The organism is Nonomuraea longispora, from assembly GCF_004348345.1.
Lineage (GTDB): Bacteria > Actinomycetota > Actinomycetes > Streptosporangiales > Streptosporangiaceae > Nonomuraea > Nonomuraea longispora.
This window is the reverse complement of sequence record NZ_SMJZ01000037.1, coordinates 1-50,979: the sequence shown is the minus strand read 5'-3', so window position 1 is coordinate 50,979 and position 50,979 is coordinate 1. Positions and strand designations below refer to the sequence as shown.

At 66.2% G+C, this 50,979-nt stretch carries 39 protein-coding genes, 1 tRNA gene, 1 pseudogene and 4 CRISPR repeat arrays; of the genes and pseudogenes, 12 read left to right on the top strand and 29 right to left on the bottom strand.

The features are described 5' to 3' along the window. From E1267_RS12740 to mscL, 3 genes are all read left to right on the top strand, one after another. The coding region (locus E1267_RS12740) for an S-methyl-5'-thioadenosine phosphorylase (protein WP_425465075.1) at window positions 1-837 on the top strand (837 nt) is incomplete at its 5' end. Continuing rightward, window positions 834-1,424, top strand: a complete 591-nt coding sequence (locus E1267_RS12735; protein ID WP_246063810.1) for an SAF domain-containing protein — start codon at window positions 834-836, stop codon at window positions 1,422-1,424. The genes E1267_RS12740 and E1267_RS12735, both read left to right, overlap by 4 nt. Window positions 1,425-1,447: 23 nt before the next feature. Beyond that, window positions 1,448-1,846, top strand: a complete 399-nt coding sequence (gene mscL / locus E1267_RS12730) for a large conductance mechanosensitive channel protein MscL (protein WP_132332640.1) — start codon at window positions 1,448-1,450, stop codon at window positions 1,844-1,846. Here mscL and E1267_RS12725 read toward each other — a convergent pair. Continuing rightward, window positions 1,843-2,871, bottom strand: a complete 1,029-nt coding sequence (locus E1267_RS12725) for a M15 family metallopeptidase (RefSeq protein ID WP_132332639.1) — start codon at window positions 2,869-2,871, stop codon at window positions 1,843-1,845. The genes mscL and E1267_RS12725 overlap by 4 nt on opposite strands. Before the next feature lie 211 nt (window positions 2,872-3,082). Further along, window positions 3,083-3,523, bottom strand: coding sequence for a hypothetical protein (locus E1267_RS12720; protein WP_132332638.1), 441 nt, complete (start codon window positions 3,521-3,523; stop codon window positions 3,083-3,085). A gap of 207 nt (window positions 3,524-3,730) precedes the next feature. On the opposite strand from E1267_RS12720, the gene E1267_RS12715 reads away from it, so the two are divergent. The 4 genes from E1267_RS12715 to E1267_RS12700 all read left to right on the top strand — a co-directional run bounded on the left by E1267_RS12715 (window position 3,731) and on the right by E1267_RS12700 (window position 7,883). Next, window positions 3,731-3,806: transfer RNA gene (locus E1267_RS12715), tRNA-Arg, on the top strand. Between the two features lie 322 nt (window positions 3,807-4,128). Further along, window positions 4,129-4,705: a CRISPR direct-repeat array (repeat unit 29 nt; unit sequence GTGCTCCCCGCGCACGCGGGGATGGTCCC). A 364-nt stretch (window positions 4,706-5,069) separates the two neighbouring features. After that, the gene (locus E1267_RS12710) at window positions 5,070-6,983 is read left to right on the top strand and encodes a DUF6571 family protein (RefSeq protein WP_132332637.1); all 1,914 of its coding nucleotides are present in this window, start codon (window positions 5,070-5,072) and stop codon (window positions 6,981-6,983) included. A 26-nt stretch (window positions 6,984-7,009) separates the two neighbouring features. Further along, the gene (locus E1267_RS12705) at window positions 7,010-7,576 is read left to right on the top strand and encodes a hypothetical protein (RefSeq protein ID WP_132332636.1); all 567 of its coding nucleotides are present in this window, start codon (window positions 7,010-7,012) and stop codon (window positions 7,574-7,576) included. A gap of 70 nt (window positions 7,577-7,646) precedes the next feature. Continuing rightward, window positions 7,647-7,883, top strand: a complete 237-nt coding sequence (locus tag E1267_RS12700) for a hypothetical protein (RefSeq protein ID WP_132332635.1) — start codon at window positions 7,647-7,649, stop codon at window positions 7,881-7,883. Between the two features lie 266 nt (window positions 7,884-8,149). Continuing rightward, window positions 8,150-8,544: direct repeats of the CRISPR family, unit length 29 nt; unit sequence GTGCTCCCCGCGCACGCGGGGATGGTCCC. A 136-nt stretch (window positions 8,545-8,680) separates the two neighbouring features. On the opposite strand, the gene E1267_RS46315 is transcribed toward E1267_RS12700, so the two are convergent. From E1267_RS46315 to E1267_RS44265, 12 genes are all read right to left on the bottom strand, one after another. Next, a complete protein-coding gene (locus E1267_RS46315) occupies window positions 8,681-10,075 on the bottom strand; it encodes a tyrosine-type recombinase/integrase (protein ID WP_132332634.1) in 1,395 nt (464 codons plus the stop codon). Further along, window positions 10,072-10,269: a helix-turn-helix transcriptional regulator gene (locus tag E1267_RS12690; RefSeq protein WP_342774809.1), complete on the bottom strand. Its 198-nt coding sequence runs from the start codon at window positions 10,267-10,269 to the stop codon at window positions 10,072-10,074. Before E1267_RS12690 ends, E1267_RS46315 begins: the two co-directional genes overlap by 4 nt. A gap of 201 nt (window positions 10,270-10,470) precedes the next feature. Further along, window positions 10,471-11,808: a YfjI family protein gene (locus tag E1267_RS12685; protein ID WP_132332633.1), complete on the bottom strand. Its 1,338-nt coding sequence runs from the start codon at window positions 11,806-11,808 to the stop codon at window positions 10,471-10,473. Continuing rightward, complete coding sequence (locus E1267_RS12680) at window positions 11,805-12,716, bottom strand: bifunctional DNA primase/polymerase (protein ID WP_132332632.1); 912 nt, start codon at window positions 12,714-12,716, stop codon at window positions 11,805-11,807. Before E1267_RS12680 ends, E1267_RS12685 begins: the two co-directional genes overlap by 4 nt. A 103-nt stretch (window positions 12,717-12,819) precedes the next feature. Beyond that, window positions 12,820-13,047: a hypothetical protein gene (locus E1267_RS12675; protein WP_181957794.1), complete on the bottom strand. Its 228-nt coding sequence runs from the start codon at window positions 13,045-13,047 to the stop codon at window positions 12,820-12,822. A gap of 141 nt (window positions 13,048-13,188) precedes the next feature. Next, a complete protein-coding gene (locus E1267_RS12670) occupies window positions 13,189-15,381 on the bottom strand; it encodes a cell division protein FtsK (RefSeq protein ID WP_220449448.1) in 2,193 nt (730 codons plus the stop codon). Beyond that, the gene (locus E1267_RS12665) at window positions 15,378-16,439 is read right to left on the bottom strand and encodes a DUF2637 domain-containing protein (protein WP_165959589.1); all 1,062 of its coding nucleotides are present in this window, start codon (window positions 16,437-16,439) and stop codon (window positions 15,378-15,380) included. The genes E1267_RS12670 and E1267_RS12665 overlap by 4 nt, the downstream gene beginning before the upstream one ends. Beyond that, window positions 16,436-16,657: a hypothetical protein gene (locus E1267_RS44285; protein ID WP_165959588.1), complete on the bottom strand. Its 222-nt coding sequence runs from the start codon at window positions 16,655-16,657 to the stop codon at window positions 16,436-16,438. Before E1267_RS44285 ends, E1267_RS12665 begins: the two co-directional genes overlap by 4 nt. Continuing rightward, window positions 16,654-16,809 carry a hypothetical protein gene (locus E1267_RS44280; RefSeq protein ID WP_165959587.1) on the bottom strand — a complete coding sequence of 52 codons (156 nt, stop codon included), beginning with the start codon at window positions 16,807-16,809 and terminating at the stop codon, window positions 16,654-16,656. Before E1267_RS44280 ends, E1267_RS44285 begins: the two co-directional genes overlap by 4 nt. 178 nt (window positions 16,810-16,987) lie before the next feature. After that, entirely contained in the window at window positions 16,988-17,263 is a 276-nt protein-coding gene (locus tag E1267_RS44275) for a WhiB family transcriptional regulator (RefSeq protein WP_165959586.1), read from the bottom strand. Then, window positions 17,260-17,475 carry a hypothetical protein gene (locus E1267_RS44270; RefSeq protein WP_165959585.1) on the bottom strand — a complete coding sequence of 72 codons (216 nt, stop codon included), beginning with the start codon at window positions 17,473-17,475 and terminating at the stop codon, window positions 17,260-17,262. The genes E1267_RS44275 and E1267_RS44270 overlap by 4 nt, the downstream gene beginning before the upstream one ends. A gap of 90 nt (window positions 17,476-17,565) precedes the next feature. After that, entirely contained in the window at window positions 17,566-17,733 is a 168-nt protein-coding gene (locus tag E1267_RS44265) for a hypothetical protein (protein ID WP_165959584.1), read from the bottom strand. A 293-nt stretch (window positions 17,734-18,026) separates the two neighbouring features. On the opposite strand from E1267_RS44265, the gene E1267_RS12655 reads away from it, so the two are divergent. Beyond that, window positions 18,027-19,409 carry an NsdA family TPR-like regulatory protein gene (locus E1267_RS12655; RefSeq protein ID WP_484213938.1) on the top strand — a complete coding sequence of 461 codons (1,383 nt, stop codon included), beginning with the start codon at window positions 18,027-18,029 and terminating at the stop codon, window positions 19,407-19,409. A 4-nt stretch (window positions 19,410-19,413) separates the two neighbouring features. On the opposite strand, the gene E1267_RS12650 is transcribed toward E1267_RS12655, so the two are convergent. The 3 genes from E1267_RS12650 to E1267_RS12640 form a co-directional block, all read right to left on the bottom strand. Beyond that, window positions 19,414-20,328, bottom strand: a complete 915-nt coding sequence (locus tag E1267_RS12650) for a phosphotransferase enzyme family protein (RefSeq protein ID WP_132332628.1) — start codon at window positions 20,326-20,328, stop codon at window positions 19,414-19,416. A 3-nt stretch (window positions 20,329-20,331) separates the two neighbouring features. Then, window positions 20,332-20,817 (bottom strand): GntR family transcriptional regulator, encoded by a 486-nt coding sequence (locus E1267_RS12645; protein WP_165959583.1) that lies wholly within the window; start codon window positions 20,815-20,817, stop codon window positions 20,332-20,334. 188 nt (window positions 20,818-21,005) lie between these two features. Then, window positions 21,006-21,242, bottom strand: a complete 237-nt coding sequence (locus E1267_RS12640; RefSeq protein ID WP_132332626.1) for a hypothetical protein — start codon at window positions 21,240-21,242, stop codon at window positions 21,006-21,008. A 195-nt stretch (window positions 21,243-21,437) separates the two neighbouring features. On the opposite strand from E1267_RS12640, the gene E1267_RS12635 reads away from it, so the two are divergent. Next, on the top strand, window positions 21,438-21,851 hold the full coding sequence (locus E1267_RS12635; RefSeq protein WP_132332625.1) for a GntR family transcriptional regulator: 414 nt from the start codon (window positions 21,438-21,440) through the stop codon (window positions 21,849-21,851). 61 nt (window positions 21,852-21,912) lie between these two features. After that, window positions 21,913-22,917: direct repeats of the CRISPR family, unit length 29 nt; unit sequence GGGACCATCCCCGCGCGCGCGGGGAGCAC. Between the two features lie 129 nt (window positions 22,918-23,046). Here the strand turns inward: E1267_RS12635 and cas2e are convergent. The 8 genes from cas2e to cas3 are packed head-to-tail and all read right to left on the bottom strand — an operon-like array spanning window position 23,047 to window position 32,210. After that, a complete protein-coding gene (cas2e, locus tag E1267_RS12630) occupies window positions 23,047-23,397 on the bottom strand; it encodes a type I-E CRISPR-associated endoribonuclease Cas2e (RefSeq protein WP_132332624.1) in 351 nt (116 codons plus the stop codon). Beyond that, complete coding sequence (gene cas1e, locus E1267_RS12625; RefSeq protein WP_132332623.1) at window positions 23,394-24,350, bottom strand: type I-E CRISPR-associated endonuclease Cas1e; 957 nt, start codon at window positions 24,348-24,350, stop codon at window positions 23,394-23,396. Before cas1e ends, cas2e begins: the two co-directional genes overlap by 4 nt. Before the next feature lie 3 nt (window positions 24,351-24,353). Next, complete coding sequence (gene cas6e, locus E1267_RS12620; protein ID WP_132332622.1) at window positions 24,354-25,043, bottom strand: type I-E CRISPR-associated protein Cas6/Cse3/CasE; 690 nt, start codon at window positions 25,041-25,043, stop codon at window positions 24,354-24,356. Beyond that, window positions 25,043-25,747: a type I-E CRISPR-associated protein Cas5/CasD gene (gene cas5e / locus E1267_RS12615; RefSeq protein WP_132332621.1), complete on the bottom strand. Its 705-nt coding sequence runs from the start codon at window positions 25,745-25,747 to the stop codon at window positions 25,043-25,045. The genes cas6e and cas5e overlap by 1 nt, the downstream gene beginning before the upstream one ends. Then, window positions 25,744-26,943, bottom strand: coding sequence for a type I-E CRISPR-associated protein Cas7/Cse4/CasC (cas7e, locus tag E1267_RS12610; RefSeq protein ID WP_132332620.1), 1,200 nt, complete (start codon window positions 26,941-26,943; stop codon window positions 25,744-25,746). The genes cas5e and cas7e overlap by 4 nt, the downstream gene beginning before the upstream one ends. Further along, entirely contained in the window at window positions 26,940-27,593 is a 654-nt protein-coding gene (gene casB / locus E1267_RS12605) for a type I-E CRISPR-associated protein Cse2/CasB (protein WP_132332619.1), read from the bottom strand. The genes cas7e and casB overlap by 4 nt, the downstream gene beginning before the upstream one ends. Beyond that, window positions 27,590-29,293 carry a type I-E CRISPR-associated protein Cse1/CasA gene (casA, locus tag E1267_RS12600; RefSeq protein ID WP_181957793.1) on the bottom strand — a complete coding sequence of 568 codons (1,704 nt, stop codon included), beginning with the start codon at window positions 29,291-29,293 and terminating at the stop codon, window positions 27,590-27,592. Before casA ends, casB begins: the two co-directional genes overlap by 4 nt. Then, window positions 29,283-32,210, bottom strand: coding sequence for a CRISPR-associated helicase Cas3' (gene cas3 / locus E1267_RS12595; RefSeq protein WP_132332618.1), 2,928 nt, complete (start codon window positions 32,208-32,210; stop codon window positions 29,283-29,285). The genes casA and cas3 overlap by 11 nt, the downstream gene beginning before the upstream one ends. Before the next feature lie 205 nt (window positions 32,211-32,415). After that, a CRISPR array of direct repeats spans window positions 32,416-33,420; the repeat unit is 29 nt; unit sequence GTGCTCCCCGCGCACGCGGGGATGGTCCC. 983 nt (window positions 33,421-34,403) lie between these two features. Between cas3 and E1267_RS12590 the strand changes: the two genes are divergently transcribed. From E1267_RS12590 to E1267_RS12580, 3 genes are all read left to right on the top strand, one after another. Further along, window positions 34,404-35,075 carry a hypothetical protein gene (locus E1267_RS12590; protein WP_165959582.1) on the top strand — a complete coding sequence of 224 codons (672 nt, stop codon included), beginning with the start codon at window positions 34,404-34,406 and terminating at the stop codon, window positions 35,073-35,075. 521 nt (window positions 35,076-35,596) lie between these two features. Further along, the gene (locus E1267_RS12585; protein WP_132332616.1) at window positions 35,597-40,525 is read left to right on the top strand and encodes a LamG-like jellyroll fold domain-containing protein; all 4,929 of its coding nucleotides are present in this window, start codon (window positions 35,597-35,599) and stop codon (window positions 40,523-40,525) included. Between the two features lie 105 nt (window positions 40,526-40,630). After that, entirely contained in the window at window positions 40,631-41,236 is a 606-nt protein-coding gene (locus E1267_RS12580) for a hypothetical protein (RefSeq protein WP_132332615.1), read from the top strand. 448 nt (window positions 41,237-41,684) lie between these two features. Here the strand turns inward: E1267_RS12580 and E1267_RS12575 are convergent, their stop codons facing one another. The 4 genes and pseudogenes from E1267_RS12575 to E1267_RS45315 form a co-directional block, all read right to left on the bottom strand. Beyond that, window positions 41,685-42,914, bottom strand: a complete 1,230-nt coding sequence (locus E1267_RS12575; RefSeq protein WP_246063808.1) for an IS110 family RNA-guided transposase — start codon at window positions 42,912-42,914, stop codon at window positions 41,685-41,687. 715 nt (window positions 42,915-43,629) lie between these two features. Further along, complete coding sequence (locus tag E1267_RS12570; protein ID WP_220449447.1) at window positions 43,630-44,523, bottom strand: ERCC4 domain-containing protein; 894 nt, start codon at window positions 44,521-44,523, stop codon at window positions 43,630-43,632. A gap of 252 nt (window positions 44,524-44,775) precedes the next feature. Next, window positions 44,776-50,367, bottom strand: a complete 5,592-nt coding sequence (locus tag E1267_RS12565; protein ID WP_165959580.1) for a polymorphic toxin-type HINT domain-containing protein — start codon at window positions 50,365-50,367, stop codon at window positions 44,776-44,778. Between the two features lie 484 nt (window positions 50,368-50,851). Next, window positions 50,852-50,979, bottom strand: a pseudogene (locus E1267_RS45315) (IS5/IS1182 family transposase); the annotation flags it as partial.

Genomic DNA, 50,979 nt, shown 5'->3' with positions numbered 1-50,979 from the left:
CCCCTCGCCCGCCCCGGCTACTCTCTCGCCATGGTCACTCGCGCAGACATCGGCGTCATCGGCGGCTCAGGCTTCTACTCCCTGCTGGACGACGCGGAAGAGATCGAGCTCTCCACCCCCTACGGACCGCCGAGCGATGTCGTCACGGTCGGGCGCATCGGCGCACGTTCCGTGGCGTTCATCCCCCGGCATGGCCGCAACCACCGTTTCCCTCCCCACCGCATCCCCTACCGCGCCAACCTCTGGGCGCTGCGCTCACTCGGCGTGCGGCAGGTGCTCGCGCCCAGCGCCGTGGGCTCGCTGAAGGCCGAATACGGCCCTGGCACCCTGGTCGTCCCCGACCAGCTCATCGACCGCACCTCAGGCCGCGTCCAGACCTATTACGACGCCGACGGTGCCGTCCACGTCCCGTTCGCCGACCCCTACTGCCTGTCCGGCCGGGCCGTGGCCGTGCGAGCCGCCGAAGCCGGCGGCTGGGAGACCGTCGACGGCGGCACGCTGGTGGTGATCGAGGGCCCGCGCTTCTCCACGCGAGCGGAGTCGCAGTGGTTCGCGGGCAACGGCTGGTCGATCGTCGGCATGACCGGCCACCCCGAGGCGATCCTCGCCCGTGAGCTGGCCCTGTGCTACACCTCGCTGTGCCTGGTGACCGACCACGACGCCGGGGTGGAGACCGGCCAGGGCGTCACCCACGACGAGGTGCTCAAGTTCTTCGCGCAGAATGTCGCCCGCATGCGCACCCTCGTGGCCGAGACGGTGCAGGCGCTTCCCGAGGAGCGCGGCTGCCCCTGCCCCGCCGCCCTCGACGGCATCGACCACCCGTTCGAACTGCCGTGATCCAGACCTGGCTGCGCCGCTACGGCCGTCGCCGCCGTCTCGTCGCGGCGGCGACGGCCGCGGTCGCCGTCCTGTCCGCCTACCTCGCCACGCGTCCCGCCGACGGTCCCACGGTGCTGGTGGCGGCGCGCGACCTGTCTCCCGGCCCGCTCGACCCCGACGACTTCAGCCCCGTCCCGTTCGACCGCCCGCCGTCAGGAGCGGTGCGCACCACGCGGGCCGGCCAGGTCCTCGCCACCCCGATGCGCAAGGGCGAGCCGCTGACCGACGTCCGCCTCCTCCACTCCTTCCGCCTGCCGCCCGGCATGGTGGCCGCCCCGGTGCGCATAGCCGACGCCGCGGCGGTCGAGCTCATCACGCCCGGCTCCACGATCGGCGTGCTGGCGTCCTGGCAGGAAGGCCTGCCAGCCCGCCAGATCGCGTCGGAGCTGACGGTCCTGTCCATCCCGGAGTCCACGAGGGAGTCCGGCGACGACCACGGCGCCTTGATCGTGCTCGCGACCACCCTGACCCAGGCGGCCGAGCTGGCCGCCGCGCAGTCCGGCGGCCGCCTTTCGATCACCATCAATCCGGGTGGCGGCACGTGAGCGCGCCGCTACCATCCATCTGCATGAGTGGATTCAGGAAGTTCCTCATGCAGGGGAACGTCATCGACCTGGCTGTGGCCGTCGTCATCGGGGCCGCCTTCAACTCGATCGTGCAATCGTTCGTGAAAGACCTGCTCACGCCGCTGATCTCGGCCTTCGGCGGGCTGCCCGACTTCGCCTCGCTCAAGATCACGGTCGGCCGGTCCGACTTCATGTACGGCAACTTCATCAACGCGGTGGTGTCGTTCCTGATCGTCGCCGGCGTCGTCTACTTCTTCGTCGTCAAGCCCTACGCCCACGTCAAAGATCGTCTGACCGCCAAGGTCGAGGCGACGACCCGCGACTGTCCCGAATGCCTGTCGGAGATCCCCAAGGCCGCCTCCCGTTGCGCGTTCTGCAGCGCGGAAGTCGCCACCGTCTAGAGCACCGAGTCGATGTCGGGGTCATATTCCCAGTGCCACGGCTCGATTGGACCGGTGTAGGCCCAGGGAGGATGGAACCACCCATACCGCTTGGAGTTCTTCTCCATCCAGACGAACTCCGCCGTCCCCGCCCTCTCCACCCCGCCACACAGGTCGACGGCCAGCCCGAGCCCGTGGTTGCTCCGCCCCGGCACCGCGGCGAACCCCGGCCGCCGGTAATAGACCGATTGCTGCTCGGCGAGGCTGCGGTAGGCGTCGGTCACGCACATCGACTTGCCGAACCGCTTGCGATACGCCTCGTTCAGACTCACGAACGCGATGGTGGCGTCGGCTCTGAGGCTGTGCCCCTTCTGCTGCAGGGGGCACAGCATGCCCTTGGGGATCAGCCCGTTGGGATAGTTGTCGGCCGTCGCCGCCCGCAGCGGGTTGCACCCCAGCGCGTCCCGCCCGACTTTGTCGACCTTGATGCCCAGCTTGACCAGCGCCGCCGTCACCGACTTCACGATCTTGTCCGACCGCTTGCGCAACGTGTCCACCTCGGCCGCAATCTGCGCTTCGGCCAGCAGGTTGCCGGCCCGCAGCTCCTGCGCCTCAGCGGCCAGCCGCTCGGCCTCCTTGTAGAGCGTGCTGGTCTGCTCGACCGCCTGTTGCCGCGTGTTCACCATGTGGGTCGCGTCCGTCAACGCCCGCAGCGTCTTCTGATCCGACGTACCGGACAGAAACGGAAGCACCCCGTCCGCCGCCACCGGTTGCTCGTACATCAACTCGACCATCTCGGCCACGGGCCGCCGCATCACCGCGAGCCGGCCCTCCAGCTTCTGCAGGGCGGTGAGCTTGGATGCGAGCTGCTTCTCCGAGGCGGCGATCTCCGCCCGCCGCTTCTCGAGGGCCTTGGTGGCGTCCTCGAGCTCCTTGGCCGACTTCTCGGCCTCCTGCCGCAACGCGGTCAGGCCGGAGGGATCACGCGGCTTGTGCGCCTCAGCCCGAGCCTGCGCGGGCGGCGTAAGGAGGGAAGCCATCGCCATGACGACCACGATCAGACCCGCTGACCGAGGGGCTGGCACGTTCGACTCCTCCGTTTGCAAACTCGTTACCGGGGTCAGGCACGCACGTTACTACAGCCCTCAGAGTGTCCGGAGCGAACTCCGAAGAGCTGTTATGAGACAAAAAACCCACTTTGTACGGTCAACCCACAACGCGCCCTACCAATCAGTACGCCGCCCACCGGCCCACGGTTCAGATCCCCGGCAGCAGCCCCCTGTCAGCGCCCGTCCCCGGATCCACGGCCTGCTGCCGATCCCGGCACAACTCCCACAACCACGTGTCCGCCCACTCCCCCGGGCACGACGCCTCCGTTTGCGCAGGCACAGGCGTCACCCGCTCCTCGACCGCCACCCGCTCGGGCTCCGCCTTCTCCTCCGATTCCGGCGCGGGGACGACCGGAACCGGCCGAACCGGCTCAGCAGCCTCCCGGACAACAACCGGCACCACACCCTCGTACACCCGATCCGGATGCGCGGGGGCAGGCAACCGCACCGGTGCCAACACCACCATCCCGCCACCACGCCCAACGCCGTAGTCGACACCGTGCCCAGCACCGGTCACCCGTACGTCCCGCTCGAACCCCTTCATCTCCCCCGCCAACAACCCACCGGCAAGGATCGCCGGCGCCAGCAACGCCCCGAACAACACAACGGGCCGCCGACGGGTACGCGCGCATCGCCTCCTGGTCACAGGCAGACGCTATCCACGCTTGCCGAGGCACAATCCGATCACTTGCCATGCCTTTACCGCAGCTCAGAACGCCCATAACCAACCCGACCAAACTCACCCCGGCTCCACGTCCCACGCAGTGCCAGACTTTCGCTAGGCTTACGAGGGTCCGCCTCCGTAGCTCAGGGGATAGAGCACCGCTCTCCTAAAGCGGGTGCCGCAGGTTCGAATCCTGCCGGGGGCACCAGGTTCAACCAGCATCAAAGCGCCCTTGACCAGCGGAAACGTCGGTCGAGGGCTTTTTGATGTGTCCGGTGGTGTGCGGCTGTGGATGATCGTTAGCGGGTGATCGTGCCAAATACGTGCGCAAAGCTCGGGCGGAGGCGAGCATGGAGCTGCACCGGACCGACACGCTCGCGGACGCGCTGCCGCTCAGCGGCGTGCAAGGCGTTGCTGGTTCACAGTTCCACCCGTCTCCATAGCCCTCCCAGGAGAGTGGCGAAATGTCCGATTCCGCGAAAGTGCTCAGAAATGGCCTCGGCTACCGGTAAAACCGCAGGTCGTGGAGGGTGCTCCCCGCGCACGCGGGGATGGTCCCCACGACGACCACACCCCCGAGACCCAGCAGCAGTGCTCCCCGCGCACGCGGGGATGGTCCCCGGTCGATGACGCGGCCTCGGTGATCAGCTCGTGCTCCCCGCGCACGCGGGGATGGTCCCAGGTCGCCCATGGAGTTGACGAAGACCATGCGGTGCTCCCCGCGCACGCGGGGATGGTCCCGCCACAGCCACACCCGGCGTCGTCACAGCGGTGTGCTCCCCGCGCACGCGGGGATGGTCCACAGCCATGACCAGATCCTATCGGGCCTGGTCAGTGCTCCCCGCGCACGCGGGGATGGTCCCGCAGTGTTGGGCGAGGTCCGCTCGGGCCCAGCGTGCTCCCCGCGCACGCGGGGATGGTCCCACCTACACGGTGCCGAGCAAGGGCGGCCAGTTGTGCTCCCCGCGCACGCGGGGATGGTCCCGTCGACCTGGTTAAGGCTGCCGTCCGTGGTGAGTGCTCCCCGCGCACGCGGGGATGGTCCCATGCAGATCTTGGCCCGGCACATCAAGACCTGGTGCTCCCCGCGCACGCGGGGATGGGCCCACCCTGGCGGGGACGTGTTCGACGGGTGGCGTGATCCCCGCGCACGTGGGCCTGGGTGTAACCCTCTACCTATAGGAGCGAACCCGCAGGACGCGCGCTGCGTACATCCTGGCGTCTCAGCAACTCACAGCCGAGAAATGACCATGCTGATGCGTTATGCGCCTCTCGCAAGAAAAATGCAGCCGGGGGACAATGCGATGGTCCTCGTAGGTGCTGGAGACTCGTCATGACGACCCCGCCATCGCCGCTTCCCCAGCCGTCACCTGAACGCCCGCAACCCGAACAGCCCGCCCATACCGACACGGAACCGGCACCTCCTTCCTTGACCCCGCCGGCGGTGGCACAGCCGCCCGACTGGGGGTATATGGGGATCGACCCGACGCTGATGCACGACTTCGAGCGTGACCTCGGCCAGGCGGAGAACACGCTCGGCCGCAACGAGCCGCAAATCCGGCGGATGCTGCAGAACCTCGACCTGGACACCTCGCGGCTGAACGCCATGCGGGAGCTGGGCAACTGGATCGGGGCCAAGCGGCCAGAGTTACGGCGCCGCAATGAGACCATCCAGGCCGTGACCACAGAATGGGGCACGGATGCGACTGGTGGGCTGCGCCCGTTCGACGAGGCGCTGTACAGCGGGGCTTCCGGCGATCCCGACGTGTACGCCGCCGCACTCAAGCTGCGCGAGGTCGACCGGAACGGCAAGGTGGACGAGAAGACCATCGCCAATCTGGAGAAGCGGTCCGGGGACGAAGGTTTTGCCACGTCGTTGATGTACGCGTTGGGGCCGGAGCGGTTCCGGCATCTCATGGCGGCGCTGGTGTACCAGAAGGATGCGGGCAAGAAGCGATTACAGGCGGCGCTGGGCAAGGCGCTCGGCGCGGCAAGTTCGCGGCTGAACGCGTCATGGCAGAAGGAAATGCTGTCGAATCTGCGGGTACCGGTGGATCAGCACGGGCTATCGGCGCTGCTTCCTCATGGCACTTTCGAGCGGGATTTCCTGGTGGCCATCGCCAAGACGTTGGACGGTCTGGACCGCAAGTCGTGGAACGATGCCGCTTCGGCCAGCATCCCGCAGGATCCGATGGTCGGTGTGATGGAGGCGTTGGCCAAGCATCCGAAGGCCGCCCAGGACTTCTTCTCCGGCGATCCCAGCATCATGAAGAGGTACGTTACCGAGCGACCGATGTATGACGGGGGGAACGCTTTCGGCAAGGCGCTGGAGGCCGCGACCATGACGTACCGAGACCGCGACGGCACCGCGCAGAAGCCGTCGCCGGGATTTATTTCGGCGAAGATAGCTTCGGACTTCATCCGCTGGGAAGCTCAGCGCGTCCTTACGGGCACCGAGGGCCCTTCCTTCGCGACGACCGGCAGCACCGCGCGCATCCTGGCCGCGTACATCAACGACGTCAACCGCGTCGCCAAAGGCACCAGCGATGACGATTCCGCTGTGTTCGAGGTTGAGCGCACGCACATGCCCCAAGAGGATCGAGTCTGGGGTGCCCAGTTTCAGAAGGAGGATCTGCGCCTCGTCATGAGAGACGCCTTCAAACACGATCCCAAGGCGTTGGCGGCTGTCGCGGCGGCGCAGACCGCTTGGGGAAAGAAGTTACTCGACCATGGCGCTGCCCGAACTGCCGAGACCGGAGACCCCAGGCACCTTCTGATCAATGCGACAGAAGCCGGCGCCGGTTTCGGACTGATCACCGAAGCCAGCGGACTCGCGAAGATCAAGCAGGGCCAGGAATTGGACGCGGCCCAAGAACGGAACATGAAAGTCTTCATGGCTGTCGTCAACACCGGCCTCGGGATTCCGCAAGCAGCGGCTGCGGCTATAACGGCGGCAACGCTGGGCTCATGGACCAGCATGATCGAAGATGCCGCCAAGACCAACAAGAACACAGAAAAGGCCAAGTACGATGCCAACGTGGCGGAGAACAAGGCTCAGTTCTTGCTAGACCAGATCGCCGCGGACGCCATGCTCAGGCATGGGTTGTTCGGCAAATCCGATCCTCCCGACAAGACGCATCCATGGGCTTCGCTACCAGGCCGAGAGAAGGGTGAGAATCCCCGAGATTCCCGCTTCAACTTCCTGAAAGACGACGGGAACTCCCTCATGACGCGCAAGGAGATGGCACCGCACGACGGCAACAGCCATCCGCGGCTCCAGGCATACGAGACATGGCTGGAAGATGCCCTTGCCGGGAAACGATGGGAAAAGATCGATGAAGCATTGACGTCGGGCTACAACAAAGGACATTCGAGGCACAATTAGCCATGAGGCAACATCTCGCATTACCCGTGACGGCTCTCACCGCTTTACTTCTGGTGACCGCATGCCAGCAGCAGGAGGAACGTCCCGTCAACACGACCCCCGTTCCCTCGGTCGCAGCCTCTCCGTTCATCTGCGACTACATACCGCTGGATGCCGTACGGCTGATGACGGGTGTGCAGGATCCCCTCGTGGACGGGAAGTTCGACATGACCGCCGGTGAGGACCTGGGAAGCGAAAAGTGGGGTAGCGGCGGATGCTTCGTCTACGAGCCGACAGGTGAAAAGCCCAAGGTCCTGGATGTCAGCCTGTCCCCCGACGGGACCGAAGAAGAAGTCGCCTACCGGATCCGCAAGGGTGCCGCCCGCCTACCCGAGATCGTTCCCGGCTCGATCGGGTTCACCTTCCAAGACGGCAGCGCCGGCAACACTCAGGCAGCGGCGGTGCTGGTACACGGCCATGACCGCGTGATAGTGGAACTCGTACGCGGTGTCAGAGGGCGCGACAACGCCGCCGACGTCGTGGCCTTGATGAAACTGATCGCACCGAAGCTGATCCTCGACGCTACCCCTGTCCCCGAGAAGGTCGAGAACTGAACCGATGCCCGCGATGGTGAACAACCCGCTGCATGAGGTGCTCCAGCACGCCATTCGCACCATCGGCCCTATGATCGAGCAGATCGACACCGACGTCGACAGGCCCCGCCGAATGTTCCGTACCGGCAAGGTCTGGACCGGCCCCACCGCCAAGCAGTTCGACGCCCAACTCTCTGGGTTCAGCGCCCGGGCCCGAACCGCCGGGCAAGCGATCATGGACGAGTTGCGGCAGGCGCTAAGCCGCACGCCGAGCGAGGTTACCGAGGAGGAAGCCGCTTCCATCAAACGAAAGTACGGCCTCGGCTGATGCCAACGTGACCACCCCGCCGTTCGGGAACAACGGCAACGTTAGGTATGCCATGCAGTGTCCAGCCATGGACAACCGAGGTGCTCGACTCAGGTGATCGCCCGGGGTCTGTGCGCGCGGCCGTCGTCGTGCGACACTTCTGCCGCGTCTTCCGCAACTTGACGTGATCTCTTGCTCGCCAAGCTAGCCGAGAGTCCATAATGTCCAATTCAGTGAAAGTGCTCGGAAACAGCTTCTGTGCTCGATAAACCCGCAGGTCGTGGAGAGTGCTCCCCGCGCACGCGGGGATGGTCCCGGCGGCCGGGCGCCTGAGCTGTTCATCGCAGGGTGCTCCCCGCGCACGCGGGGATGGTCCCGGGCGCTCGGCCATCTTCTCCTTCCACCGCTCGTGCTCCCCGCGCACGCGGGGATGGTCCCCGGCAGCATGGCGAGCCGCGTGGGCTTCACGAGTGCTCCCCGCGCACGCGGGGATGGTCCCGTGGCCTCGTCCGGCGCGATTCGGAACGTTTTGTGCTCCCCGCGCACGCGGGGATGGTCCCGGCCACATCCCGCACACCTGGACGGTGGTGCCGCGCTCCCCGCGCACGCGGGGATAGTCCCTCGTCGGGGTTGACGTCCGCGATCACGACCAGGTGCTCCCCGCGCACGCGGGGATGGTCCCACCTCATGCCGCCCGACCAACTCTCCCCTTTTGTGCTCCCTGCACACGCTGGGAGTTGTCGAGCGACGCTCCACTGGCCCGTAGCGCTGGAGGCGCCCTCGCCCCTTGTTGGAGGTGTCTCCAGCGTTCGGTTGGCCTACCGCAGGGCCTCGGAGATGCGGCGCTTGGCGATCTCGTCTTGGCCGACGATGCACTTGGCGTAGATCCGCAGGAGCACGTCCACGCTGTGCCCCGCCCACTCGGCCACCTGGGGAGCCGGGACGCCTGCGTTGAGCCAGGTGGAGACGCAAGCGTGGCGGAGGTCGTACGGCCGGCGCGCCAGCGGAGATGAGAACTCCTTCGCGGTCAGCGCCGTCTTCCGTGCGGCCTTCCAAGCCCGTCTATAGGTGATGAACGGCAGTTCTCCGCCCCGCACGCCGTTGAAGAGGCGACCGTCTGTGTCATTGGCGAACTCGGCGAGATGGACGCGGAGGATGTGAACCAATGGTGGCGGGATCGGCACGGTTCTCCCATGACCTTGAGCACGGTGTTTGAGTGCACGCTCCTCGCGGGCCACGCCGCTGTCGGTCCATTCGCGCCCTGAGTATGGAGCAGCCTTGAGCAGGTGGAGCTCCCCCCAGGCGTTCTGTTCGCCCGAGTCGTCGCCCTCTGCCAGCGGCGGGAGAGCCACGTTGTCGCGGTGCAGGCTGATGGCCTCCTCGGGACGTAGCGCGGCGTAGTACATGAGCGCAAAGAACGCGACGAGACGTGGTCCACTCGGCTGCTGTGACTGCACGGCGGCCAGCAGGGCTTTGGCCTGGGCATGGTTGACGACGCTGCGCCGGTCCACCTCGTACGTGCTGGCCGGCGGTTTCCACTTCAGCGTCTTGAGCGGGTTCTCCGGCAGCACCTTGAGTTCGACGGCGTAGTCCAGCGCGTTGGACAGGAGCATCCGGTGTTTGCGTACGGTGTTCGGTGCCGCGCGCTGACCGTTCAGGAGGGATGTGGCCGCGTCCAGCAAGTCACGGGCGAGGCCGGGGTCGTCGGTGAACGCGGAGACGGGTTTGGTGTTGGCCGCGAGCCAGCTAAGCACGACGGCGATCTCCTCGGGTGCGTGCTCTCGTTGCTTGGTGTTGCAGGCCCAGCGGTGCATGGCGGAACGCAGCGCACGATCTTCCGGCTTGCCGCGTGTCGTGCTGTACATGGCCGGAGTGGCGGCGGTGAGGGCGCGGGCGATGTCCTGTCGGTACTTCGGCGCGGCTGCCTTCCACTTCATGTCCACGTACTTACAGACGAACTCGTACCAGCTCATGTCAGCGCCGTTCCTACGCCCCCAGGAAACCGGCTCCCCGGTGGCGCGGCTGAACGCCTCTCCCCTGCGTGCCGCGGACTGGATCTCCCCCCGGTAGGTGTCGGCCTGCGCGGCGTTGCGGAAGGACTTGCGCCACCCCTTTCCGCCCACCTTCCAGCGCACGTAGTACGTCGTGGTCGTCGTGCCCTTGTAGACCTCGGTCTTGTAGACGCGTACGTCGTAAGTGATGTCGTTGTTCAAGCGGCGTCCTCCAATCCAGCGAGCCAGCGGTCGAGATCGGCGCGGCGGATACGGAGGTCGCCGTTGGGCAGCTTCAGGCAGCGCGGGGCGCGGCCTTTGGCTCGCCAGTCGTAGAAGGTGGAGCGGGAGATCTGGAGTTCGGCGCAGAGGTCGGCGAGGGTGAGCATGCCTCGCTGGGTGGTGGCGGTGGCCAAGAGCGGCTCCTTGCGGATCACGGATGGTTGAGTGCGGTACAGGCCCCGTGCTTGGTGGCTGTGGGCCGGATGGTGATCAGGACGAAGAAAGAAGAAAGAACGGGCGTTACGTGCTGCGGCCGGTTGGTGGTGATCGGCTTTGTTCGTGGCCGACGAAAGAAGGCCCGTCCTCCGGTGAGCAGAGCTCTGCTGTTTCGCGGGTCATGAGGCGTTGTTTCTTCTTTCTTCGTCAGCGGTGGTACGGCGGTAGCGGACCGATGGGCGGCCGCCGGTGGGCGTGGTGAAGGTCTCGTACTGGCCGGTGGCCGTCAGGCTGGCCAGCAACTCGTCCAAGGTCTGCTTGGGCACGTTGCGGGAGAACAGGGCGCTGATCTCCGAGCGAGTCAGGCCGGTGTCGGCGGCCTGGTCGAGGGCGCGGCGGATGCGGTCGATCTTCGGGTCACGCATCTGCTTGTCCAGGACGTACACGGCTGAGGCGATGGAGTAGCGGACCAGGGCGGCGGCTGCCCCGAGGTCGGCAGTGGTGATGTACGGACGGGCGTCGAGGGCGGCGTACAGGGCGGAGAGGCGCAGGCAGTACGGGGCCGAGCGGCGGGTGAACTCGGTCCAGGCGTGGTCTTCGTCGTCGGCGGCGGTGAACTCCTCATACAGCTCGGTAGACCACAGAGCGCGGGCGTCCTCGTCGAGGGCGATGCGCTTGATTTGGCGGGCGGCCTTGACGGCGTCGTGCAGCCTGCCGCTGAGAGCGGCCAGGAGGTCGGGCGCGACGCCTTCCGGTATCGGCAGGCGCTTGCTGCGCTCGACGTAGATGGGCAGGAAGCGGTTGTAGGAGCCACCTGCCATGTCGGCCTCGGCCAGGCGCATGCGGAACTCTTTGGGCGTGATGTGGCCGATGATCGCGATGTGCGGGTTCGACGCCCGGTAGGCGTTGCGGGTGAGCACGGCGAGCGTGCGGCCGTCCCAGGCCTGGCGGAGCATCGTGCCGAGCGTGGAGCCCTCGCGCTTGGCGCGGGCCATGACAGTGGAGAACTCCGGCTCGGTCACCGAAAGGCGCTTGTCCATCGTGCCGCCGGGATCGTCCGGGCTGTCGGGGTCGCGGATGCGTTCGATCAGTCCTTCTCCGGACGACAGGCCGGTGACGCAGAGGTCGGCGTAGCCGATGCCCGCATGGTGCAGGAAAATTTCGGCGGTGTCGGTGGCCTGGCCCTTGCGGCCGGAGCCGGTGCGGCCGAACAGCAGCGGCCAGATCAGGAGTGGGTGGCGGGTGTTGCCGATCTGGACGTACGGGCCGGGGCCGATGATCGCGCCGCAGGCGGACAGTGCCGAGACCAGGACTCCTACCGGGTCGGCTTCGGTGGACGGGTCGGCCGCCTTCACCAGCTCGCCGGGCAGGCCGTAGAACATGGCCGGGTCGGCGGCCGGTGGCGGGACTGGCAGGCCGGTGCTCAGGTCACCGTTCTGGTCGCGGTGCAGGCGAGTGATGGTGGCATGGGCGTCGAGGTTCTCCAGGATGGTGTTCGCGTCGAGTGGGTTGGTCATGCGATCCCCCGGCGTGGCTGGCGTGCTCCGGCGGTCAGGCCGGAGCGGATGGTGGCGGCGGCCTCTCGGGGGGACAGGCCGGTGGCCTGGGCAGCGGTGTGCAGGGCGTCCTCGGTGAGGCGGCGCGGCAGCAGGCCTGTGGCGACGAGCCGGCCGAGGGCGTACGCGGCGGCGTTCAAGGTGTGGTTGCGGGTGCCCTCCTGGGCGTCGAGGACGTGCTGCAGCTCGTTCTGCAGAGCGGTCAGCGCATAGCCGGTGGAGCGATCGCCCAGCGCGGCCAGGACGTCGGAGACGCGCACCGGCTGCACCCCGTGCTCAGGCCGGGCGAGACGTTCGGCCAGCCAGGACGGCAGAGGCGCGGGTGTGGCAGTGTGGATGGCGTCGTAGGTTCCGGTGCCGTCCGGGAGATCGACGTAGCTGCCTGGTGCGACGACGTAGCCGCCGTCAGCGCGGGTGTCGATCAGCCAGCCGAGGCCCTGGCCCTTGGCTCCGGACGTGTTGCCAAGCGTCATCCCTTCGGGTGCAGCGAAGTACAGGTGGGTGCCGCCGCGACGGGTGCGGACCTGGAAGGTGTCCAGCGGTAGTGGCTGGCCGGCCTCCTCGCACAGCAGGGCCAGGACGTCTGCCCCGTCGTTGACGCCAGGCCGGTCGTAGGGCGGCTGCTCCCCCGACTTCGGAGTGTCGAGATCGATGACGACCAGGCGGGACGGGCCGGTGGCGATGCCGATGTTGTACGGGGTGCCGGACCAGAAGCGGCGGATAGTGTCGGCGTCGGTCGTGTGGTGCTCCTTCCACTTCCAGCCCTTGAGCGGCACCTTGTCCCCCGGCGTGAGCGGGAAGACGTGCCAGCCTCGGGCGGCGGCGGCCAGCGCGTACGGCAGCGTCTGGCGGGACGGGCGAGGTGTCATGCTGATGGGTGCTCCTTGAGTCGGCCCATCGGGGCCGGTGATCGGTTGGGGCGTGGGCCCCGGCGTCGTGCTTGGTGGCTGTGCGCCGGGGCCGTTCTCGGGTTCAGCGGTCGTGGTACAGGCGGCGGACGTGGTTCCAGACGTGGCGGCCGAGGCGTAGGCGCAGGCCGGTGGCGTCGCAGCGGCGGCAGTAGCGGGTGCCCCGGCGCTGCGGGATGCGGCCTTTGCCGTGGCACTTCCGGCAGCGGCCGAACGGGCTCACATAGCACTGCGAGGCGTAACAGAGCGTGCTGATGATCGCGGTGATAGCGGCGAGCAAGACAGGGTGCACGATGGCCTCCTGGGCCGGTTTCAGGGCGTGGTCGAGGAGGGCCGCTAGCGCGCTAACGGCCTGGCCAGTACGGGTTTTCGCTGCTAGCGGGGGTGCTAGCGATAGCAGGGTCAGGTGCTATTGCCAGCAGCCCCTGACGGGTCAGCCGGAACGCTTCTGGCGGTTACGTTCGGCGATGGCTTCGGTGAGGTCGTCCAGGCGGATGCCGCGCCGGGTGACGGGCTTGCCGTCGATACGGCGGCCGATATCGACGACCCGTATGCCGTGCGGCTTGAGCGCGCTGGTGAGCTGTTCGGACTTCCAGCCGGTGTAGACGTCGGGACGGAGTTCGGCCAGGCGGGTGCACAAGGCCTCGTTCCAGGCCGCGTTCTCCCCGGCGGGCCAGACGTCGGCGAGGTCGGCCAAGAGGTCGAAGACGTCCTCACGGGCCTGGGTGCCGGGTTCGGGCAGCGTGCCGGCCAGGCCGCGGGACTGCTTGGCGCGGACGACGACCTTCTCGGCGTCGCGGGTGTCGAGGTAGTAGGAACGGCGGGCGGCGGGCTTGCCGAGGCCGGCCAGGATGCCCCAACCTGCCTCCACGACCGGCTGGAACACCGTGGCGCGGTAGCCCTGCTTGTACATGGACGTGCCGAGGATCATGTCGTTCGCGGTCTGGTCGGCGACGCTCATGCAGTAGCGGGTGTTGACGTTTCGGGTGATGCCGGTCGGCAGGCTGTCCTTGTCGGGGATCTGGGTGCCCAGGAGCAGGATCACGCCCAGGGCGCGGCCGAGCTTGATGACCTTCTCGCAGATCTCCCCGGCTTCCTTGCCGTACTGCGGGTGCAGGAACAGCTCTTGGATCTCGTCCACGGCCACGATCAGCGGGTGCAGGCCCGAGCCCTTGAGTGAGGCCAGTTCCGGAGTGACCTTGTTCTCCGGGGCCTTGCCGAGGGCGTGGTAGTGGGCGATGCGCTTGGAGCGGCGCTCGCACTCCTTGTACAGCCAGCCGAACATCGCGGCGCACCGTGCGATCGTCTCGTCGTCGAAGCCGTTGCCGTACTCCGTACAGACCGGCTCCAGGACCTTGAAGTCCCCCACTCCCTTCAGCTCGTAGATGCGCAGCTCGGCGCGCGGGTCGAGGGCGGCGGCCAGCACCGCGAGCCTCAGCCCGAACGTCTTGCCCGAGCCGGGCTGCCCGCCGACCAGCCAGTTGCGGAACATCAGCTCGGCGTTCACGGTCTCCATCCGTGGTGTCGTGGCGAACGGGAACGGCTTGAACACGTCCACCTGGCCGTCCCGCAGCAGCGGCCATGGCGGCTGCTTCATCTGGGACGACGGCTCGTAGCCGACCCAGAGCGCGAGCCGTCCGGGGTGGCCGGCGCCCGGCTCTGGCCAGACCTGGTCCAGCGGGAGCCGCATGGCCGAGGCGAGGCGGCCACGGCGGGCCACCACCTCGGCTGCCTCCACGCCGAACGGCAGGTCCACGATGGCCAGGTGACCGGGGCCGTCCCGGTGGATCTCCTGCGGGAAGCTGATCGCGTTCGGATCCTTGCTCACCGCCTGGGTGATGCCGGAGATGCCGCAGGCCAGCAGCGCGCGGCGGACCAGCTCGGCCGTGAGCTTGCGGTAGCGCGGGGCCTCGCTCACGCGGTCGGTGATGGGCTTGTCGGTAGGGCGTCCGGCTCGGGCCAGCAGCGGTACGGCGACGACCAGCGTGCCGAGCCGGATCCAGCTGGGCAGGTCGGCGACCAGGAAGGCCACCAGGCCGACCAAGGTGGCGATGCCCAACGCCAGCAGGACGGACCAGCGCCAGCGGGACTGGCGTTGGCGCTGCTTGTCGAGCTTGAGCCAGGTCTCGGCGTCGTTGCGGTCGGCGGCGTACTGGCGCAGCGCCCAGTTGCCTTCCTCGGCGGTGGCCCAGTGCAGCAACCGGCCGACGGATTTGAAGACTCCGGGAATCGCGTACCAGAGCGCCTTGGCCAGGTACTTCGGTGCGCGGACGGAGTGATAGCCGAGGACGTACGCGGTGTCGCGCGCTTGCCAGCCGACCATCGCGCGGATGGACTGCCAGGTGCGCAGCCAGGCCGGGATGATGGGCGCGCGGCGGCGCGTGGCCACGGTGGTGACCGGTACGGCGTCCTCGTCAGGCGGGTCAACCGGCGGACCGGTGACGTTGCCGTCGACGGCGATGCTCTCGCGGTCGAAGTAATCGTCATCGGGCTCTTCGGCCTGGCGGGCGCGGCGGCGGGAGTCGAGCGGTACGACCTCCGCGTCACCGGGTTCGGCCCACTCGAAGCCTTCGAGTTCGCGGCCGGGCACCGGACGGCGGTCCGGCTCATGCGGGTCGTGAGTCATGATGAATATGCCTCGTTTGCCGTGACGGTTGCGGGGTGGCGGGGCGCGGCCACTGTTCTTGGCGGAGTGGGGGCCGCGCCCTCTGACGTTGTGATGGCGGTCGGACCGTGCGGACGGTCTGCGGTCGGTCCGGCGGTCGTGGTCCGGTCGGGCGGTGCTTCCGTCCGCAGGCGGGCCAGGAGTGCCCCGGCGCGGTCGGTGGAGACTGACCGGCCGGTCTGCCGGATGGCGTCGCGGAGCCGGTCACGGGTGAGCGGGACATCGCGTGCCTCGTGGTCGGCGGCGATCCGCCAGCCGAGCGGCATCAGGTCCGTCACGTCCGCGCGGGGCCGTCGTACGGCCTTCTTCGGCGCTCGGTGCTTGGGCTTCGGTGGCAGTACCGGGCGCTCGGGTGCCAGTTGTATGTGCTGTGGTGCCAGCTCGCCGAGGCGGTAGAGCGCGCGTTCGCGGCGGGTGGCCTTGTAGCGCCACAGCCTGCCGTACCGGTCTTGCAGGTCCGTACGGGCGAGGATGCGGTCACGCTCGCGGCCGAGGGCGTTCGGGTACGAGCGAATCTCCCACAGCACCATCCGGCGCCACAGCGCGAACGTGGACGGGAAGGCCAGGAGCCACCGGGAGAGCCGGATGGACTCCATGTGGTCTGGCCGGGCCAGGTCGGCGCGCTTGCGGATGGCGTACGCGCCCACCTCCACCGCCACCACCCACAGGCCGGGCAGCGTCGCGTGAGCGATGATCCCGAACAGGGTGTCCTCACCGGCCACGTTCAGGTAGACCGTGGCGGCCGTCAGCGACCAGGGCACCACCCTCAGCAGGCGAAGGCGCATGCCGAGGCGGGCCAGGACGATGTCCAGCGCCGAGAAGACGGCGATGCCGAGGTCTATGCCGAGTGGAACGATCCAGGCGAACCATCCGAAGGACAGCTCGGCGGCCTCGGCCACCGTGGCGAAGCTGATGACGAAGCCGAGCAGGCCGAGTACGGCCACGGCGGCGGCGGTGACCGAGACGGCGGTCTGCTCGCCTTCGGTCAGTGGGCGGGGTCCGTAGACGGCTGCGGTCATCGGCCCCACCGTCCCCAGCAGCGCGGGCAGTTGGGCCGGTCGCACCAGTTCGCCGGATGGCGGGACCAGATGCGCAGCACCTTGTCCGGCGAGCCCGCGGCGATGACGGCGTAGCGCGTCACCTGACGGAGGCGGTAGCGCTCCTGGGCGATGCGTACCAGGTCGCAGGCGAGGAACCCGGCGGCGAACACCACCAGGTAGAGCAGTACGTTGATCATGCGGTTCTCCTGAGCGGGATGCGAACTTCGTGGTCGAGGTCGGCGGCGAACACGGTGCGGCGGCACTGTGCGCAGTAGAACTGGACAGGTCCGCCATCGAGCCGGGTCGTGCAGCGCGGGCAGCGGGCGGCCGACGGACTGGCGTTGTTCATGTGACCTCCCTTCAGGTTCCGGACTGGGAGCGGACGAGGATGCGGCACATGCGGCAGTTGGACAGGCAGCGAGTGCCTTGAGCAGGGCAGATCTCGACCTGGTGGCGAACGCCGCAGCCACGGCACCGGTACGCGCTACGCGAGCGCCTGCCGCAGTCGGCGCACTGGAAGCGAGCCATCACGCGGCCACCTCCCGCAGCGCGCGTAGCTCGTCGCTGGTCAGGCCCGCCCAGATGCCGGCCTCGGGCGACACGGCCAGGGCGTAGACCAGGCACGCGGAGCGGGCCGGGCATGCACCGCACACCGCCTTGGCCTTCGCCTCGCGTGCCTCTCGCTCGTCGTCCGGCTCGGGCTCGAAGGCGTCGGGGCCGGTGAAGAGCTGGGCGTTGTCGCTCTCGCAGGCCGGGCCCGCGTTGAGTACGTCATCGCGGAGGTCGTACAGGAACTCGTTCATCGGCGCACCGCCGACAGGGTGACGAGCGCCTCGGCGACGGCGAGCTGGTGGCAGCTCGGGCAGATGGGCGGGGTGGGAGCCTCCTCCTCCGGGGCGATCTCCTCGGCTCCACCGCAGACGAGGCAGAGCCATTGGACGGACGTCCAGGTCACCAGGCGCGTGGGCAGGTCGAGGTCGTAGCTGGGCTGTGTGTTGCCGGACCCGTGGGTCATGATGGAAGAACCCTTCTAGGGATGGGGATGCCGGGGCGCGGATCAGGTTTGGCGACATGGGCCGCGCCCCGGCTTGTTCTGTCTGGTGAGTCAGCCGAGACCGTCGCTGAACGTGGTCAGGGCTTGGGCGATCGTCTGGATGCCGTCCACAGCGGCGTTCACCGCCACCGCGGCCTTGTGCGGCTGAGTGACCACGAAGAAGGCCGCGAGGATCATCAGCACCGTGGGCAGGAAGCGTCGGGGTCGGAGAGCAGGCATTGGTGGTGATCCCTTCTGGTCGTCATCGAGCCTGTCTCTCCTGGTGGGCCGGGTTCTCTCGCGAGAACCTGTCCTGTACAGGTATAGAACAGGCTTGGCTGCTCCGTCAAGCTCCTTTCGGGAGCCGCCGTGGTTCGTGGCACTAGAAAACCGCGCAGCTCAGGGGGTATGGCAGCGTTCAAAAGACGGTGCAATTGAGCGGTTGGGGGTGCACGACGGCCAGGAGGGGGTGCAAACTGTGGGCGACATCTTGATCACTGAGGGTTGCCGACCCCTTGCGCGCCGGGAGTGCCATGAAGCTCCGAGAGCCGAATCACCAGCTCGCAGCGGTCATGACGCGAGCCGCGTGTTCCAACAAGGCCCTCGCCCGGCGAGTGCAGGATGTGGCGAGCAGCCATGGCGCGGACGTTCGCTGTGATCACGTGTCGGTGAAACGCTGGCTCGACGGAATGCACCCCCGCGGAATGACTCCGCACTTCATCGCCGAGGCCCTAAGCCGCAAGCTGGGTGAACGGGTGAGCGTGCGGGACATCGGCATGTTGTACGCCGAGGCGACGCCGTTCGGGCCCAGCTCTCGCAAGCAGCGGCAGGCCGACTGCCTGGCCGGCGGCGTGACGGCCCTCGTGTCAGGCGACCTTTCGGCGAACCCTCAGATGGTCGAGAGCGATGTCTCCACGGACTCCTGGAACGACTCCATGGTCACGTGGCTGGTGAACCCCGTACCGATCCCGAGACTCGCGACCGAGGAACGACCGGTCACCGCCTCCAACGTCGACGCCATCCGCGAGACGACGGCCATGTTCGCGAAACTCGACTACCGGTTCGGCGGCGGCCACGCCCGATCCACCGTCGTGCAGTACATCGCCATGGAGGTCGAACCGCTCCTCAAGCACGTCCGCCCGGACACGGCACTCGGCAAGCGGTTCCTCTCCGAGACGGCGGCCATGCTGCGGCTCGCGGCCTGGATGGCGTACGACACCGGCCTGCACGGTCTCGCCCAGCGGTACATGACGAAGGCGCTGCGCCTGGCGCGCGAGGCAGACAACCGGATGCTCGGCGGACGCATCCTGGCCGGCATGAGCCACCAGGCCAACTACCTGGGGCACTACGGCATGGCGGTCAACCTCGCCCGAGCCGCGACGATGGGCGCTCAGGGCGCGGCCACGCCTACGGCGATGGCGCTGTTCAGCGCCATGGAGGCGCGGGCGTTGGCCTCCCAAGGCGACGAGGCCGCGTGCAGCAGGGCATTGGGCGAGGCCGAGCGCTGGTTCGAGCGGCGAACTCCCGAGGACGATCCGGTGTGGCTGCGGTACTTCGACGAAGCCGAGCTGGCGGCCGAGTTCGCGCACTGCTTCCGCGACCTCGGCCATCATCACCGGGCTGCGAACAGGGTTCTGGAGAGCGTAGAGCTCTCCGAGAGCCTGTATGTCCGGAGCCTGTCCTTCGTCCGGACCATCCTGGCCACGAGCCACGTGGCCGGCGGCGAGCTGGAGCACGGGCTCGCCGTGGCGCGCGAGGTCGTGACGACCGTGGCCGACCTGCGATCGGCCAGGACGCGGCGTTACGTACGAGACTTCGTCAAGCAGCTCACGCGCTTCGGGAACGATCCAAGAGTGCGCGAGTTTCAGACGTTCACGGAGACGCGGCTCGCCCGCGCACGGTCGGAGGCTCGGTAACCGATCAGAACGGCTGCCAGACGCGCGGCAGGACATCGTGCCGCAGCGATGCCACGCGCCGGTCAAACTCGGCGCGGACCTCGGGGCCGTGGTCGACGTTCTGCATGAGCCAGGTGGTCATGGTGACCTCCCGGATGCGGCGGATGGTGTGGAAGCCGGGCCACGCTGCGATGTCGAAGCCGTAGGCGTCCACCGCCTGTGCGTACTCCTCCGGCACCATCCACCCGAAGCCGCGGAACGGGAGGCCGAAGCCTGTGCAGAGATCCCACTCGCGTGGTCCCCAGGCGAACGACTCGAAGTCGAGCATGATCACCTTGCCGTCCGGGCGGCGCAGGAGGTTGTTCTTGTGCCCGTCGCCGTGGATGTGGCCGGCGGGCAGGGCGAAGTCGAGCGTGCTGTACTCGGCGTACAGGTCCTTGATCCGCTGCCGCAGGAACGCGATGTCCTCCTCCGCGATGGTCGTGGCACTGTCGAGACGACCCTCCACGCGGGCCAGCGGGTCGAACAGCGGCAGCAGCAGATCCATCGGCTTGACCACGTCGTGCAGCTTCCTGAGCATCGCCGCCGCGTCGATGAAGCCCGGCGCCGGCCCCTCGCTGGCCTCGTACCGCCAGAACGTCACCACCCGCCCGTCGTACACCGTCGCCTGCGGACAGTCGGGGAACAGCCGCACGCTCGGGAAGCCGGCCTCCGCCAGCCACCTGGCGACCCCCACCTCCTTCTGCACATCGGGCAGGAGATCCGCGCTCCGGGCGATCCTCACCACCACCGGAGCCGAGGCGAGCCGGTACAGGGCGTTCTCCCCGATCCTGATCGGCAGCGCCCCGCGGCTGTCCAACCCGGCGTGCTCGCAGGCCGCGACGAACGCTCTTTGCGCGTCCTGCTGGGAGAAGCTCTGCGCGGTGGGGGACTTGGACATGGGTCAGCCTTTCCTGCTCGTGTTGCTCGGCGGCGAACTGGTGGCCACGAAACGGCCCTTGCTGGGGATGACGACGATCAGGCCCTCCTGCTGAAGCACTTCCAGGGCCTTGCGTACCGTGATGCGCGCCGTACCGAACCTTTCGGCGAGGACAGGTTCACCAGGCAGCCGCACATCCGGGGGGAACTCGCCGGCCTTGATGGCGGCGCGGAGCTGGCCGGCCACCTCCTCGTAGCGGGTGGCCGGCTTCAGGCCTTCTGCGGCATGCCCCTGCACTCTCCGGCCACGGCCTACCTGGCTGACGACCAGGCCCTCGCGTTCCAGCTCTGCGAGCGCCTGCCGTACGGTGCCGCGAGCGACGCCGTACGTCTGCATGAGGGCCGTCTCGGACGGGATCATCCCGCCTGGTGGATACTCGCCGGCGGCGATGCGCTGGCGGAGGTCGTCCGCCAGGGTGGCGTAGGCGGGCTGATCTTTGCCGTGAGTCATGAGGCTCCCTTGCCGAGCAACAACGAACTCAAGGCTAGAGAGATGAGCGCTCGTGAGCGGCAATGCGCGCTCATTCGACGTACGGCGGACTCTGGCTCTCGGTCCACCGCCGGTTCGGACTCGGTGGCGGTAAGGCCGCCGCTCATGCGCGTCGCGGAACTGCCCGCTCCGCCCGCGACGCGATGCCATCAGCGTGCCTGGCCATTGATCAGCAGAAGCCAGAGCTTCTCGGCCCTGCCTCGCTGCCAAGGCCCGGCGTAGGCGACGGCCTTGGGAGCGCTGCGTCGTATGCGCCGGAACCCGTACATGCCGCCGACGCCGAGGAACTCGTACGAGGTTTCGAGGCAGGCGCAGGTGTGGAAGAGGACCCGGCGGCGCTCCGCCGTGCACGTCGAGCGGGTCTCGTCCTGCCAGGAGAGGACCATCTCCGGAGGGCCGGCCGTGTTCTGAGGGTGCGTGGTGAACCCCGGACATGGCCACTCCTCACCTTCCGGACTTGTCGGTTGTGCCATTAACCTGACCTCCCGCCTCGCGGTGTGGCAACGTTCCTGCACGTAAATGCTTATGAGCATATGCCTACCAGAGCACATAGGGAAGTGAGGTTGTGATGATGACCTGTTGTGATCGACTTCGGTTCCGATCGTCCGGTGCACCGCCAGCTCGCCGACATCATCCGCGCAGACATCGCAGCGGGCCGGCTGAAGCCTGGCCAGGCGCTCCCCTCAGAGACTCGGCTGATGCAGGAGTACGAGCTGGGGCGGGTGGCTGTGCGGCAGGCACTCGGGGTGCTGCGGAGCGAGGGACTGGTCGTCACCGTGAAGCGTGAAGGCTCCTACGTCCGGCCGCAGGTGCCCGTCGAGCGGGTGGCCGTAGAACATGCCGCTGAGGTGACGGCTCGCATGCCGTCACCCGAGGAGCGTAGAGAGCTGGATATCCCCGAGGGCGTCCCGGTGTTCGTCATCAAGCCGCCGCGAGGACGCGTCCGGCTTCTGCCTGCTGATCGCACCATTCTCGTTTGGGATACCACCCCTTAGCGGGGTGCTCCCCACGTGCGCGGAAGCACCGGTCCAGTCCGGGACTGCCGGCTCCCGGAGGGGGACCATCCCCGCGTGCGCGGGGAGCACAAGCTGCGACGGATGTGCTGGCCGACCAGCCCGGGACCATCCCCGCGCGCGCGGGGAGCACAGGCGGGAGTAGTCGTCGAGGACGTACTGTGCGGGACCATCCCCGCGCGCGCGGGGAGCACAGGCGGGAGTAGTCGTCGAGGACGTACTGTGCGGGACCATCCCCGCGCGCGCGGGGAGCACGACGCCGAGTCCAAGCGGGTCGGCGCGATGGCGGGACCATCCCCGCGCGCGCGGGGAGCACATCCCTCGGGCGAGCAACTCGTGGGGGGTGCTGGGAGCATCCCCGCGCGCGCGGGGAGCACATCGCCGCTTTGATCTGTTCCGCTTCGCGGGCGGGACCATCCCCGCGCGCGCGGGGAGCACACCACGTCCGGGTACGCGCGTCAGCCGGTTTCGGGACCATCCCCGCGCGCGCGGGGAGCACCAGCTCCAGAGCGGCACCCTTCGACCGCGGGAGGGACCATCCCCGCGCGCGCGGGGAGCACTCTTGGGTGCGCTCGTCGTGCTGATCGCCGTCGGGACCATCCCCGCGCGCGCGGGGAGCACCGGGCGTGCCAGGGGTGGCCGCCGGAGGAGCAGGGACCATCCCCGCGCGCGCGGGGAGCACCTCGGCTACGACCAGAACTTCGTCTTGCCGCCGGGACCATCCCCGCGCGCGCGGGGAGCACACAGGACCTCGGAGACACCCTTAATCTCCTGGAGGACCATCCCCGCGCGCGCGGGGAGCACGGCGCGATCCACGGGCCCCGTCCCGAAGCGCAGGGACCATCCCCGCGCGCGCGGGGAGCACCTGGCCAAGAGCCTGGAGATCCAGAAGGAGCGGGGACCATCCCCGCGCGCGCGGGGAGCACGGGACAATGGAAATACGTACAAGTGACTCCGTGGGACCATCCCCGCGCGCGCGGGGAGCACTCGTACCCGGCGCTACCGAGGGCCTCCAGCTCGGGACCATCCCCGCGCGCGCGGGGAGCACTCTCACTGACCTGCGGAGTTATCCGGCTCCAGGGCCATTTTCGAGCACTTTCGCAGAATCGGACATTTTGCCCATGCCCCTCAGTGATCAAGCAATGAGCGATGACGAACTGCCGTTCGCATGGCGTGATCAACGCTGCCCATACCGACGGCGCTTAGCCACCTTGCTCCAGTTGCGAGGCGGTTCGGACGTGGGCTGCTTCTGCTGTTCCTTCGGCCTTCGAAGCAAGACGAGTCCTTCGTGGTCGATGGGATGCCACTTGTGGTCATGAGTCGCGAAGGCGAAGCCCTGCTCGTTGTCCGTGGTGTACGCAAGGAGCGCGCGACCAGTGTCAGCGTACTGCTGAACCTGTAGCCAGAGCTGCTCCCGGATCCGTGCTGATGGCCCTCCGATGAACACGCCGGGCGAGATCTCCATGAGCCAGCGGGTCAGGAACCCCCGCAGGCCAGCGGGGCAACGAGTGAGCACGATGACGGTCACCAGGGCACCTCATCGGCGTAGTTACGGCCTGACTCCAGTTCGACGCCGTGATCACTCTGCAGGAGCACCTGATCAAAGTCCTCATCAGAGGCACTCGACCCTGCAGCGGCGTCGGACAGGAGTAGATGCTTGATGTCATCCACGCATCGTCTGAGCAGGCCGACCTTGTTGATCCTGTCGCGAATAGCGCGCCGAGTGCGTGATCCAACATCCTCCGGCCCGTGCGCCACCTCCTCGAAGGCGACCGGGATGGCGATGTCGGTCTTGTAGAGATCGGCGATGTCGAGGACGAAGGCGAGTTCATGACCGGCATGGATGAAGCCCAAGCCCGGAGAGCAGCCGAGTGCGGCGACCGTGGTTTGAGCCACGCCGTACATGCATTGAGCCGCAGCCGTGACCGCCTGATTCAGCGGATCGCTGGCGCTGAAGTCGCCCGGAACGTAGACCCTGCCGTGCCACTGAAGACCGACGCGTTCGGCTTCTTGACGGTAGCGCTCCTTGACCCTGCGGCCCTCTCTGCCGAGCAGTTCGTGCCGGGTGAAGGCTGACGGGTCCTCGCCGGGGAATCGCATGCGGTACATCTCCCGAGCCACCGCCAGCCGGGTGCGCCTGTTGGCCCACAGGGTCGCCTGTGCCTCGACCAGTGATGATGACCGGTTGAGCGATCTTCCGCCGGAGTAGAAACGCACGCCTTGCTCTCCCACCCACACCACGCCGGCCCCGCAGTCACCGAGCAGGCTCATGGCCTGGTGGGTGACGCGGGTGCCGGGGCCCAGCAACAGGGTGCCGATCGTGGCGGCGGGGATGTGCGTGACGCCGTTGGCGTCCTCGGCGGTGATGGCGTTGTCCTCCCGGTGAAGGATGCAGCGCTCCAGGTAGATGAAGGAGATGCGGTCCCCCATGCGGGTGAGCTCGCGTGGTGAGGACTGGCCGCGCTGGCCGACGGTGGCCATCGTTCACACCTTCGCGAGGGTCATCAGGCCGCAGCCGTACGCCTTGGCTCTGCCTAGGCCTGCCGTGAGGGTGTGACGCAGTGCGTCCGGGTCGGTCACCTGGAGCCGGCCATCGAAGGTGACGGTGACGAGGGTGACGGGCTTTCGCTGGCCGTGCTTGGAGAAGTCGAGTTGCCGACGGTCGTTCACGGCGAGTTCGTACTGATCCAACTCGGTATGCAAGCGCTGCTCAGGCGCCTTCTCCAGAATGGCGAACCCGGCCTTTTCCTGCCGTTGCAAGAGCCATTCCAACTGGTGGCGGCGGCCGACATGTGCGGTGACCTTGGTCGGCTCGTCGGCCTTCCGGCGGATGCTGTGGACAGGGTTGGCGGTCAGGCGAAACGCCCAAACATCGCCCTTGGTCAGACGAGATAGCAAAGGCTCGTAATCGTAAGTCTGCCAGCGTCCGGTTTCAGGCCATCCCGCTTCTTCCACGAGATGAGTGAGATCCGGTTTGGCAGGGCTGACGATGTACAGGTACGTCTCGGCACGGCTGTTGGAGTCGATCCGCCACAGCACGCGAGAGCCGCCGTCGTCCTGCGGCGGAGGTTCGGCGAAGGCGAACATGACTGCTGCGTGCAGTCGCTGTGGAGACGACAGCAGGCGTCGGGCGCCGAGTCGAGCGGTGTTGAAGCGGAACCGGGTCAGGAACATCAGGCGCTCCCGAGAGCGGCGATGGGGTCATGGATTAGGCGGGCGGCGGGGTTGATGACTTTGGCTCTTCGTGGCCGGTGAACGCCACGCAGCCGGTATTGGCGGTGCACCGGATCGAAGCTGACCGGTTGGTCACGCAAGGCGTCCGCGGGGCCGTCCTCAACCGTGGCCTCCAGTAGAAGCTCCAGCTCCATTTCGCGTTCGTCGCGGTGCCGTCGTTGGTACCAGCGGGCGGCCCGCCACGGCTCTTGGCGCAGGGCCGCTTCCAAGCTGAGTTCCTCGTGAACGCTGAGGTCGACGGGGCGAGACGGCGGGCATGAGCGTCGCCCCAGGTAAGGCAGAAAGACCGGCGCACGCAACGCCTGCCGGAGCACATCGATGAGCCCGGCATCCCCTTCGACGCCGGCCACGAACACGGCGTCCGCCAGATATAACCGTTCCGATACCGGAGCCGCCTCGCCAGACACGAAGTGGTGGGAAGTCTGGAAGTCACGCAGGATGACGCCCGGCTGATCCACCCGGACGCCGAAGCGCAGGGCTGCCAGATCGCTCAGGTCCTGCGTGCGTTCTCGGCCCAGGGCGGCCGCCAGCAGCCCGATCACCGCGCTCTTGGTCGGTGCCGCTTCCGTTGTCCGGCGGGCGAAGCGTGAGGTCGCTCCCCACGCCTGGAGTGGGCCGGCGAGCTGCAGCAGCAGGACGCTCATGCCTGGTCCTGCCTCCGTGCGACTTCCGCGCCCACGGCGGCGATCAGCTCGGGCATAGGGAGAGCGTCACTCAGCCGAGTCATGGCTTCCGTGTTCTTGCCCACGCGCAGTATCCAGGTTGGATCGTCATCGCCAATGCCGTAGCTGGTCTCGATATCGGCGAGGTAGGACACGAGCGCTTCGGCGGCCTGCCGCATGTGACCGCCGGTTTCCGGGTCGGCCTGGCAGGGTTCCTCGAACGCGGCAACGAGGTTGATAGGCCGCGCCTCGCGCAGCTTGATCACGACGGCGTCGGGCAGGGTGTGATTGCCGAAAGTGTTGATCTTCCCGGTCGGCAGGGACGTCAGGAAGCACTGCACGAACGCCTCCACCGCCTGGCGAACCGGCTCGGTGATCGGCTCGTCATCGCGCAGCCCCTTTCCAAGGTTGCGGCGTAGCAGGTCGACGTCCACCGCGGCGTAGCGGTAGAGGGTGGCGGAGTTGAACTCGACCGTGCCGATCATGCCGGCACCCTTGTCGTCGTCCTCGCGCTCCTTGAAGTCGTCGACCGCCGTGTAGTAGTCGGACTCGTTATCCACCCAGTGCACGCTGATGGCATGTGCCACCTGAGCTGCGGCGTCTACGTTGATATCGGCAGCGTCCGCGACCATGCGACCGAACAGCGCGATGTCGACGGAATGGCGGGTGTTGGCGATCTGCTTGGCCTGGTCTTTGACGGCCTTGTCTTTGAAGTAGGCCTTGCTGTCTGAGCCGTGGCCCTTCACCGCCAGTTCGGCCAGGCCGTCGAGCTGGTGGGCGCTGAGGAACATGAGGTACTTCGATTCCGGAGCAGCGCCCCCTCCCTCACCGCGGTCGGCCTGCTCCTTCCGCTTCGGTACCTCGACCTTCGAACCGGTGGCGGCCTGGATGGTCTCGGCTGCGATCGTCCACGCGTCGGCTTGCGCGATGGAGCCGTCGAGCTTGCGGATGCGCTCGGTGAGGAGTTCGGCGACCCGCCTGGTGCGGACTCCGAGTGCGCTCGGATCAAGCAGGTCGTGGAACCCTTGCCGGGTTGCTCGCTTCCATGCCTGGCTGGAGACACGTGCGCGGCGCACCCCGCCGTACATCGCCGTTTTGGGCGTGCCGGTATCGTCCCGGTTCAGGCAGCTCGGCGGGACGGTCTGTAGCGCATGAACTTCGAGGATGGTCCGGATCATCTGGTGTCCTTGTCGGAGGAAGCCGCAGCATCGGCGTCGGTGCGCGAGCCGGCGGGACGGTAGGAGTGGAAACTGCGACCCCAGCGCTGCCGCACCTGGCGGAGCCCATCGGGGTTTTGGGCCTGGTAGAGCTGCCGAGCCAGGATTCCGTAGTCGATCGGGATCGAGGCGTTGCGCAACAGGATGACGACATGGCGGAGGCGGTCGGCGAGGACCGCCGGCGTGGTGGCGGTGCCGAGGCGGACGAAGTGCTTACGAATCGGCTCATCCAGCGCACCGTTGGGCATGAGCTGTCGGACCGCCGCGCCGAGTTCCGCGCCTGACCGGTGCATCGGGATGGGCCTTGACTGCTGATGCAAGGCATACAGAGTGATAGCCGCGAACAACGCGATTTCGGCCCGACCTGCTTCCCGCTCTGAGAGGTGCTGGTCGCTGTAAAGCCGCTCGGTACCGGCCTTCCCCCACAGCTCCGGCACGTCCTCGGGAAGCTTGCCGGCCCCGCACCGTAGCTGCGCCAAAGTTGCCACGGCGATGCTGCGGTCTGCCAGGTAGCCGTTCTGCAGGTCGCTCACGTAGGCGGCGGCCACACTGCTGACGAAGTCAGCGACCGCAGGCTGTACGGCGGCCGTATCGGGCGGGGACGGGGTCATGAAGCGGCCTCCACGGGTTCGGGGACTTCGCCGGTGTCCGGCGGTAGCGGCTCGCGCTCCTTTGGCCGCGCGGCGGGGAGGGCGGCCCGCAAGCGAGCGCGGAAGATCAAGTCGGCGGCTGAAGCATTCAGCCAGAGACTTTGGCCCTTCTTCGTCTCGATCACCCGCCCCTCCCAGGCGGGGTCTCCAGCCGTGCGCAGCAGCTCGTTCCCCAGTCGGCTGACCATTAGGTACACCTGCTGTTGCCATGCCGTCCGGCGCTGCAGAGCATCGTCATCCGGTTTGATGGCGGCCAGCCACGTACGGAACGCTCCATCCAGGGCGGCGAACCCCTCATGGCGCGCAGCCTCCTTACGTGGCTCGGCCTCGTCTCCGCCGGCGCGGGCGAGGTCGGACGCGAAGTCGCCAAGGATGCTGACGGCTGCTTCCGCATCGCTGACCGCATCGATCGCCATCTGGCCGAGCCGATGGTCGTGTGCGTGGAGCAGCACCACCGGCATGGTCACGGCGTCGTCAGTGATCTCATCGATAACGGATTGCTGGGTGCCATAGTGTGCGCCGATCAGGCGTGCCCGGATGAGAAATGCCGGTGGCAGGTCGCTTTCGACCGTCAGACGGGCGACCCAGTCGAGAATCCGAGGACGAACGATGGCCGCGGCCTCGCCCCGCTGCTCAGCGCCGGCCACCCGGCCTGCGACCAGGGCACCTAAGCCGCGCCAGGCGCTGCGGCTGACGTCGTGCTCCCGGGGGAGATAGACCTGGGCGAGTCCGAGCTTCTTCTCCTGGACAGGACTACGCCGCCAGGCCGTCATCGGCTCGTGTTGATGCCTGTTACGCGGGGCAAGCGGGTCGCCGTAGGTAAGGATCACTCCGGTGACCTTCTGGTCATCGTGGAAGAGCCGTACTCGACGTGATTGCCAGGTGTAGAGGTCTCGGATACCAGCGGGCCGACGGCTCAGCTCCAGTTGGTCGGTCTCCCCTGGCCCATCCGGTGGGCGCCGCCAAGCGGGCCGGTCCTGGTCTGGCTTGATGCGAAGGTTGTCCGTGTCGAAGGCGACCAGATTGAGCAGTAGTGTCTCACTCAGGGTGTCGCCTTCTGCGAAGATACCGCCCAGGTTGCCCGCCCACGCCACACCCTGCGGGTAGGCTCGTCCGCCCTTCACCCGAGGGTCGCCGACGACACCGGTCTTGATCCCAGAAGTATCGAAGGCGTGCGCATGCACCAGCCAGCGAGCGGCTTCGGCGAAGGTCAGGTGCTTGACCCCACGGCCGCGCATGGTGAAGAACGGCAGACCGTTCGGCACGTCGGCGACGATCCGGTCCAGCGCGTTGACTTCGCCTTTCGCAGTCCGCAGCTCTGCCGTCTGGTAGAAGGGCTGGCTGCGGTGCAGCAGGTCGAATCGATCGCGATGCCGGTCCAGGTAGCTGACGATGTGGTCTGTAGGAAGTCCGCTGTCCCACAGCTCCTGCCAGTCGGCGATGTCCCCCGGCCCGTCAATGGCGTCGTGCAGGATCGCCAGGAGCAGCCGCAGGAGCGCGAACTCCTGGGTGGGCACATCGCCCACCAACCGGCGGAGATGCTGTGCCTGCGCGAACACCTCGCGCAGGGAAAGCTCGTCCTCACTGCCGTCACAGCGCTGGACCGGCAACCAGGATTGCTGCGTCAGATCGAACGATGCCGGGATAGGCTCACTCGGCACGAGTCACCTCCAAACCGTCGGTGGACGTGTAGCGCAGGTCGTAGCCTGCCAGTCGTGTACGACAGTTCTCGTCGAGCACGAGAATTAGCTCTCCTGCCAGCCAATAACTGTCCTTGCTCTGCCAAGCCGGGACGTAATTGCGTTCCAGCTCCTCGATGGCTCGGTCCAAAACTTGGGGGATGGAGAACTGGTACGGCAGGCGCAGGCCGCAGCCGGCCACGATCCGCCCGAGACGCGGCTGCGGCACCGCGTCCGTCGGCAGCTCCAACCCCCCGCGCTTCTCGGACAGGCCGGGCAGCGTCGTCCAAACGCCATCCGCGCGACCCTGTACCACCAGGACTTCCAACGTTTCGCGAGTGTCACGCACCTGTGCCCGGCCTCGACGGGTGTCGTCGGCGTCTCCCACCCCGGCATCGACCCAGCCGAGCAACGGCCGACCGGCTCGCCCGGCTTCCCTGATCTGGAAATACTGCGCGGCCTCCTCCTGCCGCGCCTCATGCAGCTCTTGCGCGGCGGCGGCCTTAGCCATCGCGTCCTGCCATTGCGATGGTCCGACCGTGCCATTGCCGTAGGCGTCTTGCACCATCGGGCTGATGTCCTCTGGCAGCCGCACGGTGTGCCCATGCGGGCCCGTACCGGAGAGGAACAGTTCAAGCACCGCAGCCGACCGCAGCAGCGCGTGATCACGGTAGATCAGCGTGGAGCCCCGTACCGGCTTCGGTGGGAGCGTGTCCCAGTCCGCGCCGGTCACTAGGCATCGGGCCGTCCGCAGCTTCTCCGGACGGTGGCTCTGGTCGTTACCGCGAACGTGCCTATGGAGGCGGCCGATCCGCTGCAGGAGCAGATCCACGGGGCATAGATCAGAAACCAATAGGTCGAAGTCGATGTCCAGCGATTGTTCCGCTACAGAACTGGCCACAACGATATGCCGTCCCGTGGGGCGGTGTTGCCGGCTTTTCTCTGGAGGGCCGAAACGCCGCAACAGGTCACTGTCCTTGTCAGCCCGGTCAATATCCACGAAACGGGCGTGCGCGACGCTGACGTTCTCGTTGCCGAACAACCCTCGTAAGAACGCTGCCGTTTCCAGTACGCGATCGACGGTGTTGCGGACGACGAGCACGCATCCTCCGCCGGCGAGTTCCTGGGTGAGCCGCTCCCCCAAGACCGTCAGGTCATCGCGCAATCTCTCCATGTGAACATGAATGGCTCGTCCTGACGCCGCGACCGGCTCCGGCGCAATCCTGCCGTCCGGCTCAACGGTCGTGATCAGCGGATACCCGAGAGCCTGCGCCACCGCAACCAAGTCAGTCTCGGCGCAGGCATCGCCCGCGTACGCTTCGGCCAGCTCGCGACGACGCGCGGCAGGCAGCGTCGCCGACAGCACCACGACCGGCACACGATAAGAGCCCAGCCATGACAACACCCGGTCCAGGTAGGAGTTCATGTAGGTGTCATAGGCATGCGCCTCGTCGATGACGACCACCTTCCCCGCCAGGGCCAGGTGACGCAACGCCAGGTGGCGGCTCTTCAACCCCATGAACAGGAGCTGATCGATCGTTCCAACCACGAACGACGACAGCATGCCCTTTTTACGCCCGCGCAGCCACTGATGCGCCACCAACTCAGCAGGCGCCGCGGACTGATCGGCAGCCGGCCGCCACTCGCCGCTACCGCCGTCCGTGTCGACACCGCGCACATCACGACTGCCGGCCCGCACCAGTGCCGCATAGTCATCGTTGAGCGCGGCCTTGGAGTGCGCCAGGAGAACCGACCGCCTGCCTGGCTGGGGCCGCAGGTCAGGGACACACTTCAGCCAGTCCAGCATTCGCGGGAACATGGCGTTGCCCGTGGCCATCGTCGGCAGCGCAACAAGGCAACCGCCGGCACCCGACCTGGCTGCGAAGATCTCCGCCACCGCCAGCGCCGCCTCGGTCTTGCCTTCCCCCATGGGTGCCTCGATCACCATCAAGCCGGGCGCTGACATGCTCCGTGCCGACTGCATGGCCCGCTCCTGAACCGGGCGGAGACGGCTCCCGGCCGGAAGACTGAACCTCGATGCGAACACCTCTGCTGGAGATCCGGTCGGCTCGGATGGTTGCCACAGCTCCGGCAGATCCAGGCCGCGCCAGGCCGATTCCGCACGATCCTCATCGTGGGAGTGCTCTGCATCCGGAAAGTACGGGAACAGGTCGGGATTGCTGGCGATCCAATCCGCCACGATGACCAGACCCGTCAGTAATGCCTGCGCAGGCTGGGAGAGGCGTACGTTCCGCCAGCCGGCTAGCTCATCGCCGACTTCGCACACGTCAGCGCAGCGATCCAGCAGTTCCCACTGCACCTTTCGCCAGAGGTCCTCACAGCCTGGCGTTCTTACGAGGTCGGGGTGGTCGACCAGTGTCTTGACGTCTGACGCCGTCGGCGGGACGCCGTGATGGCCGCCGACGATGATTCCCACCTGCAAGGTGTTAGGCCGGGACCAGCCATGGCGCTCAACCAGCCACTCCTGCATGAGAGCCTGTCCGGCCAGACCGTGCGGCCCTAGTTTTCGGTCCACGAATTGCTTGAGCGGCGGCATATCGAGCCCCACCGCACGCATCGCATCCGCGAGCGATTCCACCTGACATGCAAAGGCCGGGCTCGCCTTGCCAATGTCATGCGTCGTCGCCAACCACACCGCCAACCGACGCGCATCATCCAGGCCAGCCGGAAGACATTCCGCGATTGTCCGCTTCACTTGAAGGGGGAGCCATCGATCCCATAGAAAGCCGGCGACCATGCCGCTGTCCGCCATATGCCGCCATAGTGGTAACCACCCATCGGTGTCCCGATCATGCTTTGCCCAGACAGATCGCGCTTCTATGGACAAACCATCCGCAAAAGCCGGACGGGACTCGTCGTCGTGGAGCACAGGGGACATTAAAGTGCATCAGCGTGGCTCGAAACAGCTTTGCGCGAAACAACGCGAGACCGATCGCACCGGGCCCGAGTTGTCTAACAGTCCGCAGATATGCAGCATGGAACGACCAAACAGCAGCTTGATACACGAAATGACCGTTTCGTCCCATTCATTGGAAGTGCTCAATTTCGCGCCCCTACGCTGACAACGTCGCAGGTCAGCGAGAGTGCTCCCCGCGCACGCGGGGATGGTCCCTGCCCCCCGTCCTGGACGTGCAGGAGGGCCGGGTGCTCCCCGCGCACGCGGGGATGGTCCCCGCTCCTTCTGGATCTCCAGGCTCTTGGCCAGGTGCTCCCCGCGCACGCGGGGATGGTCCCACGTCGGGAGTGAGGATTTCGTGCGTCGCTTTGTGCTCCCCGCGCACGCGGGGATGGTCCCGGCGCGGCCATATTGGCGCTTCGTCCGTTTTGGTGCTCCCCGCGCACGCGGGGACGGTCCCGCAGAAAGGCCCCCACATGTCCGATGTTCAGGGTGCTCCCCGCGCACGCGGGGATGGTCCCGGAAGGGCGTTCATCTGGTCGGTCACCTCGAAGTGCTCCCCGCGCACGCGGGGATGGTCCCAGCGTTCTGGCTGTGCTGACGGCGCTGGGCGTGTGCTCCCCGCGCACGCGGGGATGGTCCCTCCTCAGGGAGATCGACTTGCCTGTGCCCGCTGTGCTCCCCGCGCACGCGGGGATGGTCCCCGCCGGCACGCGCGGGAGATCATCGCGGCCTGGTGCTCCCCGCGCACGTGGGGATGGTCCCACCTGGATGCCGTCGAGGTGCTGATCCTCATCGTGCTCCCCGCGCACGCGGGGATGGTCCCTCGGGCAGGCCGTCAGCCTGCCGCTGCGGCTGGTGCTCCCCGCGCACGCGGGGATGGTCCCGACGTCGGATAGTCCGGCCGGGTGCCGGGCGCGTGCTCCCCGCGCACGCGGGGATGGTCCCCACGCCGCGCCGCACCGGCCGAGCCAGGCGTTGTGCTCCCCGCGCACGCGGGGATGGTCCCGACGCCGCCTCGCTGCGTCTGGACTACTCGGCGTGCTCCCCGCGCACGCGGGGATGGTCCCTGCCGTACCGCCGCAAGGATCTTCTCGGACTTGTGCTCCCCGCGCACGCGGGGATGGTCCCAGCTGGAACCGCATCGCGTTCGCGGTCGGCGAGTACTCCCCACGCACGCGAGGATGCTCCTGCGGCGGCGCTCCGCCTACCCCTCAACGCCCCCGTGCACGCGGGGACGAGTCTCTATATGACCGCGTCATCCTTGGCGACCTTCAGGGTGCTCCCGGTGCACGCATACATGATCCCGTCTTCCGACTTCTTCGCCTCTAGCAGCACCAGAGCAAGCAAGCGCAGGCCCGGCTGTCCATCCCGTGTGCCAAATGCGTGCGCAAGTTCCCTCCCGCAGCCCCGACGCATACCCATTGAGCTGGGAAAACTCCGTGCGAGCTCATCTGACTCCTAAAGCGGGTGCCGCAGGTTCGAATCCTGCCGGGGGCACGCATCTGACCAGGCCTTCTGCCCTCCGGCCTGCGGTTTTACGGCCGCAGGTCTTTTGCTTTGTGGACCTCGATAGGCAGCCGAGAGCGCCCGTATGCAGCCGTAGGACCATGATCCGGGGATATGGTCGGGATGATCTTGGCGGCGTTTTCCCAGGTCAACTCCCGTTTCTGGGCCATTCAGGTCTCCGGCAACCCACCACGATGCCCAAGCCCAGGACCAACACGGCCGTAGATCGTGCCATACACGTGCGCACACCCGAGCGTGACCACTTCAGCAGAGGCCGGACTCGGCCACCCCTCATAGGCCTTCGCCTTCCAGAAGGAACGCCCCCTTCATGGGTCCAATCCAGCGACACCGCTTCCAACGTGCCGCCGCAGCCTTGGCGACTGATCAACCGCCTGCCGATCAACATCGCCGCGCCCCACCGCGGCTTGGCGGTGGTGGCGCGCCTGCTGCGGCTCCGCTCAGCCGGAACCCCCCGTCGCCACCACTACCCAGGCACGATGCCGCCACGCACTGAGTACGGTGACCAGTTGGCCGCCCACCTGCCGTCGAGCTGCGGAGGCCAACACCGCGTCGACGTGCCACGCATGCCCGTTCAGAAACGCGTTTCCGCCGGGCGGGTGGACTTCTGCTCCGAGGGACGCGGCAAGGAAGAGCAGGATGCGCTAATTGCTGGCGATAGTTCAACTCGGCGGCCGAAAACGCCAGCGAAGAAGATCGCTGTCTCAGGTCATGGCTGCGCTGGCCGAGCATCCGAAGCGGGATCCCGTCGTCCTGGCCGGCGACGGTACGCTGCGCCACCGAGGATGGCGGTCGGTGGCACATGAAGGTCCCGACGGCACCCAGGCGAGCATCACCGTTCCGGCGGACACGCTGAACGATGGCTGGAAGGTGCGCTGGCGATCCGGCGCGGTCTCACCCACCGCCACATCCGCTTGGTCGGCCTGGCGGTCCTTCACCGTCAGCCTGCCCAAGCCCACCGCCACCGGCCTGACCATCGCCCCGTCGAAGGTGGTGGACGTCGTGGGGGTGGCCGACACGGTCGCCCCCACGCTGCAGGCCACCCTCACCCATCCGACCGGCCAGGCGCTGCGCGTAGAAGCCGAGATCGAGCACGAACCGTCCGCACTCGATGGGCAGGGCAGCGGACCGATCTGGGCCGGCGCCGTGGACAACATCGCCTTCGGCACGGGGGCGAGCGTCGCCGTTCCCGCGGGCACGCTCACCGACGGGCGGAAAGTCCGCTGGCGCCTGCACGGCGTCAGTGAGCAAGCGACTGTTACGCGAGACCAGCCGCTCCATGCCGCCCGCGTCGGCCGCCCGCAGGCTTCCGATCTATAACTCCTCGCAGACCCTGTCGATGGGCAAACGCGGGCGATATCGAGCTTTCCCCCCATTAGCCGTCTTGACGCGGCGAGACCGTCGATAGGCGTGATCCCACCAACGGTGCCGCGTGGCTCCCGTATGGCGTCGCGGTGCATGATGACGTGGACGGCAGTGAGCACCCGGCGAGAGTCGATAACTATGCCTGATCCGAGGGCAAATGGTCAGTCTCCGGAAGGCCCCCCGGATTCGAGCGAGGACAGGCTTACACCAGGAGGGGCTTGATACATCTGACGTAAGGCCTGTGCAGGTCCGAGTGCCGACCCGCAGGAGAGGGCGGTTGCGCTGTTACGGAGCAAGTCTTTCCCGTTACTGAAAACGATCTTTACTTTTAGTTCCTGCCCGTGTGGTGATCACTCCGTTTTGCTACCTCTGTTCGAAAGGCTGGAGTGAACACATCACGATTAGCGTCTGGCTTATCTGCCCGGACGCGCCGCCGCGCCGCTCTGATCGCCGTCCTCACACTGCCGCTTTCACTTATGAGCGCACCCGCGATCGCCCAGGGCCCCACGCCATCCCCCGCCGCCACGACTCCACCAGCCAACACCAGCACCCCGGCAGGGGCCGCGCTGGCACAGGCCAAGAAGGACAACAAGCGCGTCGAGATCGAGGCGCTGCGCTCGGAAACGGGTACCTACTTCGCCAACCCTGACGGCAAGACCATACGTGTTGAGCTGTCCAGTACACCGATCCGGGTCAAGAAGGACGGCGCCTGGCAGCCGATCGACACCCGGCTGATCGAAGAAGACGGCGTCCTCCAGCCCAAGTCCAGCCTGGGCGAGCTCACCCTGTCAACGGGCGGCAACACCGACGCCGTCACCTACACCAGCGCCCAAGGTAAAGCGGCCATCGCCGCACCCGACAGGCTGCCCGAACCGGTGGTCAAGAACAACAGCGCCACCTACCCCGACGCCTACGGCCCCGGCACTGACTTGGTGGTCACCGTCACCCCGAGCGGCTTCCGCCACGATGTCGTCATCCGCCAGCGGCCGGCCAAGGACCTCAAACTACGCGTGCCCATGCGCCTGCCCGACGGCCACAAACTCGGCAAGGGCCCGGACAAGACCCCCGGCGTACTCAACGCCAAAGGCAAAGAGGTCGACGACCTCACAGCAGCTCCCATGCTGGACGCCGCCGCTATGGCCAGCCCCGACCAGGGACACATCAGCCAGGCGAAAGCCGCAATCGACGGCGACAGCGTGATTCTCACCGCCAAGGCCGACTTCCTCACCGACCCAGCCGTCACCTACCCGGTCACGGTCACCGCCGCCTCGGAAATCTGGGAGGGCACCGGCATCGCCGGCGACACCCACGTCAGCAACGTACTTCCCAACGGCGACGACAACGCCCTGCTGGAGTCCCTGACCGCCGGCCGCTCACACAGCGGGACCCGCACCCACCGCGCCTACATCCGCTTCAACATCCATGACACACCACTCATGGGCGCCACGATCACCAACGCCGACCTGCGCCTGCACAACTACAACTCCCACACCTGCAGCGACGACAACCCCGGCATCGTCGCACACCGCATCACCGATCCCTGGACCGTCAGCACGCTGACCTGGAACAACCAACCGGACATCACCGTGAACGGCCAGGTCGGCAACAGAGGCGCCTACAGCGCGACCATCCCCTGCCCCGAAGGGGAAGGCGAGCTGTACTACTCCATCGAAGACATGGTGCGCGAGTGGGTGGCCGGTGAGCCCGACGAAGGCGTCCGGCTCACCTCCCCCACCGAAACCGTCTCCCAGAACTGGCGCTCCTACCGCTCCGACGAGTACGGCGGCTACGACACCTACCCCTTCACTTCTCGCGGCCCCGTCCTCTTTATCGAGTACGAGCCCGTTGCCACGGTGGAGGTGGCCACATTCCAGTACGGCGACTGGGGGACTACGCCACAAGACCTGGCAGAGCAGCGGTCCCGGGAGAGCGAGGACGGCAGCCCGCCTGGTCTTGATCCGAGCCATGAAGAGACGCGTCAAGAAACGCTGAACTCCACTCAGTCTGTCACCGTCAACCCGGACGATCTCCCGATGCCGGAAGACATGACCGAGGAGGAGTTGGAAGAGTTCGTCCGGGAGGAAGGCGGCAGCGTCGATGCCCCGGAGGATCCTCCCACTGCGGACACGCTGGCTCCTGAGGTGATGACGAAGCCAGCCGACGGTGACACCGGCGTCGCTCTCGACGAGGAGATCCGCGTCGCGTTCACCGAATCGGTAACAGACCAGACTTTCGCTTTGAAGGATGCGGCGGGAACCGATGTTGCCTTCAACGCGACGCCCATTGGGGACGATCCTGATACGGAGGAGATCGAACCGAGCGATCAGGGCTGGGTGCTCAAGCCCGAGCAAGCCCTGAAGGAAGCTGAGCGATACCGCATCGAGGTCAAGGCGGCCAAAGATGCCGTCGGAAACGTCATGCGTGACTTTTCTGCCACGTTTACGACCGTGGGAGGAAATGCGCCGGTGCCGGGGCTGGTCGCGGCCTATGGCATGAACGAGGGCTCGGGCACCAGCGTCGGGGACTCTTCCGGGCAGAACAACACTGGCGCGGGCAGCGGCACCACCTGGGCGAATGGCAAATACGGCAAGGCTCTGTCGTTTGACGGCTCTTCCAGCGTGGTCACCGTCGGGGATGCCGCGTCGCTGCGTCTGGCAACTGGGATGACTCTGTCGGCCTGGGTTAACCCGGCTTCAGTGGCTGACTGGAGCAGCGTGGTGGGCAAGGAGCTGAGCGCCGGGGGCATCTCGTACACAATGTACGCCGCCACTGACCTGTCAGCTCCGGGTGGCTGGGTGCAAACCTCTCCCGACGAATCGTCGTACGTTGATGGCTTCGAGCCGTTGCCGGTCAACAGCTGGAGCCACCTGGCGGTCACCTACGACGGTGCCGCCCTGCGGCTGTTCGTCAACGGTCAGCCGGTCAATGAGACCCGTATGAGCGGCGGCCTCCACGACGACGGCGGCCTGCTGCATATCGGTGGCAACTCCGTCTTCGGCGAGTACTTCGACGGCCTGATCGACGAGGTGCGCGTCTACAACCGCGCCCAGGCCGTAACGGAGATCCAGGCCGACATGAACACCCCCGTCGGCTCCACCACCCCGAATCCGGACCCGACCCCTACACCGGATCCCACGCCGACACCCGATCCCACGCCCAATCCGGTGCCGGGACTGGTGGCGGCCTACGGCATGGAAGAGGGCACGGGCACCAGCGTCGGGGACTCGTCCGGACAGAACAACACCGGAGCGGCGACCGACACCAGTTGGACGACCGGCAAGCATGGTAAAGCCCTGTCCTTCAACGGCTCCTCCAGCTGGGTCACCGTTCCACACGCCGAATCACTGCGCCTGACGAACACGCTGACGCTTTCGGCATGGGTACAGCCGGCGACGGCGGACCACTGGCACACGGTGCTGATGAAGGAAACCGCCGACAGCGGCTCCTACGGCCTGTACTCCTCCGCCGACGAGTTGCTCCCCTTAGGCTGGCTGCAAACCGCTGACGGGCCGCGGGGGGTGTCCAACGGCAGCCCACTGCCGCTGAACCAGTGGAGTCACCTGGCCGTCACCTACAACGGCAGCATGGCCACTCTGTACGTCAACGGCACACAGATCGACCAGGAACCGATCGACGGCGACCTCGTCGACGACGGCGGCGCATTGCGCCTGGGCGGCAACAGCGTTTGGAGGGATGAATTCTTCAGCGGCCTCATCGACGACGTGCGAATCTACAACCGCGCCCAGACCGCGGCCGAGATCCAAATTGACATGAATACCCATGTCGGTGCTGCGGAAACGGGGGTGGCGACCCAGCGGGCGCGAAAGAACTCGCCTGTCGGGGTCCGAAAGCTTGCGGTCGGTGACAGCCGCAGCGTGGACGGCGTCACCGTCGCTCCTACCCGCACACCCCGCCTGACCGCGTGGCTGTCTGCCGGGCGCGACGGCGAGGCGAGGGTGGAGACGGAGGTCGCCCGCAAACCCTCTAAGTCTGTCAAGGCGGGCAAGGTGGTCTCGGACAAGCAGCTGATCTGGTCCGGCCAGGCCACCGCCGATCACGGAGACTCCCGGGTGACGTTGCAGGTTCCCAAGGGGAAGTTGCGGCCTGGCGAGAACGTAAGGTGGCGAGCGCGCCTCACCGGTTCCGGAACCACGGGGACCTGGACGGGCTGGCAGGATCTCACCATCAAACAGGAGGAGCCGGCAGCTGCGACACCGACATCTGCAGCGCGTGCCCTGGCCGACGATGACCCGCTCTTCCGGAAATGCCTCGATACTCCTGGGGCGTACGACGATCCCGGGTTCACGCTCAACCGGCAGACCTACTGCTCCGTCCAGACAATTGCGGTCGGCAACTTCAAGCTCCCTGAAGGCAACCCCGAAATAGACCGAGGCGTCTTCGCCAAAGCGGTGATCGTCGGACGCGCTTTCAACAACGGCAAGAAGACGGGGGCCCAGAGGGATCGTATCTCCCGTTGGTCAATCAAACTGTATGACGTGGAAGCGCACGGCGCCTCAAGGAATTGGGCGTGGCTCGCATTCGGCGTGAAGAACTCCGAGAACTCCGACTGTCATATGGACTCGGCTTACGTAGAGGGCAGTTGGCAGCAGTGGCGTGACGGCAAGGTCGCCGAGTTCGCCGTCGTATCCAAAGAGACAGATCCCGGCCTTGCCGGTGAAGACCTCGTTGCGTTCTGTTACCCCAGGTTCTACTACAAACACTGGTACCCGGCAGTACCTTCGGAGAAGCCGAGGTATATCTACGCGGAGGGTGTGCCCACCGTCCGATGCGATTCCGCTTCGTACATCGTGAAGTCCTACGGTACCGGCTGCATCATGCCGTATGCGCAAACGACTTACGAGACGACTGAGACACGTCCGGGAAAACCCCACGAGGACGAGGGTAACGTCCTCACGGCCTACCGAAGCGTTCCAGGCCATATTTGGACCGCGTTACAGGCGTCCATCCTCACTTATCCGAAGGCCGCCAGCAAGGCGATGCCAGGCACCCCTACCACCGGACATCTGACACGAAATGTCAATAATAACTGGAAGAAAGGAAACAACGACAAGTCGAGAGCACTCTGCCGGAGCCTTTTCAAGGAGTACGACGACACAGACCCAGTGCTGGGGAAGAAAAATTCTCACAGACTGTATGAATGTGACGAGTATCCATTTCAGTCCACCATGCAGGGGTCGTGGACCGGAGCCAACAACGGGAAGGATTCAAATTTTCGACAATTCTCCGTTAGACCCGTCTACCACAAGCACAACAACGAGGACAGCAAGAACATCGGCAAGTACTACGGCTCACAGCGCATCCTCGGTGTGGACGGAGATAAACGTACTAAAGCGTACGATCACTTCTTAGTGAAAGCAATTGTGCCAGGGTATAGGAATTGGTAGAAGCGCGCATATCCAGGCATGATTCGCGATAGTTCGACACCGTAACCGCCCCGGGATGAGCGGACATCGTTCATCCCGGGGGACGCCGGCTTACAGGAGATATGCATGCTGGAAACGATGATCGAAGAATATGTCGAGACGCTAAGAACATTGACTCTCGACATTTTCGCATATACGCTAACCATCCCCGACTCCGGCCAACTGACATCGGCGGAAGCCATCCGCCGCCTACGATCGGCCCCTCTTACGCAGCCTGCCGGCCCTCCAGGTCCCTATGACACCGATGGCGATGAGGACCTCATGCTGATAGCTATCGACAACGGAATCGTCACACTAGACGGAATCAACCCGGACCCCGACCGTAAAGAGGTGACCGATCGACTGGCCGGCCAAGGACTCAGGCACTGGTACATAGCCCAGGACGTCGAGGGCAATGGCACCCTGTATGTGCGCTACGGAGACGCCGAAGGGGAGGTACAGTGTCCCGAACCCCTCGCCAATCCGTCCACTCCCTGGACAGAGTTCCTCGGCCCTCTAACTCCATACGCCTCACTCCTTGCATCTTTATATGACGACAGAGAGCTAGAAAGAGACGCAACCGCCATCTTTTTGGCCATCATTGAGCATGAAAGCGGAGTTCGCTTCAACGAGGCCTTACTCGCAAGGCCGCGTCTAATCGTGCCAGTCGATCCACATCGTCCTATCGTGTAGCGACCGAGCCACTCGAACCACCACGTGGGAACTCATCGCCCCTGTTCGGCACGGGACCAGTATGAGCGGCGGGCAACCTGAGCGCATCGACTACCTGGGACGGCGTACAAACACGACTACGGAGCAGATCGGTCGATGGCGAAACGATCGAGCTGGGATCGCATGAGCGACGGCAGCCGCCACGCATGCTCATGCCGGCCGTGCGCCATCCAAGTGAGTCGAAGCATCCGCACCTGAAGAGCGGGAACACCTTGCGAGACGCTCGCGGCGAATGTCGCTCTGAGCAGGTAAAACAGAAGTCGAGTGATGGGCGGCGGGAGATCATTGTCGAGGAACCGAGGCACATTCAGCGGCAATCACATACCACCCATCAGTAGACATAGCGGCCTCCGTATGGCTCGAGCTCTCCTGAAGCGGGTGCCGCAGACATCCGAATCTGCCTAAATTGTCAAGCCGTAGCTTTCGATCGCGGTGGGAAGGCGACGTGCTCGTTGTAGATCATGCCTTCTTGCAGACAGTGGTGAAGGCAGCCGAGCAGGCGGTTGAAGGTGTTACGGAGCGCGCTGGAGTGGCGATCTCCCTCGGTGCGTCGCCGGTCGTAGTGGGCTCTGGGGCCTGGTGCTCGTAGAGAGGCGAAAGCCCAGACGTAGCCGGCGGCGGCCAGCCGCTGATTCTTCACCTTGCGATGATGAACGACCAGGCTCTTGCCCGAGGCGCGGGTGATCGGCGCTGCGCCGGCGTAGGCCTTCAGCGCGCGGGCGTCGGTGAAGCGGGCGCGGTCGTCGCCGAGCTCAGCGAGCACGCGGGCACCGGTGAGATCGGCCAGGCCCGGGAAGCTGGTGACGACAGCCGCGTCCGGGTGCTGGTGGAAGGCTTCGCTGGTGGCTTCGGAGAGTTCGTCGGCGGCGCGGCAGGCCGCGTAAAGCTGCAGGAGCAGGGCTTGAGCCTGACGGCCGAGCGCTTCTTCGACCAGAGGGAGCTGATGCAGGTGTTCCCCGCGGAACAACGTCTGCAGCCGTTCGGCCCAGGTACCGATGTTGCGCCGGCGTCCGGATGAGCGCAGCAGGTCGTGCAGGCGGCGGGTGGTGAGCTTGGCGGCCGCAGCCGGGGTGGGCGCCGCTTGCAGGACGGCGCGGGCCTCGCGGGAGGTCAGGCCGATGTTCTTGACGTGGAAGGCGGTCAGCGCCGCCGGGAAGTACTCGCGCAACAGCGAGCGCAGCTGGTTGGCCAGCTGCTGCCGGTTCCAGACCGCATCCTGCTGCGCCCGGGCCAGCACCGCGATCGCCTGTACCAGCTCGGAATCGGCCGGCAGTGGCCGGTGGTGGTCGGCATCGACACGCAGGATGTTGGCCGGAGTCATGGCGTCGGCGTGGTCGGACTTGGCCCGGGCCACGGTGTGTCGTTCGCGGTAGCGGGCCACGGCCAGCGGGTTGATCGCATACACCTTGCGGCCGGTGGCGCGCAGGCAGGACACCAGCAGGCCGCGACTGGTCTCGATCGCCACCGGGATCTGCTCGCCGGGGCAGTCTCCGTGTTCGGCCAGCAAATCCACCAGCGTCCGCCATCCGTGGACGTCGTCACTGATGCGTCGTTTGGCCACCAGCCTTCCAGGCTGGTCGACCAAGGCGACGTCGTGGTACTTCTCCGCCCAGTCGATCCCGCACGTCAGCGGCACCATGTCCCTCCCTTTTGTCGGTCGTAGCGGCAGATGAGCCATGCAGGGGCACGCCACGCCCTAACGAGAGAGCTCGACGGCTCGACATCCGATCAGCAGTTCGTGACCCCAGCCCGCCGCAGGCCCGCATGCTGCGCAAGGGCTCGACGGCCCGGGTGGACAACAGCGGTGTCTCCTGCGACTGGCTCACACCACGATCTTCGCGAAAAGTACTGGTGGGTGACCATCGAGCAGGACCGACGTACGCTGCCTCAGCCAGCCAAAGCTCCAGGCCCGATATCAACTCAGGCCTTGCTCTGTTCCCGTCGATCGCCACCCACCAAGGCCCGCCCATCACGCACGGCCTGCGGTCAGAAGTCAAGCTCCGATTCGAATCTAGGCTTCAGGGCGAGTACCCGAGCCAGCGAACCCGGGGTCGTACACAGTCATTAGGTTCGAATCCTGCCGGGGGCACGCATCCGACCAGGCCTTTTTAGCCCCTGACCTGCAGTTTTACGGCCGCAGGTCATTTGCTTGGTGGACCTTGATAGGCAGCCGAGAGCGCACGAACGCAACCGTAGGACCATGATCAGGGGACATAGTTGGGATGATCTTGGCGGTGTATCACCAGGTCAGGCCCCGATTCTGAGCCCTCAGGCCTCTCGCAACCCGCTACGACGGCTCGGCATGCGACGAACATAGCCGTTGATCATGCCGAATACATGCCTAAAGCGGAGCGTCATCCCTCCAGGCGAAGTCCGTCCGCACCCGTCGCCGGCAAGAATGACGTCGCCCGGCATGTCGATGCCACACCCCCTCCCCCAGCGCCAGACCTTCCGGGTGCTTCACGTGTGGGCGCCGGTACGCTTTCCCAGACCTGCGGATGAAGCCGCCCCTTAGTCGGCACCTCCAGACCGTTCTCGCGAGCCCAGGCACGGACCTCGGCCGTGCTGGGCTCCGGCATCGTCGCGGGCTCGTCCATCGTCGACACGACCCGCGCCGCCTCGGCCGAGTGGTCCGCGGCCGCGTAGGCGGCGGCCAGGAACCGGTAGGTCCACTTCTCGGCCAACTGCCGGCTCTCGCAGAACACGATCCGCACCCCGGGAAAGGCCACCTGCAACTCCGCAATTCCATCGGCCACTACCGCCGGGCGCTCGTGTTCCAGCTTGAACACCTGGCTGTAGCGCTCCTCCACCACCGCCGCGGCATGCGCAAGGCCAGCCAGCTCCGTCAGCTGATACTTCAACCGACTGTTCAGCAGAGAACCCACCAAGTCGGCCAGGCTCTTGCGCTCCACTGCCGCGTGCAACGTCCCGGCGACCTCGACACCGTAATCACCGCACGGCAACCGCCGCCTGACCAGCTCCACCTGCTGGCGAGGGAACTTGTAGGCGTACCGCTCCCCGCTGTCCACGACGACCGGCAGAGCCGCGACCCCACAAGCGCGCGCGGTGGGAGTTGTCACCTTCGGACGAGCCTGCCTGCGCACCCGCGCCGTCTGCCAGAACACCGCATCCCGGCCACGCGCCTTGGTGAAAACAATCTGCGACCGGTTCTCCCGCGCCCGATCCAGCACCAGATCGATCGCCGCACCCCGCCGCACACGCGACCGGACCGCCACCCGCTCAACCACCTCAGGCTCAGCCGGCCACTCCTCCGACCCGACCGGATAACAGTAGAGCACCGATATGGATCTCCCGGTGGGAACCTTCAACGTAACCAAGATTCTCGAGGTGTGCGGTCGGACGACGAGTCGACGCAAAGCCGCATGGCAAGCGACCGCACTCGCTATCCCGGTTATCGACGAGGTGAGTGATCGCAAGGTGTCCACGCGATAGTCACATTTCACAAAAAAGCTTGCTCAATTCCTTCGACCATCCGATTGTCATACTATCGGCACAACAAAAACCGGAAAAGGAGGAGGGACTATATCCACCTCATCGTCATCTCCCCCAACTTCTTCCAGATCATTCCATGAGATGAAGCCAGGAGCCGCATCCGACTTGATGCACTCTATAATTGAATCAAGTTCATGAACGATACGGTACTTTCCCCTGAAGGGGAGCTCATCCACTCCAGTGGAAACAACTGAAAGTCGCAATTGACCGGCCTGCTCATCGTACCAAACATAGAACGTAATGGGAGTTCTAGACGTCGCGAACCTAGCTCTCAACCTAATCCCCGCAGCCAAGATCGCTTCGGCAACTTCATCGAGTTCCGATGCATCCCCCATGCTGAACGTGGCGAGGTTCTCGCGAGCTTCCCTATTCGGATCATTAGCACCGAGAACAAAACACGTTTCGGCATAGTCCAGAATCTTGTTACTCGTCTCGTTGATTACATCCTCCCAGAGAATTAAATTGCTATTCCTATTTGTGGAGCTGACTCCAGGGCACGATCTTTCCGACTTCCCCCTTATGTTTGCTCGTGAAGAAGTTGCCATACACGTCCGCGTCGGCAATCCATTCGAGCCCCTTCTTTGTCTGGCGATAAACCTTCCATGCAGTCCTCCATCTCCTTTCATGTCTGGGCTCCACCAGAGAATCTCGCCTTTGCGATTCGGTTTCTGCTGATAGTACCTAGCACCAAAAGGGCCTCCACGCATGATTTTCGTTGATAACTCGGCGGTAATTTTCCAAGCTTGCGCGCATGGGTTGGCGTTATGGACGAGGACAGCCTGGTCGCCCGCTAAGACATAATAGGTATGGATGTCGGCGACAGACAAGTTGTGCACCTGTTGCGATGCTGTCCATCGCTTCACATCGACGACTTGGATCCATGTCCCAGCGGAGGTACGAAGCCAAGCCCCCGGTTTAAGATACGTTGCGTCAACCCAATCCCGCAGAGAAGGGACCCAGAAGGGATGCTGGGCCGTTGCAATCACCGACTGAAAATTAGCTTCGCCCTTACGCTCTGGCCTGATGGTGATCTCGATCAGGTTCTTGGTGCCGGTGCTGTTGATTAGTGCAGTGACCTTCTTGGCTACCGTCTCGCCGGTGGCTGGATCGGTGGCCAGGACTTCGTCTCCGACGCGTATGTCCTCTATTGGTTGACGGCTTCCGTCCGCCATCAGCACCAGCGTTCCCGGCGCAAAGCTACTGCATGCCTTGGCCACCCTAGCGCCACTCGAAGAGATTTTGGCGAATATTTTTCCGAGGCCCTTGATTCCAGCCTTTGCGAGTCCTGCCCCAGGGATGAAGTTCACGGCGAAGAGCCCACAGGCGACGACACTTCCATTGGCGCAATCTGCCGCGTCACCGAAGAAGAAGTCAAGGAATTCGTCGGTTATGTTTTCCCCTCGCCTTGCCCGATCCCAACTTTCTTTCCGCAGCCGATTCCACGTTTCGTCGGAAATTCCTAGCTCAGCACGCCATCTGAGGCAGCGCTCTATACCTCCACCGAAGGGACCGAGACACTCGTTCAAAAATTGCTTGGTGCGTGTGGCGATTTTCGCCGCTTTCTTTATGGCCTTACACGCTTCTGTCCCATAGTAGCTTGAGCACGTAATTCCGCTCTTAGACGAGGAGGCACCGGGAGCTCCAATACCGCTTGACAGTATCTTCCACGCATCAGACAGGACACTCGGCGGAATGCCCGTGTATGCCTGTCTAATAAACTCCTGAATGACACCTTTATCCGATTTCCAGAATCCATTGGGTGGATTCCATCCATTCGGGAGAACATTCTGTCGCTTCATTTCTTCGATGGTCATCACGTTAACCATGTTGGTGACAACCGCGCCGCATCCACCGTAGGTGTCGCAGCCGATGGGTCCGCCGCCTCTGGATATGCCGCAGCTTCCAATGCAATAGCCGCCTTCGCCTCCCTCGTCGCCTCCGTAGACAATGCCGTGCTGGGCATATATTTCGGTGGCTGATTGGTAGCCGATACCTGGTGTGTAGTGCCCACTTCCTGTGCTGACAGTGGCGTGGCCGGTGGGGTCGGTACCGGTGAGGGGGGAGGCGTTGGCGTAGGTGTAGCGGTTGGCCTGGACCGAGGGGTTCGGGTTCAGGGTCATGGTGTCGCGGCTGGTGAAGGTGCCGGTGCCGGGCTGATACCAGCGGGCGTGCATGTTGACCTTGCCGGTGTCCGGGTCGGTGTATTCGCCCTGGTAGCCGAGATTGGTCGTGGTTCCGGTCTGGGCGGTGACGGCGCCGAACGGGTCGTAGGCGGTGGAGGTCTGCAGGGTGGTGGTGTAGGTGGCCACCAGGTCGCCGTGCAGGTCGGTGAACGCCGCCACCGCCGCGCCGGTGCCTTCGGTGAGGCCGAGCAGGCCGCCGCCGGTGTCGCGGGCGTAGCGGGCCTGGACTGTTCCGCTACTGTCGGTGATGGCGGCCAGGTCGTTGCCGAGCCCTGCGTAGGCGAAGGTCTGCTTGGTGGTGCCGTGGATGCGGCTGGTGAGGCGGTCGAGGGCGTCGTAGGCGTAGACGCTGTCGCCGTCGGCGATGAGCCGGTCGAAGGCGTCGAAGGTGTAGCCGGTGGTCGTGCCAGCCTTGGTCTCGGTGGCCAGGGTGCCGCGCGAGGTGTAGGTGTAGGTGCTGCCGTCGCCGGTCAGCAGCCGGTTGCGTTCGTCGTAGGTGAAGGTCTTGTCGCCGGCCTTGGTGCGGTTGCCGGCGGCGTCCCACTCATAGGCGGTGGTGGCGCCGTCGGGGGCGGTCCAGGAGGTGAGGCGGCCGGCGTGGTCGTAGGCATAGGTGTTGGTGCCTGCTCCTGCCGTGCCGGTGGTCGTCTTGGTGGTGAGGTTGTCGTCTTTGTCCCAGCCGTAGGTGATCGTGGCGAGCTGGGTGCCGGAGCCGTTCTCGAGCGTCTGGCCGGTGAGGCGGTCCATGGCGTCGTAGTCGAAACTCTGCGTGCCGGCCTGACCGCTGGTGGCGGTGATGGTCTTCAGGCGGCCGGCCGGGTCGTAGCCGTAGGTGAGGGTGCGGTTCGTCACCGGGTCGGTGGCGGTCTTCAGGCGGCTGGCGTTGTCCCAGGTGAAGGTCGCCGTCCCGGCGGCGTCGACCCTTTGGGTGGGGTTGCCCAGCGCGTCGTAGCGGTAGGCGGTTTCCTGGGTGCTGCCGCGCGTCACCGTCAACGGCAGGTCGCGGTCGTTGTAGTCGACGGTCAGGTTGCCGGCGGTGGTCATGCGGTTGGCCAGGTCGTAGCCGAAGCTGCGCTCGGCGGTGGCGGCGTCGCCGCCCGCGCCGTTCTCTTGGGTGAGGCGGCCGAGGTGGTCGAAGGTGCGGTCGATGCGGACGCCGCCGGGCTGGAGGGTGGCGACCGGGTTGCCGGCCGCGTCGTAGAGGTGGGTCCAGGTGCGGTCGGCCGCGTCCGGATGCGCGGCGGTGGCGGGTTCGGTCACCGTTTCGGCCAAACCGAGGCTGTTGTAGGTGGTCCAGGTGGCGTTGCCGCGGCCGTCGGTGAGCCGGGTGCGGGCGCCGGTCGCATCGTAGCCGAGGCTCGTGGTGATCGACTCCTCCTCCGAGACCGGCTCGATGAGGGTAGTGGGGCGGCCCAGGGCGTCGAAGGTCTGCTGGGTGACGTGGCCCTCGGGGGAGGTGAGGCTGGTCTTGTTGCCTGCGGCGTCGTGGCCGAAACGGTAGGTGCGCAGGACACCGCCGCTGCGGTCGAGGTCTTTGGCGGTGATCTGCCGGCCGGCCAGGTCATAGCCGGCGGTGGTCGCGTTGCCGTTGGGGTCGGTGGTCTTGATCAGCCGTCCGGCCAGGTCGTAGGCCATGCCGGTCGTGTTGTTGTTCGGGTCGGTCACGGAGGTGACCTCACCGGCCGCGTTCACCCCATATGTCGTGACCTTGCCGCCTGGGGCGGTCTGCTTGACCAGCCGGCCCGCGTCGTCGTACTCCATGGTGGTGGTGTAGGACGCCGTGGACGGCTTGCGCTCGATCTGCGTGGCGGTGATCTGCCGGCCCAGATCGTCGTAGGTCGCCCCGGTACGCGCCCCGGTGGGATCGACCGTGGCGAGCTTCTCCCCCGCCATGTCGTACTCCGTCACCCACGTCCCACCCTGCTGCCCCTCAGGAGCGGGATCGGTGACCCGCACCTGACGGCCGAGCTTGTCGTAGTCGAACGTCGTGGTGTGGCCGCGCGGGTCGGTGGTCGAGGTGAGCTGCCCGGCCGCGTCGTAGGTGAGCGAGGTGGTCGGAGTGAGCGCGGTGCCGCCGGGCGGGGTGTAGCTGGGCGTCTTCTGACCGGTCAGACGGCCGGCCTTGTCGAAAACCGAGACGACAGTACGGCCCTCAGCGTCCGTCTCATGTGTCGTCGCACCCACCGCGTCATAACCGAAACGCACCGCAGGCCGCGAGTCATCAGCCGCGCCGTCCTTGTCGACCTTGACCTGCGGGCCGGTGGTCTCCACGAGCCGGCCGAGCGCGTCATAGCGCATCTCGGTCGTGAACGCCTCCGCGTCAGCACCCGCCACGTTGCCGCGCGGCTCGGTCGTGGCCACGGCCAGACCACGATCGTCATAGTCGACGGTGGTGACGATGTCCTCGTCGCCGTTCTCGACCGTCGTCCTGGTGGGCAGGTTCGTCTTGGTGTAGGCCTGCTCGGTGACCTCGGCACGGTCGCCGTCGGCGCCGGTGCGAATGGTTTTAATGATGTTGCCGTTGGCGTCGTAGGTGAACGCGGTCCTGCGGTCCAGCCCGCCGGGGTCGAACGTCTGCGAGGTCAGGAAACCGGCCGCGTCGTAGACGTACTCGGTCGTCGACTGCGCGTTCCCGTCACCGGTGACGAGCTTGATCTGGTTGCCCGCCGCATCGTAGGTGTGGCTCTCCAGCTCGACGTCCCGCGCGGTGCCGGAGCCGTTCAGCTTCACGTTGTCGGCGATCTTCTTGGCGAGCAGGTTGTCGCCGAAATACTCGAAGGAGGTCCTGCGGCCCATCGCGTCCGACTGGGCCACCAGGCGGCTGGCCGCGTCATAGCCGAACGACGCCAGCACCTTGTCCGTCGCCGGCTGCGGGTCGACCGGGCTGCCGGTCCAGCCCTTCAACGTCTGGGTGAGCAGTTCGCCGCGCTCGCTGTAGGCGTGCTCGACCACCGCGCCCCTGGCATCCGTCACCGTGGCCAACCTGCCGATGGTGTTCCAGCTCTGGCGCACCACACCGCCCTCAGGGTCGGTGATCGTCTCGACCCTGCCGTGGTCGTCGTAGGTGTAGACGGTCGCGCGCTCGGCGTCGCCGCCGCTCAGGTCGCTGACGGTCTCCCGCAGCCTGGAGCCGTCCGGGTCATAGGCGTACGTGGTGCGCCTGGTGTGCGTGACCCCGGACACCTCGTTCCTCACGCCCGGCTCGGTCTGCGTCGCCAGCCGGCCGAGCACGTCGTAGGTGAGGACGGTCTTCACCCCGTCGGGGTGGGCTTCGGACACGTGCGAGCTCTCGCGCAGCCGGCCTAACGCGTCGTAGGCCAGCTCGACCTTCAACCCCTCGGGGTCGCGTTGCTCGGCCAGGTCACCGGCCGCCGTATAGCGATAAGTCGTGATCACCCATCGAATTGCGGCGCACGTCTGACCAGGGCTGTAGCAGAACAGAGACCCGGACGACCAGACGTGCCGTAATACAGCTTTGATGCGGGGCGCACTCCACCGACAAGGCCCCACCCAGGTACACACACAACAGCCGACACAACCCAGAGTGCTACACATCAGCCATGAAAGATCGCCGAGTAGCCGACTCTCATGTCACATCGATCTTCCCCTACGAGCTCGGGCGACGAACATGATCAAACCCGTACACAATGCCCGTGGAGGCTAACCCACGACACGAACTGGGCTGCGCGAGAGCAACGCCGCTGGATAGCATCAAGCACCCACACCTGAGGAGCGGGATCACTTCGCGACGCTCTCGCCACGACTGTTGCTCCGACCAAACCGAAAAGACGCAGGCTGCGGGCCAGGGAACGCGTTGAGCAGCAACCGGTATACCGTCCATTTGGCCGCCACATACCGCTCATTGAGGGACATACCTGGCTTGGCTGGACTCGATCCCACGGCGCGCGATGCGCGGGGTGATGCCGCGGACGCGCAGAAAGGTGCGCAGATGGGGGTAGCCGTAGCCCTTGTCGCCGTGGAGTTTGCCCCGTCGACGACGTCGGGGGC

What these genes read in the sequence shown, in the direction of transcription:
- E1267_RS44275 (WP_165959586.1), bottom strand. Translation starts at nt 17,263, where the DNA reads ATGAACGAGTTCCTGTACGACCTCCGCGATGACGTACTCAACGCGGGC.
- E1267_RS12680 (WP_132332632.1), bottom strand. Translation starts at nt 12,716, where the DNA reads ATGACACCTCGCCCGTCCCGCCAGACGCTGCCGTACGCGCTGGCCGCC.
- E1267_RS12585 (WP_132332616.1), top strand. Translation starts at nt 35,597, where the DNA reads ATGAGCGCACCCGCGATCGCCCAGGGCCCCACGCCATCCCCCGCCGCC.
- mscL (WP_132332640.1), top strand. Translation starts at nt 1,448, where the DNA reads ATGAGTGGATTCAGGAAGTTCCTCATGCAGGGGAACGTCATCGACCTG.
- cas5e (WP_132332621.1), bottom strand. Translation starts at nt 25,747, where the DNA reads ATGAGCGTCCTGCTGCTGCAGCTCGCCGGCCCACTCCAGGCGTGGGGA.
- E1267_RS44270 (WP_165959585.1), bottom strand. Translation starts at nt 17,475, where the DNA reads ATGACCCACGGGTCCGGCAACACACAGCCCAGCTACGACCTCGACCTG.
- E1267_RS12700 (WP_132332635.1), top strand. Translation starts at nt 7,647, where the DNA reads ATGATCGAGCAGATCGACACCGACGTCGACAGGCCCCGCCGAATGTTC.
- cas6e (WP_132332622.1), bottom strand. Translation starts at nt 25,043, where the DNA reads ATGTTCCTGACCCGGTTCCGCTTCAACACCGCTCGACTCGGCGCCCGA.
- E1267_RS44265 (WP_165959584.1), bottom strand. Translation starts at nt 17,733, where the DNA reads ATGCCTGCTCTCCGACCCCGACGCTTCCTGCCCACGGTGCTGATGATC.
- E1267_RS12670 (WP_220449448.1), bottom strand. Translation starts at nt 15,381, where the DNA reads ATGACTCACGACCCGCATGAGCCGGACCGCCGTCCGGTGCCCGGCCGC.
- E1267_RS12650 (WP_132332628.1), bottom strand. Translation starts at nt 20,328, where the DNA reads ATGTCCAAGTCCCCCACCGCGCAGAGCTTCTCCCAGCAGGACGCGCAA.
- E1267_RS12685 (WP_132332633.1), bottom strand. Translation starts at nt 11,808, where the DNA reads ATGACCAACCCACTCGACGCGAACACCATCCTGGAGAACCTCGACGCC.
- E1267_RS12725 (WP_132332639.1), bottom strand. Translation starts at nt 2,871, where the DNA reads ATGGCGATGGCTTCCCTCCTTACGCCGCCCGCGCAGGCTCGGGCTGAG.
- E1267_RS12665 (WP_165959589.1), bottom strand. Translation starts at nt 16,439, where the DNA reads ATGACCGCAGCCGTCTACGGACCCCGCCCACTGACCGAAGGCGAGCAG.
- E1267_RS12575 (WP_246063808.1), bottom strand. Translation starts at nt 42,914, where the DNA reads ATGGTGCCGCTGACGTGCGGGATCGACTGGGCGGAGAAGTACCACGAC.
- cas1e (WP_132332623.1), bottom strand. Translation starts at nt 24,350, where the DNA reads ATGGCCACCGTCGGCCAGCGCGGCCAGTCCTCACCACGCGAGCTCACC.
- E1267_RS12640 (WP_132332626.1), bottom strand. Translation starts at nt 21,242, where the DNA reads ATGGTCCTCTCCTGGCAGGACGAGACCCGCTCGACGTGCACGGCGGAG.
- E1267_RS12645 (WP_165959583.1), bottom strand. Translation starts at nt 20,817, where the DNA reads ATGACTCACGGCAAAGATCAGCCCGCCTACGCCACCCTGGCGGACGAC.
- casB (WP_132332619.1), bottom strand. Translation starts at nt 27,593, where the DNA reads ATGACCCCGTCCCCGCCCGATACGGCCGCCGTACAGCCTGCGGTCGCT.
- E1267_RS12710 (WP_132332637.1), top strand. Translation starts at nt 5,070, where the DNA reads ATGGGGATCGACCCGACGCTGATGCACGACTTCGAGCGTGACCTCGGC.
- cas3 (WP_132332618.1), bottom strand. Translation starts at nt 32,210, where the DNA reads ATGTCCCCTGTGCTCCACGACGACGAGTCCCGTCCGGCTTTTGCGGAT.
- E1267_RS12655 (WP_484213938.1), top strand. Translation starts at nt 18,027, where the DNA reads ATGAAGCTCCGAGAGCCGAATCACCAGCTCGCAGCGGTCATGACGCGA.
- E1267_RS12580 (WP_132332615.1), top strand. Translation starts at nt 40,631, where the DNA reads ATGCTGGAAACGATGATCGAAGAATATGTCGAGACGCTAAGAACATTG.
- cas7e (WP_132332620.1), bottom strand. Translation starts at nt 26,943, where the DNA reads ATGATCCGGACCATCCTCGAAGTTCATGCGCTACAGACCGTCCCGCCG.
- E1267_RS44280 (WP_165959587.1), bottom strand. Translation starts at nt 16,809, where the DNA reads ATGAACAACGCCAGTCCGTCGGCCGCCCGCTGCCCGCGCTGCACGACC.
- E1267_RS44285 (WP_165959588.1), bottom strand. Translation starts at nt 16,657, where the DNA reads ATGATCAACGTACTGCTCTACCTGGTGGTGTTCGCCGCCGGGTTCCTC.